This is a genomic window from Bradyrhizobium sp. CCBAU 51753 (assembly GCF_015291565.1).
Taxonomy (GTDB): domain Bacteria; phylum Pseudomonadota; class Alphaproteobacteria; order Rhizobiales; family Xanthobacteraceae; genus Bradyrhizobium; species Bradyrhizobium ivorense.
In genome coordinates this window covers 4,222,925-4,278,296 of sequence record NZ_CP030037.1, presented here as the reverse complement: position 1 = coordinate 4,278,296, position 55,372 = coordinate 4,222,925, and the positions used below count along the sequence as shown (strand labels likewise).

Here is a 55,372-nt window from a genome sequence, read left to right as displayed (position 1 = left end):
CCTCACCCCACTCGCTGCGCGAAATCTCGAACAGAAAGCGCGCCTCGCGCCTGAAGGTTACGACCCAATCGAGATGGGCGCGGATCAGCCGCGCCACGCCCTCGCGCGCGCCGCAGCTCTCGTCGACGGAGGTGATGATCGCGGCGTGGTAGCTCTGCAGGATTTCCAGGAACAGGGTGCCGGCGAGCTCCTTCTTCGAGGCGAAGAAGTGGAAGAAGCTGCCGTTGGAGGCGCGGGCGCGGGAGCGGATCTCGGCCACCGTCGCGCCCTCAAAGCCGTCGCGGTCGAACACCGCGAGCCCCGCTGCCAGCAGATCGTCCCGCGCTGTGGTCACTGGCCTCCTCCTGACTAGACTACTACTCTAGAGCTTTACTCTAGTGACGGTCAAGCGTCGGTGCCGGCTGAGATCGCTGGCCATTAGCGAGTTACCTCGAAGTCGGGGGCTGCGGCGGTCCGACCGGCCCGGTGACCGCCGGGGGCGGCGGAGGGGGCGGCGCGGTGGCAGTGACCGGCGGTGGCGACGAGGCCGCAGCCGGCTCAGGCGCCTGCGCGGCCGAGGGCGCCGGGGTGACCGGGGGAACCGGATCGGAGCGCAGCGGGGCCGGCTCGCCGCCGACGCTCTCCTTGGGCGCATCGACTTTGGCGCTGTCGGACTGGTCGGCGGGCTTCGCCGGCTTCTCGGCCTCGCGCTTGTCCTCGCCCTTGGCGGACGTGTTGGCGGTCTGGCTCTTCGAATCGTCCTTGCTGGATTCGCTCTTATTGGATTCGTTCTTATTGGATTCGTTCTTATTGGAGTCGTTCTTGGGCGCCTCGCTCTTGGCGCCCTCGTTCTTGGCGCCCTCGTCGGCCTTCGGCTCCTCGCTGGGCTTGCCACGACGCCCGAGCTTCTGGCGCGACGGCCTGCCCTCGCCCGCGGCCGGCGTCTCGGGGCTGGCACCCTCAGGGGACGCCTCGGTCGGGCGCGCCATGCGCTTGCCGCGGCGACCGGGATGCTCGCCCTGCTGCGGCGTCAGTCCATCGGCATCGGGTCTTGCAGCTTCTTGCGGCCCAGCGCCCTGATGCTGCCGGCGGCTCGGACGCTCCATCGGCTGCTCCGGCGACTGGTTCGCCTCCTGGCGGCCATCCCGCGCCCCCTTGGCTCCCTTCGGGTGATCCTTAGCCTGGTAGCGCGGGTCATTGGCGCCGTTCGAGATCAGGAAGGACGCCAGCACGCCGGCCATATCGCTCGACGTCGTGTAGTGCTGGCGCAGGAAACTCGGCAGCGAGCCGGCCGGCACCGACTTCAGGAGGCCGCGCGGGCTCTTGTGGCACACCGCGCAGGTGCCGGCGAAGATCTGGGAGGGGCTTTTGCCGGCTTCGAGGTTTTGTGCATGCGCCGATCCGCCCATCAGGCCAATCAGAAGCGTCACCGTCGCCAGACTGAGGGCTCGGCTCAACATTCCCTTACGTCTCCAGATATCGGAAAGGTCGCCGGCAGCGTCCTAGCCCGGCTGCGGCGGTGACCTTTTAGCTGATTGTGGCGCGAATGGAAGCGCGTCCGTGGACGCATGCACTGAATTGTCACATTTCGGAATATCGGCTTTGACCACAGCGCAATGGCGCATTCTAATTCCCTCATTATGTTGCGTTTTGGGGACACATTGAGGCTATCGGCTTCGGTGGCGTCGGTGTGCAGCTTGCCGTTCCGTTGGTGTTTCGATGGACCGATTGTTGCGATACTTCCTTGGGCGCTTCATCCGTCGCGGTTCGATCACGTTCACGACCGCGAGCGGAGCGAAATTCACTTGCGGTGACGGCACCGGCATACCGGTTGCTGCGCGCTTCACGACCAGGGCGGCGGAAGCCCGCATCCTGCTTGATCCTGAGCTCTATCTCGGCGAAGCCTTCATGGACGGAACGTTCGTGGTGGAACAGGGCAGCATCGCCGACGTGCTCGCGGTGCTGATGGGCCAGGGCCCGTTCTTGCCGGACTTCGCCAAATTGCAGGGATGGCTGCGCTTTCTTGGACGCCGCGCCCAGCAACTCAACGTGCGCGGCCGTTCCAGGAGCAACGTCGCCCGCCACTACGATCTCGACGGTCGCCTCTACTCGCTGTTCCTCGACGCCGACAAGCAATACAGCTGCGCCTATTTCGAGACGCCGGATACCAGCCTGGACGATGCCCAGCTCGCCAAGAAGCGCCATCTCGCCGCAAAACTGCTGATCAAGCCCGGCCATCGCGTCCTCGACATCGGTTCCGGCTGGGGCGGACTTGGGCTCTACCTCGCCGAGATGACCGGCGCCGACGTCACCGGTGTGACCCTGTCGACCGAGCAGTTGCAGATTTCCAACGCCCGCGCCGCCGAGCGGAACCTGACGCGGTCGGCGCGCTTCCTGTTGCAGGATTACCGCGACATCCCCGGTCCGTTCGACCGCATCGTCTCGGTCGGGATGTTCGAGCATGTCGGGGTGGCGTTCTACGAGACCTTCTTCAAGCGCTGCGCCGAGTTGCTCAGCGACGATGGCGTCATGATGCTGCATTCGATCGGCCGCTCGACCGGCCCGGACGTCACCAGCCCCTGGATCAGGAAGTACATCTTCCCCGGCGGCTACATCCCGGCGCTGTCCGAGGTCATGCCGGCGATCGAGAAGGCCGGCCTCCTGGTCTGCGACATGGAGATCCTGCGGCTGCACTATGCCGAGACGCTGAAGGCCTGGCGCGACCGCTTCATGGCCCGGCGCGAGGAGGCCGTCCGGCTCTACGACGAGACCTTCGCCCGGATGTGGGAGTTCTATCTGGCAGCGTCGGAGATGTCGTTCCGGATGCAGAACATGATGAACTTCCAGCTGCAGCTCACCAAGCGCCAGGGCATCGTGCCGATCACCCGCGACTATATCGGCGGCGAGGAAGCCCGGTTGCGGCGCAAGGAAGCCAACGCCGCCAAGCCTCGGCTCCAGCTCGCCGGCGAGTAAACCCGATCGATATCTGAACTTGGCTAGTTGCGCAGGCTGTAGGCCGACCCGCAATGGGCGAAGCTGACTGCAGGACGCGCCAGATGGGCCGACGTAGCGGCGACCAGCCAGGGATCGCAGGGAATCTCGCGGACCTCGGGAGAGGCCGCCTGCTCCATGGCATCGATCAGGTCCACGAGCCAGCGCCGGTCGAGGCCACTGGCCCGGCCGAGCTGATATCGCGATGTCTGAAACTCTCCTGCCATCTGCGCCGTATCTTCCCTGAGCGGAGATAACCCGGAAACCATCCGGTCGTTCCCGCGACCATGCCGCAAAGAAAATGCGGCGCGTGTGACCTGCTTCACAGAGCTCCGTTCCAGTCTGTCGTAGTGGTCCGGAATGACCCGAGAAACGCACCCGACGATGTTGGACCCGCAACGCGATATCGCGACCGACTACGCCCTGATCGCAACCGGTGTGGTGGCTGCCCTCATCGCCCTTGCCTTCCTCATTCTGGTCTGAGGAACCAACGCCAACAACCGCCGCACCATTGGATGGGTCCATCGGCCCTGCAAAAGGTTCAGGCTGCGTCGAAGTTTTGCCAACGCCATCGCTGACCGGCCGACACCGCGCCGGATTTCGGACACAACCCGTCAAGCGGAATGCATCCGGCCGTCCCGGATTCACACACCGCGTTGTGTGAATCGTGCATAAGGCAGATCCGTCCTTTCGATTCGTGACGAGCTGGCGCTTGATCGCCGCCCCGCACCCGAAAATCGCAGTAACGACGAAATCAGAAGAATAAGCTCGTCCATGGCCTTGATTGATTCGAACGTCCACAAGCTCGCCCCCGACACCGGAAACCCGGCCTATCGGAGCGCACCGCACAACATCGAAGCGGAGCAGAGCCTCCTGGGCGCGATCCTGGTCAATAATGACGCGTTCTACCGGGTCTCCGACTTCCTCGAGCCAAAGCACTTCTTCGAGACCATCCACCAGACGATTTATGAGACCGCGGCCTCGTTGATCCGGATGGGCAAGGTCGCCACCCCCGTGACATTGAAGACCTTCCTGCCGGCCGATACCGATCTCGGCGGCATGACGGTTGGCCAATACCTCGCGCGGCTCGCCGCCGAAGCGACCACCATCATCAACGCGCAGGATTACGGACGTACCGTCTACGACCTCAGCCTGCGCCGCGACCTGATCCGGATCGGCGAGGACATCGTCAACGTCGCCTTCGACGCGCCGGTGGATTTTGCGCCGCGCGCGCAGATCGAGGACGCCGAGCGGCAACTCTATTCGCTGGCCGAAACCGGCCGCTACGACGGCGGCTTCCAGCGCTTCGCGCAGGCGCTGACCATTGCGGTCGACATGGCCGCGAAGGCGTTCCAGCGCGACGGCAAGCTGTCGGGCATCTCGACCGGCCTGCGCGACCTCGACACCAAGATGGGCGGCCTGCAGCCGTCCGACCTTATCATCCTCGCCGGCCGTCCCGGCATGGGCAAAACCTCGCTCGCCACCAACATCGCCTACAACATCGCCAAGGCCTATGTGCCCGAGGTGCAGGCGGACGGCACCACCAAGGCGGTCAACGGCGGCGCGGTCGGCTTCTTCTCCTGCGAAATGAGCGGCGAACAGCTCGCCACCCGTATTCTCGCCGAACGCACCGGCATCCCCTCGAGCTCGATCCGCCGCGGCGGTATCTCCGAACTGGATTTCGAAAAGATCCGCGACTGCTCGATCGAGCTGCAGTCGCTGCCGTTCTATGTCGACGAAACCGGCGGTCTCTCGATCTCGCAACTCACCGCGCGCGCCCGCCGGCTGAAGCGCCAGAAGGGCCTCGATCTGATCGTGATCGACTACATCCAGCTCTTGCAGGGCTCGGGCAAGCGCGGCACCGACAACCGCGTGCAGGAAATCACCGAGATCACCACCAACTTGAAGGCGCTGGCCAAGGAGCTGAACGTTCCGATCATCGCTTTGTCGCAGCTGTCGCGTCAGGTCGAAAACCGCGACGACAAGCGGCCGCAGCTCTCGGACCTGCGCGAATCCGGTTCGATCGAGCAGGACGCCGACGTCGTGCTGTTCGTGTATCGCGAGGAATACTACCTCCAGAACAAGGAGCCGCGGCCCGGCACCCCCGAGCACGCGACCTGGCAGGCCGAAATGGAGCGGGCGCTCGGCAAGGCCGAAGTCATCATCGGCAAGCAGCGCCACGGCCCGACCGGCACCGTCGACCTGCACTTCGAAGCGAGCGTCACCCGGTTCGGCGATCTCGCGCCCGATGGTCAGGTTCCCGATCGCGGTTACTAATGAGGGGGCACGGTTGAACGGCGCAAGCGCGCCGCGTACAACTGCAGCATGGCTATCAACACCGACGTAAAATCGCAGCTGACGCCCGAGGCCAATCTGCTGGCGGCGTATCCGGGCGCCACCGGCATCTTGACCGTCGACCTCGACGCCATCATCGCCAACTGGCGCAAGCTGGAGAAGACCGCGGTACCGGCCGAATGCGCCGCCGTGGTCAAGGCCAACGCCTATGGCTGCGGCGCCGCCGAGGTTTCGCGGGCGCTCGCCAGGGCCGGCTGCAAGACCTTCTTCGTGGCCACCGTCGAGGAGGCCGCCGTGGTGCGCGCGGCGGTGCCGGAGGCGACGCTCTATTCGCTCGGCGGCTTCTTCCAGCAGACCGGCGAGTCCTACGCCAAGATCGACTGCAAGCCGGTGATCGGCGACCTCAACGAGCTCGCCGAATGGGACGTGTTCTGCCGCCGCTCCGGCTGGTCCGGTGGTGCCGCGATCCACATCGATACCGGCATGAACCGGCTTGGCCTGACCGTCAGCGAGGCGCAGGGCATCATCCCGCGCATCAATGCCGGCGACCACGGCATCACGCTGGTGATGAGCCACCTCGCCTCCGCCGAGCTGCTCAACAATCCCGCCAATGCCAGACAGCTGGCGGCCTTCCGCGAGATCGCGAGCCTGTTCACCGGCGTGCCGGCGTCGCTGGCCAATTCCTCCGGCGTCTTCCTCGGCGCCCAGTTCCAGTTCGAGATCGTGCGGCCGGGCGCTGCGCTCTACGGCGTCAACCCGACGCCGGAGGCCAGCAACCCGATGCAGCAGGTGGTCGACCTCAAGGCGCGCATCGTGCAGATCCGCAACATCGACCGTGGCGAGACGGTCGGCTATGGCGGCACCTGGACCGCGCGGCGGCCGACCCGGCTTGCGATCGTCGCCGCCGGATATGCCGACGGCTATTTCCGCGCCGCCAGCGCCAATGACGGCACCCGCGGCGCCGAGGTCGTGGTCGCCGGCAAGCGCTGCCCGATCGCAGGCCGCATCTCGATGGACCTGACCGCGGTCGACGTCACCGATCTCGACAAGAGCGCGGTGCGGCGCGGCCAGATGGTGACGCTGATCGGCGAAGGCATCACCGTCGACGAGGTGGCGCATCATTTCGGCACCATCGGTTACGAGGTGCTGACCAGCCTCGGCCGCCGCTTCGTGCGGATCTACAAGGGCGGCGAAGCCGCCGCCGCGAAGGACGAGCCGGCGAAGCCCGAGCCGGTCGCGCCTCCGCCGGCGGCAGCCGCCGCGCCTGCGGTCCCTCCAGCCTTGCCTGAAGCACCCGCCATGCCGGCAACACCGGCCGCGCCGCCGCCACTGCCGTCCAGCGCAGCAAGCTGAGCCAATGCACCTTCGCGATCGTGTGTTGGCATGAAGATCGCGACCTTCAACATCAACAACGTCAACCGCCGGCTGCCCAACCTGCTGCGTTGGCTGAAGGCGGCGAAGCCCGACGTCGTCAGCCTGCAGGAATTGAAGGCTTCCGACGCCGAGTTTCCCGCGGCCGCCTTCGAGACAGCCGGCTACGGCGCGGTGTGGCAGGGCCAGAAGACCTGGAACGGGGTCGCTATCCTCGCCCGCAACGCCGAGCCGGTCCTGATCCGCACCGCCCTGCCCGGCGACCGCGACGACCATGAGGCGCGTTACATCGAGGCCGCGGTGCGCGGCATCGTCGTCACCAGCCTCTATTTGCCGAACGGCAATCCACAGCCCGGACCGAAATTCGACTACAAGCTCGCCTGGTTCAAGCGGCTGCGCGCCCATGCCGCGAAACTGTTGAAGCAAGATGTCGCGGTCGTGCTCGCCGGCGACTACAATGTCGCGCCGACGCCGTTCGACATCTACCCGACGCGCTCCTGGGACAAGGACGCGCTGATCCAGCCGAAGAGCCGCGCCGCGTTCAAGGCGCTGGTCGATCAGGGCTGGTGCGATGCGATCCGCGCGCTGCATCCGGACGATCCGATGTTCACCTTCTGGGACTACAAGCGCAACCGCTGGCCACGCGACGCCGGTTTGCGGCTCGATCATCTGCTGCTCAGCCCCGCCGTGGCGGTGCGGCTTGCAAAAGCCGGCGTTGACCGCGCGATGCGCGGCGAAGACGGTGCAAGCGATCACGCGCCGGCCTGGGTGGTGCTGAAGTGATGCTGCACCCGTTGCGCCGGCCTCGAGGGATCGACGGCCCACCAGCTGGGCCGATTCATCCTTCGAGACGCGCGCAAGAGCGCGCTCCTCAGGATGACGGGGTTGGTGTTCGTCTGATTCAACTGTCAAACAGCTAGCTCGGTGTCATCACCCGCGAAAGCGGGTGATCCAGTATTCCAGAGACGCCAGTGCTTGAATCGAGAGGTCCCGGCGTACTGGATCGCCCGGTCGAGGCCGGGCGATGACAGTGTGGGTGGGGATATAGCTTCGCATTCTCGCGACATGGATTGTCCGAGCTTTGCATTTCGTTTCGCCGCTCTGAGAACAGAGGGCGCAGGGAAAGCCGGGTGCCGACTGCACCCATGGGCCCGGTGCAACAAAAAAGCACCGGGGTAGGACCACAGGTGTAACCGGAAACAACCCGGCTTTCCCTGCGCGATGGGTTACGGCTTATACGTGCTCTCCCCGGCGAGACTGGGCTTTTTTGTCACCGCGCTCGACAAGACGCTACGCGCCTTGCGAGGGACACCTGCCACTAGGGCGTCAGGCCTGCACGACTTCACCGTCCGCCTCGCATGCTGTCGTCACTGACATGCGAAACGTCCACCGCATCTCACCACGACGCTATGACGATGCGCAGCGCCCCTCGATCGGGTGAGACGGACGAACCATACATCTGACTTGCCCTTCCGAAAAAGCGAAATATTTTTGCCGTGAGGACTTGACCTACAGGTGGGGGCAAATCAACGCGCAGCGTGGGATGGGTAGCGCCAACGGAGCCGCGCTGCGCGGGACCGATGATAAACTCGGCGAAATCCATCGCCGGATCTGCGGCCCGAAATGATGGGTTTCGCTGCGTTCTGCCCACCCTACAGAGTTGCGGCAGGTTGACGCGTCCGCCACGAGGTCCACACTCCTCCATCCCAAGGAATCAAGCCGGGAGCAGCTCGCGTTGGGCTATGTCTTCGTCCTGATCGTCGGCCTGTTCGCCGGCACCATCGCCGGCGTCGTCGGCACCGGCTCGTCGATCATGCTGATGCCGGTGCTGGTCTATCAGTTCGGACCGAAGCAGGCGGTGCCGATCATGGCGGTCGCCGCGGTGATGGCCAATTTCTCGCGCATCCTCGCCTGGTGGCGCGATGTCGACCGGCGCGCCTGCGCGGCCTACTCGGTCACCGGCATCCCTGCGGCTGCGCTCGGCGCGCGCACGCTGCTTGCCCTGCCCTCCCACGCCGTCGACATCGCGATCGGCGTGTTCCTGATCGCGATGGTGCCGGTGCGGCACTGGCTGGCGCGGCACCAGCTCAAGGCCAATCTGTTGCACATGATGATCGGCGGCGCCGTGATCGGCTATCTCACCGGGATCGTGGCCTCGACCGGTCCGCTCAGCGTACCGCTGTTCCTGTTCTACGGCCTGACCAAGGGCGCCTTCCTCGCCACCGAAGCGGCGAGCTCGCTCGGGCTCTATCTGAGCAAGTCGGTGACCTTCGAGCGTTTCGGCGCGCTGACCGCGGACGTCGCCTTCAAAGGCCTGATCGCCGGCGCCTCGCTGATGGCGGGGGCCTTCATCGCAAAGCGCTTCGTGCTGCATCTGAAGCCCGAAGCATTCCGCCTGATCATGGACGGCATCATGCTGGCGGCGGGCGTGGCGCTATTGTGGTCGGCAATGGCGTCGTAGGCACACAGGCATGTCGTAATTCTACGGGGGTTTTGCGCATCGAATGTTGTGTACCCCGAAAGAGGCGTGCTCAGCACTCATCTCCCGTTGTTCCCCGGATTGCCTGCATCCGGCCGCTGCGCTTATGACAGCTTCATTACATGCACTCGATCGTTTGCGGACAAGAACTTTGCTCTAGCAGGCATCACAGGGTTGATCGACGACCCGGATGCGAATCCCGAGAGAAAGGCGACTCAAGGTGCGCGATCGAGCGCGCATCTCAACGTCTGATGTCGGCCTGCCGGATTCGGGATCGCACGTCGAAGTATTGGGACCAGCGGGTTGTCGGAACCCGCGACAGGCGGGAAAGGCAGGCGCGCGATGCGCAAGATGATGATGACGATTGCGGCGATCGCGACATTCGCTGTTGCTGGTGCGGCCTTCTGGCCGACAGCAAAGCCCGATGTCGCGCAGTTCGGCGACAGCGTCTACGAGACGATCTGGGTCTGGCGCATTCCGGCCTACGCCAACAATCCGTCCTGGCGCGTTCGCTGGAGCTGGACCGATCCGTTGCGCGCGCAGGCAAGATGCTGCCGGGCACTGCCGACGAATTTGGCGCCGCGCGAGGATTCGCCGCTGCTGCTGTCCGTGCGAGACATCCGCGTTTAGACGCTTCGGCCGCGCCGGCAACCAGACAGCATGTCCGACGGCGGCTCGAAAGCGCCGAACGCCCGAACAACGAGTTCCCGCGCACCGAAGCGCATTTGATTCTAATTCGCGCTGTAGTTGAACTTACTTTTTATCCTTAACCAGAAACCCGATCTTTAATTTACATCTGCAAGATGCGGTTTACCTTGTCTCCGCGAACGCAAGCGGATTCAGGGACAACAACAAGATGCGCCAGTTAAGCCTCACGCTGTCATTGGCCTTCTTTCTCACCGCACCAGCCTTGAGCGTCGCCGCAGACGATACGAAACCGGGCCAACCGGGTTCGGCCGTCGCCGCCAATCGCGTTGCGTGTTCCCTGCAACCGAAAGCTGAGGAACCGGCCGATCCATCGTCGACCTCGGCGATCCCGCGCGCTGAAAAGTTCATCGCGCGGGAACATTTCAAGGAAGACATCGCCTCGAGCGCTTCGGTGAAGATCTCCTGGCTGGGTGCGACCTTCGCGCAACGCTTCACAAACAAGGTTGAGGACGATATCGGCGGCGCATCGTTGCAGACCTACGTGCTGAGCACGGCCTCGAGCGACAAGGAGATCCTGGCCAGACTGGGTGCGAGCCACGAGAGCAGATTGGCGGACGTCTGGTGCGCGTTGACGCGGCAGCCCAACGGCAATAGCGGCCCGCTGGAGATCAACGCCAAGCCGAACGTGTTTTACGTCCGCGATCTCGCGGGCGAGCTGGGGGCCGTCGATGTACTCTGGGGCGGCGTCGGATGGGAGATCGGCGCAAGCCCGGTCAGCGACAAGCCGCGATGGCCGGCCGGAACACGGGTGTTCTCCCGCTGATTGCCGTCCTTCGAGGGCTCGAAACATGGAAGCTGCGTCGCCGACGAAGTCATTTGACTTGCGTCTCCGCCGCGATCAATGGCTTGCCGTCCGCGCTCCGGATCGTCAGCTGCACCGGCTCGCCACGGACCGCCGAGGCAAGCGGCGCAATGATGCGGTTTCCGTTGTTCGGGTCCGACATCACGGTCTCATTGAACAACACCGCATCGCCCCGTTTCAGCGTCACCAGAAGCGGCACCTCCGGTACGATGCTGAAGAACTGCAGCCTGACGGCGGACCGATCGGCCGTAAGATTGATCAGGATGTTCTCGTTCGCCTGCGTCACGTCGCTCATGCCGACGGTCGGGCTGTAGGTCTCCGCGACGGAAACCTCGCCCGACGCCGGCAAGCGCGCGGGATGGAAGAACTGGTCGGTGACGCCGGCCCACAACTCGACATAAGGCTGCGCTTCGGTCGGGGCCCTGCGCGGATCGCCTGCGTCGGTGAACGAGGGAAATCCCCATGTCCACATCTTCAAGCCGCGCGTGACCTGATTGTCGGCGATGCGGAAAATCCCTTCCTCGTTGTCGTGGTTGATCACACCCCAGAAATTGCCGCCCTGCATGTCGGGCGCGGCATAGGCGATGCCCATCGACGGCCAGTTCTTGAACCAGCGCAGCCGTTCGAAACGGTAGCCGCCTGCCCCCGCAGGTACATCGCCCGCGGCAATGTTCGCCGACCATGCCGGCGTGACATAGGCCGCAACCGGCGCGATGATCTCGGCGCCGGCCGTGGTCCGCGGATGGTCCGGATCGGACCCCGGCGCCAGCGTAGTGCAGGTCCAGTACTCATATTCGATCGTTCTGGATTGCGTGTTCTGCAGCACCAGGCGCGCATCGAGCGCGGCGCGATCGGCCTTCAGCGTGACATAATACGTCGCCGCGATCCCGCTCTCACCGGTGAATCTTTTCGGAGCCGCGGCATAGGCGAAATCGTCCCGGATCGACATCGCCACCGTCACTTCGGAGGATGTCTGCGTCACGACCCGAAAATCCCACGACTTCAGCCAGGTGCGGCCGTGCTCGGGATCCGGAAAGGTCGGGAAGATGCCGCCATACACCATCAGCCAGTCGTAATAGAAATTTCCGGCCTTCATGCCGTAGGGCACGCCAACCTCGGTGCGATAGAGCTGCTCGTGACCGGTCGGCTTGTAGATGATGGACAGGATGCGTCCGCCGAATTCGGGCACCAGGGTGACCTTCAGATAGCGGTTCTCGAGCACCTGGGCGCGGAACGTGCGGTCGACGATGACGCTCTTGTCGAGCGAGCCGTCGACAAAGCCGTCGTCGGCCGTGGTCGCGTATTTGACCGTGCTCCAGGTGATCGTCGATTCCGTGAGGGAAACGCGCTCGGTCTCAGGCGACGCCGCGTGCACGACGGCGTGAGGTGCGCAGACCGCTGCAATCAGGGCGACCGCGAAACGGACACGCATGTCTGGGCCAGCAGGAATTGCCATTTGACGTCGCCCTTGCACAGAAGAAATCCTAGCCTATCGATGTCACCGCGGACATGCATCCGAGGACGCGCGCCTTGCCGCCGTCATTCCGTGCTATGGAAGAGCCGGATTCGCCGGGATTGCTGAACTCATTCGATGGCCAAATCGACCCTCTCCTTTGTCTGCCAGAATTGCGGCGCGGCGTATAATCGCTGGCAGGGCAAGTGCGAGGCCTGCGGCGAGTGGAACACGCTGGCCGAGGAAGACACCACGGGTTCGGTGCCGGTCTCGATCCGCAGCAAGCGCAAGGGGCGGACGTTCGCGCTGGAGTCGCTGTCCGGCAAGACCCAGGATGCGCCGCGGCTGTCGTCTGGCATGGCCGAGCTCGACCGCGTCACCGGCGGCGGGTTTGTGCGCGGCTCGGTGCTTTTGGTCGGCGGCGATCCCGGCATCGGCAAATCGACGCTGCTGACGCAAGCCACCAGCATGATGGCGCGCGCCAGGCATCGCGCGGTCTACATCTCAGGCGAAGAGGCGGTGGCGCAGGTGCGGCTGCGCGCCGAGCGGCTCGGGCTGGCCGATGCGCCGGTGCAGCTGGCCTCGGAAACCTCGGTCGAGGACATCGTCTCGACGCTGTCGGAAGGCGCGGTGCCCCGCCTGATCGTGATCGATTCGATCCAGACCATGTGGACCGACACCGTGGAATCGGCGCCCGGCACCGTGACCCAGGTCCGCGCCTCAGCACAGGCGCTGATTCGCTTTGCCAAGAAGACCGGGGCCGCGATCATCCTGGTCGGGCATGTGACAAAAGACGGCCAGATCGCCGGGCCCCGCGTGGTCGAGCACATGGTCGACGCGGTGCTGTCGTTCGAAGGCGAAGGCTCGCAGCAGTTCCGCATCCTGCGCTCGGTGAAGAACCGGTTTGGCGCGACCGACGAGATCGGCGTGTTCGAGATGACCGGGCTCGGCCTCCGCGAAGTCACCAACCCGTCCGAGCTGTTCCTGTCGGAGCGCGACCTCGGCAGCCCGGGTACGGCCGTGTTCGCCGGCATCGAGGGCACCCGTCCGGTGCTGGTCGAGCTGCAGGCGCTGGTGGCGCCAACCTCGCTCGGCACGCCGCGCCGCGCCGTGGTCGGCTGGGACCCGAGCCGGCTGTCGATGGTGCTGGCGGTGCTTGAGGCGCATTGCGGCGTCAAATTGTCCGGACATGACGTCTATCTCAACGTCGCCGGCGGCCTGCGCATCCAGGAGCCGGCCGCCGACCTCGCCGCCGCCGCGGCGCTGGTGTCCTCACTGGTGAATGCGCCGCTGCCGACCGATGCGGTCTATTTCGGCGAAATTTCGCTGTCGGGCGCGGTCCGCCCGGTGGCGCAGACCCCGGTGCGGCTGAAGGAGGCCAACAAGCTCGGCTTCGGCCGCGCCATTCTGCCCGAATCGGCCCGCGGCGAGCCGGGCGGCGATGCCGGGCTCGTCCTCAACAGCGTCGGCAATCTGACCACGCTGGTCGCCGAAATTGCGGCGCGCGGTACGCCAAGAGGCGACCGCGGCAACCGGGACTCGTCCCGCGACGCTGATCCGGCTGAGAAAAATGCCACACCGGCCCGATTCCGTCGGGACAATGGCTAAACCGGGCGTGACGCGCCCTCCCCCCACAGCTATACATCCGCCGCGCGGGACAGGTGGCGCTCCGGCCTTGCCGGACGTCCCCGATGCGCCTCAATTTGGACGGCAGCGCCACGCCGATTCGCGAGAGTTCTGAACAGCGTACCGAAACGTACCAGCGGACCTGACCAGCCGATGCCGATAACGATTCTCGATCTCATCCTGCTCGGGGTGATGCTGATCTCGGGCCTGCTCGCGATGGTTCGCGGCTTCATGCGCGAGATCCTGTCGATTGCGGCCTGGGGCGCCGCGGCGCTGGTCACGCTCTATGCGTTCTCGAAACTGCTGCCCACCGCCAAGACCTACTTCAACAACGACACGGTCGCCGCCGTGGTGGTGGTCGCCGGCGTGTTCATCGGCACGCTGATCGTGGTCTCGATCGTGACGGTGCGGATCTCGGACATGATCCTGGATTCGCGGATCGGCGCGCTCGACCGCACCCTCGGCTTCCTGTTCGGCCTCGCCCGCGGCCTGCTGATCGTGGTCGTGGCGTTCATGTTCTTCACCTGGCTGGTTCCGGACAAGCAGCGGCCCGACTGGGTGACCGGGGCCAAGTCCCGGGTGGTATTGCAAGGAACCGGGGATTGGCTGATGTCGCTCTTGCCTGACGACCCCGAGAACACCATCTTAAAGAAGTTCAAGAAGAATAAGCCGGACGACGATTCTGCCGCCGATACCAACGATCAGGCGACACCGGCGTCGGGCGATGGCTATAGCAAACCTGCGCGTGACGGCTTGAAAAAGCTGATCGAGAAACCCGCGGGCCGCTGACTTATTTGGGCCCTTACGAGAGGCGATGAACGAGATGCAAAGCCCTTCCGATCATGCCGACCAGATGGACCTCGACCTCGGCCCGATCGAACTGCAGCACCATCTCCGCGACAACGACCTCAGATACCACCCGGATATCGACGGCGACACGCTGCGCGAGGAATGCGGCGTGTTCGGCGTGTTCGGCCACAACGAGGCCGCCGCGATCACCGCGCTCGGCCTGCACGCCCTGCAGCATCGCGGCCAGGAGGCCGCCGGCATCGTCACCTTCGACGGTAGCCGCTTCCACAGTGAACGCCGCCTCGGCCTGGTCGGCGACGCCTTCTCCCGCCGCGAGGTGATCGACCGCCTGCCCGGCAATGCCGCGGTCGGCCATGTCCGCTACTCCACCACCGGCGGCACCATCCTGCGCAACGTGCAGCCGCTGTTCGCCGAGCTCAGCGCCGGCGGCTTTGCGGTCGGCCACAACGGCAACCTCACCAACGGCCTGACCCTGCGCCGCGAACTGGTCAAGGGCGGCGCGATGATGCAGTCGACCACCGACACCGAGGTGATCCTGCATCTGGTCGCGCAGTCCAAGCGGTCGCGCTTCATCGACCGTTTCATCGAGGCGCTGCGCACCATCGAGGGCGCCTATGCGCTGGTGGCCCTGACCAACAAGAAGCTGGTCGGCGCGCGCGATCCGCTCGGCATCCGCCCCTTGGTGCTCGGCGACCTCGACGGCCGCCCGATCCTGACCTCGGAGACCTGCGCGCTCGACATGATCGGCGCCAAGTACGTCCGCGACATCGAACCCGGCGAAATCATCGTGTTCGACGAGACCGGCGCGCATAGCCACAAGCCGTTCCCGCCGAAGCCGGCGCGGCCCTGCATCTTCGAGTACATCTATTTCGCGCGGCCCGACTCCATCGTCGGCGGCCGCTCGGTCTACGACGTCCGCAAGGCGTTTGGCGCCCAGCTCGCGCGCGAGAGCCATCCCGAGGTCGACGTCGTGGTGCCGGTGCCGGATTCCGGCGTGCCCGCCGCGGTCGGCTACAGCCAGTATTCCGGCGTGCCGTTCGAACTCGGCATTATCCGCAATCACTATGTCGGCCGCACCTTCATCCAGCCGACCCAGAGCGTGCGCGAGCTCGGCGTACGCATGAAGCATTCGGCCAACCGCGCCGCGATCGAGGGCAAGCGCATCATCCTGATCGACGACAGCCTCGTGCGCGGCACCACCTCGAAGAAGATCGTGCGCATGATGCGCGACGCCGGCGCCCGCGAGGTGCACTTCCGCCTCGCCTCGCCGCCGATCCTCTATCCCGACTATTACGGCATCGACCTGCCCGACCGCGGCGGCCTGTTGGCCGCAACCCATTCGGTCGAGGAGATGCGCGACATCATCGGCGCCGACTCGCTCGCCTTCCTGTCGATCGACGGCATGTACCGCGCCATGGGCTATCCCGGCCGCGATCCCGCCAACCCGAAATTCGCCGACCACTGTTTTACCGGCGCCTACCCGACCCACCTCACCGACCAGAGCGACGTCGAGCCCGCCCCGCGCCAGCTCTCGCTGCTGGCGGAGGCGAGCTGACGGAGCGATGTCATGCAGCCAATCTTCGGCATTCTCTGCGGGGTGCTGCTGGTTGGCTTCATCTGGTTCGCCTTCAGACAGGGCATGAAGGTCACCCCCGACGGCTCGGGCAACGGAACCAATAGCGACAACATGAACCCGGGCGGCAGCTGACGCCGCGACGGCAAGGAATTCGTCAAGGCCGGACTTGTCCCGGCCATTTCTGTCTGTAATACCCGCCGCAAACCCGCGGACAGACCGACATGACAAAACCCCTCGCCTCACGTATCGCCCTCGTCACCGGCGCCTCGCGCGGCATCGGCTATGCGACATCAGTGGCGCTGGCAAAGGCCGGCGCGCATGTGGTGGCGGTGGCGCGCACGCAGGGCGGACTGGAGGAGCTCGACGACGAGATCCGCAAGCACGGCGGCAGCGCCACGCTGGTGCCGCTCTCGCTCACCGACTATGAGGGCATCGCGCGGCTCGGCGCTGCGCTGCACGAGCGCCACGGCAAGCTCGATATCCTTATCGGCAATGCCGGGAGCGCCGGCCCCTCCTCGCCGCTCGGTCATATCGAGCTGAAGCCGTGGAACGACGTGATGGCGATCAACGTCACCGCGAACTTCCAGCTGATCCGCTGCATGGACCCACTGCTGCGGCAGTCCGATGCCGGCCGCGCGGTGTTCGTCACCTCGGGCGTGGCGCACAAGGCCAACGCCTATCTCGGCCCCTACGCCGCCTCGAAGGCCGCGCTGGAGGCGCTGGTGCGCTCCTGGGCCAACGAAACCGCCAACACGGCGCTGCGCGTCAATCTGTTCAGCCCCGGCCCGATCCGCACAAGGATGCGCGCGCAGGTGTTTCCCGGCGAAGATCCGATGACGCTGGATACGCCCGACATGGCCGCCGAATTCATCGTGCCGATGTGCGCGCCCGGCTGGACCGAGACCGGCAAGCTCTACGACTACAAGGCCCGCACGCTGCGGAATTTCCAGCCGCCGGTGTGAGGAGCTACGGCTCTTCTCCTTCCCCCTGAAAGGGGGAAGGTCGGGATGGGGGTCAGCCGCGCGCACCGCTGCTTGTGGAGAGAGATGATCCCCACCCGCTTTGCTCTGCCGAGCAAAGCGACCCCCCCTTTTCAAGGCAGGGCTATCGCATATGAGTAAAGAGTTCGAAGAAGAAGTCTTTGCTCCACATGGCGCGGCGCATTTTGCTGCTGATGGATGCTTTGGAGGGATGCATTCGCAAGATGTTCTGAGCAAGGCGGCGGATCACAGCAAGGTTTTCCGGTCCATGATCCTTGCGGGTGCGCGCGGCATCCTCGTCGAATACGACGTCGAGAATCCAATGCAACTGGTTCTCGATGCTCCAATGTGCACGCACGACTTGGGCCAGTGTTTCCGGCGGGAGCTTGCGCGAGAGCGCAATATAGCGCGTGGCGGTTTCGCGCTTGCCGCTGGCCAGCGTGCGTTCCGCTTCGATGCGACCAAACGCCTTGAGGCCAGGCAGCAAGGCGCGGGCTGCGGCCGGAGCTGGCACCACGCTCGCACGGCGCCGCTCGATCCGGCCGTGAGCCTTCTCCTCGGTGGCCAGCGCAGGAACGGCCTCGCCCGCCTTCGCGAAGGCGCGCCCGGCCTCCGCGTAAAGCGGACCGTTGTTGGCCTTGAGACCGAGAGCATAATCGGCCTTGGCGTCCAATACCGCCTGTGCCATCGCCGGGTGGCAATGCAGTGCATCCGCCGTCACGGTGCAGCCCTTGAGGACAAGGCTGCCCAGCAATTGCAGGGTTGCGGCCACCTCGTTTCCGCCGGGCGCACGCGCTTGGGCCATGGCCACTCGTGTCTGGGTGTCCCAGATGCTCACCATCAATGGCGGCAGGTAGGCCCGCCCCTTCTCGTAGCCGCGCCGCAGGCTTTTGCCGTCGATTGCCACAACCCCCGGTGCCGGCCCTAACCCGAGCTCCGCCCGCAGCGCCGTCATAAAGGCCGTAAACGCCTTCGCCAGTTCGTCCGGATCGAGCAGGCGGAGCAGGCGACTGAAAGTATCGTGGCTCGGTGCCCCATGCGGCAGATCGACGATCGCGGAAAGCTCTTCCACACGAGCTTCCACGAAGTCGGCCACTTCGGCGCTGCTCTTGGCTCCGCACAGCGTCGCCGCCAAAGTCAGAAAAAGTATAGTTCCGATCGGGTGACGGGCATTGATGTCGCGAGGATCGCGCACTTCTCGCAATATCGAGATGTAAGACTGCATCGGGCCTTCTCCACAAAGAGAAAGCCACAACAGAATCTCTCAAACGGCGATCCGCAAGCCGCGTTTTACTCATATGCGATTCCCCTGCTTTTCAAGGGGAGGTCAGTACGTGCCCGCGAGAGATTGACTCGCCTCCCGCCCCACGATTGACTGCGCTCCCAAGCGGGACAACCGCCAAGAACAATTTCGGGAGGCAATATGACGCCGACGTTCAATCGCGCGCGCTCCACCCTGTCCGGGTTGATTTTCTCCGCTCTTGCTCTCCTCACCCCGATCACGCCGCATGCCGCCGCGCAGGCCGGTGAGATTCCGGCCTTCAGCGTCGACGCCTCCTGGCCAAAGCCGCTGCCGAACAACTGGATCCTCGGCCAGGTCGGCGGCATCACGGTGGACTGGCAGGGCCATGTCTGGATCATCCATCGGCCGCGCTCGCTGACCGATGACGAGAAAGGCGCCGCGCTCAATCCGCCGCGCTCGAAGTGCTGCATCTCGGCGCCGCCGGTGCTGGAGTTCGACGCCGACGGCAATCTGCTGCGCGCCTGGGGCGGCCCGGGCGAAGGCTATCAATGGGTCGGCCGCGAGCACGGCATCGAGGTCGACGAGCGCGGCTTTGTCTGGATCGGCGGCAATGCCGACAACGACAACGCGATCCTGAAATTCACCCTCGACGGCAAGTTCGTCGCGCAGATCGGCTCGATCGCGCCGAGCAAGGGCTCGAACGACACCACGCAGCTCGGCAAGCCGGCGGAGACCGCGCTCGACAAGGAGGCCAACGAGCTCTACATCGCCGACGGCTACGGCAACCGCCGCGTCATCGTGTTCGACGCCACCACGCTCGCCTACAAGCGACACTGGGGCGCCTATGGCAACAAGCCGAACGATGACGCGCAGCCGCCCTACGATCCGAAGGCACAGGTCTCGCAGCAATTCGCCAATCCCGTGCATTGCGTGAAGATCGCCAATGACGGGCTGGTCTATGTCTGCGACCGCATCAACAACCGCATCCAGGTGTTCAAAAAGGACGGCAGTTTCGTCAAGGAGTTCTTCTTCGAGAGGAACACGCTCGGCAACGGCGCGGTGTGGGACATCGCGCTGTGGCCTGATCCGAAGCAGACCTATTTGCTCAGCGCCGACGGCGAGAACAATGAGATCCGGATCATCAGGCGCGACGACGGCACCGTGGTCGGCAGCTTCGGCCGCAACGGCCGCAACGCCGGGCAATTCCACTGGGTGCACGCGCTCGCGGTCGACGACAAGGGCAACGTGTATACCGCCGAGGTCGACACCGGAAAGCGCATCCAGAAGTTCAAGCTGACCTCGGACGCGCTCAAATAACGGGCACACCGGATGACGCTTCGACGCAGTTTATCCGGCTTTAGGCGGATTGCCGCTGGCCCAAGGAAAGGCTAAGCGGGAACCGAGCGACCGGCAAAAAGGCTCCGCAAGAGGGCTGTCCGGGCTTTTGACAGTGGAGGGAATTTTTCATGACAACGACGTTCGCGCGGCGCTGCGCCGCATTGCTTGCCTGTGCCGCTTTCGGCCTTTCGACGTCCGCCTTCGCGCAGGACAAGACCGTCAAGATCGGCGTGCTCAACGACATGTCGAGCCTCTATGCCGACATCGGCGGCCCGAATTCGGTGGTCGCGATCAAGATGGCGGTCGAGGATTCCGGCCTGCTCAAGAAGGGCTGGAAGATCGACGTGCTGAGCGGCGATCACCAGAACAAGCCCGACGTCGGCGTCAACCTTGCCCGGCAGTGGATCGACAACGAGAAGGTCGACGCGATCGCCGATACGCCGAATTCCGGCGTCGCGCTGGCGGTCAACAATCTCGCCAGGGAGAAGAACATCGTCCTGTTGAATTCGGGTGCCGCCACCGCCGACCTGACCGGCAAGGCCTGCACGCCGAACACGGTGTCCTACACCTACGACACCTACATGCTGGCCAACGGCACCGGCAAGGCGCTGACCAAGGCCGGCGGCGACACCTGGTTCTTCCTCACCGCCGACTATGCCTTCGGTCACGCGCTGGAGCGCGACACCTCCGCAGTCGTTACCGCCAATGGCGGCAAGGTGCTCGGCGGCGTCAAGCATCCGATCAACACCGCCGACTTCTCCTCGTTCCTGCTGCAGGCGCAGTCGTCCAAGGCCAAGGTCGTCGGCCTCGCCAATGCCGGCGGCGACACCACCAATTCGATCAAGCAGGCCGCCGAGTTCGGCATCGTCTCCGGCGGCCAGAAGCTGGCGGCGCTGCTGCTGTTCATCAACGACGTGCACTCGCTCGGGCTGAAGACCGCGCAGGGCCTGACGTTCACGGAATCCTTCTACTGGGACCTCAACGACCAGACCCGCGCCTGGTCGAAGCGCTTCTCGGCGCAGGCCAGCAAGAACCCGATGCCGTCGATGACCCAGGCCGGCGCCTACGCGATGGTGCTGCATTATCTGAAGGCGATGGAAGCGCTCGGCGGCAATCCGCACGACGGCGCCAAGGTCGTCGCCAAGATGAAGGAGCTGCCGACCGACGATCCCCTGTTCGGCAAGGGCCCGCTGCGCGCCGACGGCCGCCGCCTGATCCCGGCCTATCTGTTCGAGGTGAAGAAGCCGGAAGAGTCGAAATATCCGTGGGACTATTACAAGCTGATCGCCACCATCGCACCGGAAGACGCCGCCAAGCCGCTCGAGGCCAGCGACTGTCCGCTGCTGAAGAAATAAGGCGAGCTGCGTAGGGTGTGTTAGCCGAAGGCGTAACCCACCATTGTCTCCGCGGTCACGAAGTCGGTGGGTTACGCTTCGCTAACCCACCCTACAGGCCCTGCGCTTTGCGCGCCCTGCGCCTCAAAAAATTTTCTCCACGTGTCGGATATGCGCCCTGCCCTTCGTCCTCGGGGAGCAGGCCAGCCAGCACGCGGAGCGAAAGCCATGACGCAGCACGAAGCCGAGACGCAAATCAGGGCGCTTATCGATGCCTGGACGGACGCGGTCCGCCGGCACGATTATCCGGGCGTTCTCGCCCATCATGACCCAAGCATCCTGATGTTCGATGTTCCGCCGCCGTTTCAATCGCGCGGGCTGGATGAATATCGGAAAACCTGGGACCTGTTCTTCCGCTATCACAAGCCTTCACACGCGTTCGATATCGAGGAGATCGCGATCACGGCCGGCGATGACGTCGCCTTTGCCGTCGCGGTGATGCGGTGCGGTCCTCCGGACGCTGCGTTTCAGTTCAGGCTGACCACCGGGCTGCGCAGGATCGACGGCGAATGGCGCATCATGCACGAGCACCATTCGGTGCCGGCGGGCGAATAGCTCGCGGGGTGCCGTATCCTACGGTTTATGCGATGTCGCCCTCCAAGCGATTGCGAGCGCCAGCAGCAGCAGCGCGGCGGCCAGATAGAACGGCGCGCCGGGCATTTTCAGCGGCGCGCTGCCGCCGATGAAATACGCAAAGGTCAGCGTGAACAGGAACGGGCCGATCAGCTGCGAGACGCTCTGCACGCTGGTGGTGGCGCCCTGCAGCTGGCCCTGCTGATCGGCCGCGACCAGCCGGGTGGTCAGCGCCTGGGTCGCGGCGCCCGCGACACCCCAAAGCGCCATCACGGGAATGCCGATCCAGAAGGTCGGCCCGGTCGGCGCCGCGCCAAAGATGAAGAAGCCGGCCGCGCCGAAGCCGAGCCCGAGGAACAGCGTGTTGCGCTCGCCGAACCGCGTGACGATCGGGCCGATCGCCGCGCCCTGCACGATCATGGCGCAGACGCCGACCAGCGCCAGCGTCGCGCCGACGGTGCCGGTGTCCCAGCCGTAGCGATAGGTCGCGTAGAGCACGAACACCGAGGGCAGCACGACATGGGCGAGTTGGGCGAAGAAGTTCGCCAGCGACAGTCCGGCGAGCACCCGGTTCGAGCGCAGCAGATGCAGCGCGCCGATCGGATTGGCACTGCGCCAGCGGAACCGCGCCCGGCGCGAAACGGGCAACGATTCCGGCAGGATCAAGAGGCCGTAGAGGCCGTTGGCAAAGCTCAGGCCGGCCGCGACCCAGAACGGCAACCGCGGATCGACCTGGCCGAGCAGGCCGCCCAGCGCCGGCCCGAAGATGAAGCCCGCGCCGAAGGCGACGCCGATCCTGCCGAAGATCGCAGCGCGCTGCTCCGGCGCGGTGACATCGGTGATGTAGGCGAACGCGGTCGAGATGCTGGCCGAAGTGACGCCCGAGATCATCCGGCCGATGAACAGCCAGCTCAGCGTCGGCGCCAGCGCCATCACCACATAGTCGGCGGCAAGCCCGAAGTTCGACAGCAGCACCACCGGCCGGCGGCCGAACCGATCGGACAGCGCGCCCAGCACCGGCGAGAAGATGAACTGCATCAGCGCCCAGATCGTGCCGAACAGCCCGAAGATGCGCGCCGCGCTCGCGGTGTCGTTGTCGACGAACCCCTCGATCAGCTTCGGCAGAATTGGGATCACCACGCCGAGCGCGAGCGTGTCGAGCAGGATGGTGACGAAGATGAAGATCACGGCGGCGCCGCGCGCCGGCGGCGCGTCGGTGATACCGCTCGCCCCGCTCACGACGGCCGCTTGCGCTTGTGGGCGAACGGATTGGCCTTCTCGCGCAGCGTAATGCGCACCGGCGTGCCCGGCAGCTCAAAGGTCTCGCGCAGGCTGTTGGTGAGGTAGCGCAGATAGGATTGTGGGATCGCGTCGGCACGCGAGCAGAACAAGACAAAGCTTGGCGGCCGCGCCTTCACCTGCGTGATGTAGTTCAGCTTCAGCCGGCGGCCCGAGACCGCCGGCGGCGGATTGGCCTGGATCGCCTGCTCGAACCAGCGGTTGAGCGCCGAGGTCGGCAAGCGCCGGTTCCAGATCGCATAGGCCTCCTGGATCGCGGTCATCAAGCGGTCGATACCCTCGCCCATCAGGCCGGAGACGGCGACAACAGGCACGCCCTTGACCTGCGGCAGCCAGTGATCGGCATCGCTGCGCAGCGCCGAAATCTGGTTCGGCTTGCGCTCGACCAGGTCCCATTTGTTGACCGCAAGCACGATGGCGCGGCCCTCGCGCTCGATCAAATCGGCGATGCGCAGGTCCTGCTCCTCGAACTTGTTCTGCGCGTCCATCATCAGCACGACGACTTCGGCGAAGCGCACCGCGCGCAGCGCGTCGGCGACCGAGAGCTTTTCCAGCTTCTCCTCGATCCGCGAGCGGCGGCGCAGCCCTGCGGTGTCGAACACGCGGAAGGCACGGCCCTGCCAAGTGATCTCGACCGCGATGGAATCGCGGGTGGTGCCGGCTTCCGGGCTGGTCAGCAGCCGCTCCTCGCCGAGCAGATGGTTGATCAGCGTCGACTTGCCGGCATTGGGCCGGCCGACGATGGCGACCCGGATCGGGCGCTGCGCGGCCTCCTCCTCCGAAATGTCCGCGTCGTCCTCAACCTCGTCCTCGGCTTCCGGGGTCTCGGGCATCAGCGCGCTCAGCGCCTCGTGGAGGTCGCCCATGCCCTCGCCGTGCTCGGCGGAAATCTGCACGGGATCGCCGAGGCCGAGCGCGTAGGATTCCATCGCGCCGATCTCGCCATGCTTGCCCTCGGCCTTGTTGGCGATCAGCACCACCGGCTTGTTGGCCTTGCGGGCGAAGTCGGCAAAGGCGCGGTCGGTCGGCGTCAGCCCGACGCGGGCGTCGATCACGAACATCAGCGCGTCGGCGAGCGCGATCGCGGTCTCGGTCTGCTCCTGCATCCGCGCCGTCAGCGAGCCCTTGGCGCCCTCGTCGAGGCCCGCGGTGTCGATGATGGTGAAGTCGAGATCGTACAGCCTGGCCTGGCCCTCGCGGCGGTCGCGCGTCACCCCGGGCTCGTCGTCGACCAGCGCCAGTTTCTGGCCGACCAGCCGGTTGAACAGCGTCGACTTCCCGACATTGGGCCGGCCGATAATGGCGATGGTGAAAGACATGAATTATCCAAGGTGCGGTCGGCGACGGGCGGCTCACCGGGCTGCAACAAGACCTACAGCATGAGCAACGGCCGGTCGAAGCAAATGATCGGCCGTCTCTTCCTCTCGCCGCAAGCGGGGCGAGGTGGAATCCAGCTAGCGTGAGAAGCTGCCGCTCGGGAGCGGTGCCGGGAACGACCCGCCCGATTGTTGCGTGGTCTGGGCGGTTGCCGCCGGCTGCTGCGCCGGCGCGCTATCGGGCGGCGGCGCCGTGGTGCGGCGGCGGACGATCTTCTTCGGCTTCGGCTCGGGCGGCAGCGCGGGGGATGCGCCCTCCTCCGCTGCCGCCTCGGGAGCGGCGGCCTGATCCGACGCCGGCTCGGTGCTGGCGGCGGCTGGAGCCGGCTTGGACTTGTGCTTCTTGGCGCCCTTCGGCGGTTCAGCCGGCGTCGCGGGCGCAGCGGCCGTGGCGGTGGCCGGGTCCGGCGGCGGATTGAGCGAGTCCTGCTGGTTGCCCTTGTAGAGATCCTTCGGCACGCCCTGCTCGAGCCCGGGCACGCCTTCGGGGAAGACGGGCTTGCGGTCGCCCTGCAGCTTCTTCTTGGTGTCGAGGAAGTCGAGCAGATCGCTCGGGTCGAAATTGGCCATCCCGCCACCGCCGCAGCCGGCCAGCACGCTGCATAGCGCGGCGACGATTGCGGCTGCGATCAGGCGTTGCGAGCGGCGCATGGTCGATCTCTCAGTCAAATCAGGTTTCGCCGGTCAGCTTTTTGCGACCGGCGGCAGCAACGCCTGCAGCGCCTCGGCGCGCGAGCGCAGGCTCGGCGGCGTGTCGCCGTCATTGGCAATCTGGTCGAGCCACTGCCGCGCGGCGGTGGCATCGTTGGCGCGCCAGGCCGACAGCGCCAGCATCTCGCGCGCGGTGTGGCGGAAGGTCGAGTCCTTCGCGGTCGCCGTCGCCTCCAGCCGCTGCAGCATGTTCGGATAGGTCGCGGTGTCCATCACAAGCTGCGCTGCGCGGATCCGCGCCAGGTCCTGCTCGGGCCCGCCGACGCTGCGGTCTGCCGCGATCTCGTCATATAGTTTTGCGGCCGCCGGCTGGTCGCGGGTCGCGACCTCGGCGGCCATGCGCAGCCGCGCCAGGTTGCGGTAGCCGGTCGGCGCCTTGGCGGCGAGATCGGCGAATGCGGCCTCGGCCTCGGCGTGCTTGTTTTGCTCGGACAGTTCGGCGGCGCGGTCGAACGCCGCACCGGCCTCGGCCGCCTTCTTAGCCTCGAGATACTCATAGCCGCGCCAGCCGCCGACGCCCGCGACGATCAGGATCGCCAGCGCAATGATATGCAGCGAGTACTTGTCCCACAGCTTCTGGAGCCGTTCGCGACGGACTTCCTCGTCTACTTCATCAAATAATTCAGACACTTAAGGCTATCCCATCCCCTCGGGACCGCTGCTATCGGTGGAGCCCAGCCCCTGCCCGATCCCCACATCGCGGCGGCGTTACCCTAATGGTGTGGCGGTGGCAAGGCAAAGCGAGGCGGATCAAAGCGTTAACGGTGGAGGTTTGCCGCCGGCCACACCGAAACGGTGTCGGCTCCCTCTCCCGCTTACCGGGAGCGAGGCGGCGGTTGCGCGATTTCGGAATATTGGAAGGCTACAGGTGAGTTGCCCGACGTGTCAAGTCGCCCGCTACGGACAGTCGCCCGCTACGGACAGTGGCCTAACTCGAACGCCGGCCGCCGCCTACTTTGCATGGGGTTGTTTTTCGGCATTTTGCCAGCGCGCCCCTGCGACGGCCGGCTATCGGCCACATCCCGCCCGTCATGCCGGGGCTTGGCCTGCAGCCAGCGTCTCCCTGAGCTGCCGCTTGACCACCTTGCCGTTGGCGTTGCGCGGCAATGGCGTCGTGGTCAGTGTCATGGTCTCCGGCACCTTGTAGTCCGACAGACGCTCGGCGCACCAAGCGCGCAAGGCGTCCGCATCGACCTCGGTGCGGGTGACGATCACCGCATGCACGCGCTCGCCGAGCACCGGGCATGGTTTTGCGATGATCGCACTCTCGACCACGGCGGGATGGCCGGCGAGCACCGACTCGACTTCGGCGGAATAGATCTTCAGCCCGCCGCGATTGATCATGTCCTTCTGGCGATCGAACACGCGGACGAAATTTTCCGCATCGACCGAGCCGAGATCGCCGGAGTGCCAGAAGCCGTCGGTAAAGCTTTCCGCGGTCGCCTTCGGATTGTTCCAGTAGCCCTTGATGACCGAGGCGCTGCGGATCCAGAGCTCGCCGATCTCGCCGCGCGGCAGCTCGCGGCCGTCAGGCCCCATGACGATGATCTCGGCGCCGGGGCACGGCAGGCCGACGCTGTCGATATGGGCGGCGGTGAGTTCGCCCGGCATCAACGTCGAGGGCGACGTGGTCTCGGTCGCGCCGTAGCAGTTGGCGAGCTTGAGGCCGGGAATCTTGGCGTCGAGCCGTTCGATGGTCGCGACCGGCATCGGCGCGCCGCCGAAACCGCCGATGCGCCAGCTCGACAGATCGTAGCTGTCGAAATCCGGCTGCAGCAGGCAGAGATTGTACATCGCCGGCACCATCACGGTGTAGCTGACGCGCTCGCGTGCGGCGACCTTGAGATACTCCGCCGCCTTGAACTCGGGCATGATGATCAGCGTGCCGGCACAGCGCACCATGGTGGTGATGTTGGCGACAGCGCCGGTGACATGCGCCAGCGGCACCGCGGCGATCGAGCGATCGGCTTGCGTCAGCCTCAGCGTCGAGGCGAACACCATCGAGGAGTGGATGATGTTGCAATGGGCGAGCATCGCGCCCTTCGGCCGCCCCGTGGTGCCCGAGGTGTAGAGGATCATCGCGGTATCCTCTTCGCTCACCGCGGCGGGCGCAGGCGCCGGCGGATGGTCGAGCAACACCGCGAATTGCGAGGCGGCGTCGTCGCTCACAGCGATGCGATGCGCGAGGCCGGGGATATCGGCCGCATCGGGGACGCGCTCGGCCAGCGTCGCCTCGTGGACCAGCGCCCTGGCGCCGCAGTCGTTCAGCACATAGGCGATCTCGGGCTTCTGCTGGCGCGTCGATAGCAGTACCGTGACCAGCCCGGCATGGGCGGCCGCAAACATCGTCAGCACGAACTCGATGCGGTTGCCGAGCAGGATCGCGATGCGGTCGCCGGGCTTGAGGCCAAGCTTGGCAAAGCCCGCCGCGACCTTGGCCGCGCGCCGCGCGACCTCGTGCCAGCTGATCCTGATGTCGCCGCACACCAACGCCTCGCCGCCGCCGTTCTGTGCCACCGCGTCTGCGATCATCGCCCACAGGCTGGCGGGCCGATCCACGAAGGCCGGCACGACACGGTCACCGAAGCGCGGCTCGAGCCGCATGGGCGGAATGGCGTGCTGCGACCAGTCCATGCTCAGCCCTTCTTCATGCCGTAGACATGCTCCGGCCCGGGAAAGGCGCGGCTCTTGACGTCGCGCGCATAGCCGGCGATCGCCTCCTCGATCATCGGCCCGAGATTGCCATAGCGCCGTACGAATTTTGGCGCACGCGGCGACAGGCCGAGCATGTCCTCCAGCACCAGCACCTGGCCGTCGCAGGCCGCGCTCGCGCCGATGCCGATGGTCGGCACCGCGATCGACTGCGTGATCTTGCGCGCCAGCGGCTCGGCGACGGCCTCGACCACGATCGAGAACGCACCGGCCTCGGCGATCGCCTTGGCATCAGCCTCGATCGGCGCCCAGTTCGCCTCGTCGCGGCCCTGGGCGCGGAACGAGCCCAGCGTGTTGATCGATTGCGGGGTCAGCCCGATATGGCCCATCACGGGAATGCCGCGCTCGGACAGGAACGCCACCGTCTCCGCCATCCGCACGCCGCCCTCGAGCTTGACCGCGCCGCACAGCGTTTCCTTCATGATGCGCACCGCGGAGGCGAACGCCTGCTCCTTCGAGCCCTCGTAGGAGCCGAACGGCATATCGACCACGACCAGCGCCGCCTGCGAGCCGCGCATCACCGCGCGGCCCTGCAGGATCATCATGTCGAGCGTCACCGGCACCGTGGTCTCGAAGCCGTGCATGACGTTGCCGAGGGAGTCGCCGACCAGAATGGCGTCGCAATGCTTGTCGACCAGCGCCGCGGTGTGGGCGTGGTACGAGGTCAGCATCACGATCGGCTCGCCGTTCTTGCGGGCGCGCAGATCGGGCGCGGTCTTGCGCCGGATGTTGGATTGAACGGACATCGTCAGGCTCCCATCACAGGCACGCCGATCACGACCGGATGGAACGCAAACGCCAGCGCCAGATACGCGATGACACCGACCGCGATCGCGATCAGGTCGTTGGTCGGCCCGCCCACCGGGATCGGCGGCGCACCGGCATCCGCGCGGCGCTTCAGCGAGATGCGGTCATAGACCGCCCAGGCGAGGAACGAGCCGAACAGGATGATCGAGCCGAGGTCGCCGTTGGCGAGCAGATGCGCCGCCGCCCACAGTTTGACGCCGGCCAGCATCGGATGCTTCAGCGTGGTGTAGATGCGGCCGCGGATGTAGGAGGCGACGACCAGGATCACGGCCGGCAGCATCAGCGCCACCGTGATGTGCTTGAGCGCTGTCGGCGGCGTCCAGACGTCGATCCAGCCGGTCGAGCGGTAGTGCCCATAGCCCCAGATGATCAGGACGAACCCAGCGATGGCGACCAGCGAATAGACGATCTTGTAGCCGCCCTCGCCCATCGCCTTGACCAGGCCAGCGCGCAGGTCGCGCAGCGAGGTCAGCACATGGACGCCGAGGAACAGCACGAGACCCAGGATCATGACGAGCAGTCCCACCAAGTTCCTCCCCTGAATTATTGCTGCCCTCGCGTATCACCTTCACCGGGCCGTGCGCAATGTATCACGGCTTGCCGGCCGGCCTGTCCGCCGTCTTGGCCAGCTCGCGGTTGTCGACATAGCGGATCATGATCGGGCGGCCGGCCAGCGCGCCGCCGAGCCCGCTGGAGAATTTCAGCGGCAGGCATTCCTTGAGCGAGGCGTTGATGGCGTTGAGATAGGTGGTGCGGGTGTCGGCCGGCACGCCCTTGGTGGAAAAGGTCAGCCGCGGCGCGCCGATCATCTCGCCGGAGCGCTTGAAGCTGAATCGCACCGACATCTGCATGCCCTCGCGCGCGTTGTCGGCCGGCGGCGGCGACCAGCAACTGCGCAGCGCGGCGAACAGGTCGCCGATGGTATTGAGATCATGGTCCGGCTTGCGGTACTTCTCGGCCTGGTCTTGCGGCGGCACGGTCAAAATCGTGAGCTGCAGATTTTCGCCATACGGATAATCCATCTCCGGCAGGCACGGCCCGTGGTTGAACACGCTGCAAGTGGACGGCGTGCAGGGTTCGTTGTCGAGCACGCTGCACGGCGTGTGCGCAAACGGCACCGGATTAACGCCCTGCTGGGCGTTCGCTGCCCTCGCGACGCAGAGGGCCAGCACGGCTAGGGTGAGGCAGATGGCAATGCGTCGGAGCATACGAGCGATCCTGAGTGCGCTCCGCAGAAAATGCTACCGCCGCCAAGGCACATCAAGCGGGGCGGCGTTCACGTCCTCGCGTGTGCCGCGGTGCAGCCCCTAACTCCGCTGTCATCGCCCGGTTAAACCGGGCGATCCAGTATTCCAGGGACGGCAGTGGTCGATCGAAAGGCCGCGGCGTACTGGGTCCCCCGGTCAAGCCGGGGGACGACAGTGAGTATGCGGCGCCAAGTATGCGGCGCTACGCCCGCATCTACGGCGCTTACGCCTTCTTCTTCACGTCCTTGACGTTGGAGAAGGTGATGCCCTCGGCGCGCTCGCGGGTGTAGCCGAGATAGAACTCGTTCTTGGCCATGAACACCGGATCGCCGTCGACGTCGTCGGCGATGCCGGAATTATTGGCGGCGATGAAGGCGTCGAGTTTCTTGCGGTCGTCGGAGGAGATCCAGCGCGCCAGCGAGAACTCGGAAATCTCGAACTCGACCGGCAGCGAATATTCCGCGTCGAGCCGCGCCTTCAGCACGTCGAGCTGCAGCGGGCCGACCACGCCGACCAGCGCCGGCGCGCCGTCGCGCGGGCGGAACACCTGCACGACGCCCTCCTCCGACATCTGCTGCAGCGCTTCCTTCAGCTTCTTGGCCTTCATCGCGTCGGTAAGGCGGACGCGACGGACGATTTCCGGCGCGAAGCTCGGCACGCCGACGAAGGTCAGATCCTCGCCCTCGGTCAGGGTGTCGCCGATCCGCAAAGTGCCGTGGTTGGGAATGCCGACGACGTCGCCGGCAAACGCCTCGTCGGCCACCGAGCGGTCCTGGGCGAAGAAGAATTGCGGGCTCGACAGGCTCATGTTCTTGCCGGTGCGCACCAGCTTGGCCTTCATGCCGCGGCTGAGTTTTCCGGAGCACAGCCGCGCGAAGGCGATGCGGTCGCGGTGGTTCGGATCCATGTTGGCCTGGATCTTGAACACGAACGCGCTCATGCGCGGTTCCGCCGCCTCGACCTTGCGCAGGTCGGAGTCCTGAGCGCGCGGCGCCGGCGCGAACTTGCCGAGGCCTTCGAGCAAATCGCCGACGCCGAAATTGCGCAGCGCGCTGCCGAAATAGACCGGCGTCAGATGGCCCTCGCGGAACGCGGCGAGCTCGAACGGCTTGCAGGCCTCGGAGGCCAGCTCGAGCTCGTCCTTGACGGTGGCGACGTCGAGATTGGGATTGCGCGCGCCGAGCTCGGCGATGTCGATCTGCTCGGTCGCGCCGGTCTTGGCGCCGCCCCCCTCGAGCAGCCGCACGCCGCCATTGACGACGTCATAGGTGCCGAGGAAGTCGCGGCCGCGGCCGACCGGCCAGGTCATCGGCGTGGTATCGAGCGCCAGCGTCTTCTCGATCTCGTCGAGGAGCTCGAAGGTGTCGCGGCTCTCGCGGTCCATCTTGTTGATGAAGGTGATGATCGGGATATCGCGCAGGCGGCACACCTCGAACAGCTTGCGGGTACGCGCCTCGATGCCTTTGGCGGCGTCGATCACCATCACGGCGGAATCGACCGCGGTCAGGGTGCGGTAGGTGTCTTCGGAAAAGTCCTCGTGGCCCGGCGTGTCCAAAAGGTTGAACACCAGATCGTTGAACTCGAAGGTCATCACCGAGGTGACGACCGAGATGCCGCGCTCGCGCTCGATCTTCATCCAGTCCGAGCGGGTGTTGCGCCGCTCGCCCTTGGCCTTGACCTGGCCGGCCAGGTTGATGGCGCCGCCGAACAGCAGCAGCTTTTCGGTCAGCGTGGTCTTGCCGGCGTCCGGGTGCGAGATGATCGCAAAGGTGCGGCGCCGCGCCACTTCCTCGGAAAGCGGCGTGCGGGTCGGCGATTCGGTTGTGACAGCGGTATCGGACATGGCGGGGCAGCGTTTGGCAGGGAAAACGGGCGCAATCAAGGGCGTTTTGTCGCAATGCGGAACGGCCGCACCATCCCCATATGGGGGGCGGAAGGACGACCTTCTCCTCATCGCACCATCAGCGGGGACGACCCTGCCTTATCTGGAGGGTTCGTGATGGCTTGGGCCATTCTGTTTACCGCTGGCCTGCTCGAAATCGGCTGGGCGATCGGCCTGAAATACACCGAAGGGTTTTCGCGGCTGGTGCCGTCGGCGCTGACGCTGGCCGCCATGGCCGGCAGCGTCATCCTGCTCGGCGTCGCGCTCAAGACGCTGCCGATCGGAACCGCCTATGCGGTCTGGACCGGGATCGGCGCGGTCGGTACCGCGGCACTCGGCATCTTCCTGCTGGGCGAACCAGCGACCGCGCTGCGCCTTGCCAGCATCGGGCTGATCGTCGCCGGCATCGTCGGCCTGAAACTCGTCGGGTAGTTATTTCAAGATCTGCACGACCCAGTACGTCAGCCCCGCAACCGCCGCCGACGCAGGGATCGTAATCACCCAGGCATAGACGATCGAACTCGCCACATTCCAGCGCACGGCGGAGAGCCGCCGTGCGGCGCCGACGCCGACGATCGCGCCGGTGATGGTGTGGGTCGTGGACACGGGAACCCCGAGATAGGTCGCCATGAACAGCGTCACGGCGCCGCCGGTCTCGGCGCAAAAGCCCTGCATTGGCGTCAGCTTGGTGATGCGCAGGCCCATGGTGCGCACGATCCGCCAGCCCCCCATCAGCGTGCCCAGCGCCATGGCGCTCTGGCAGGCCAGCACCACCCAGAACGGGATCTCGAAAGTCTCGCCGAGATGGCCCTGCGAGTAGAGCAGCACGGCGATGATGCCCATGGTCTTCTGCGCGTCGTTGCCACCATGGCCGAGCGAATACAGCGAGGCCGAGGCGAATTGCAGGATGCGGAAGGCGCGATCGACCGCGAACGGCGTCGAGCGCACCGACAGCCAGGACACGATCCCGACCAGCAGCAGCGCCAGCAGGAAGCCGACGAGCGGCGACAGCACGATCGCGAGCAGCGTCTTCGAAAGCCCGCTCCACACCGCCGCCGAAATCCCCGCCTTCGCCATCCCCGCGCCGACCAGGCCGCCGATCAGCGCATGTGAGCTCGATGACGGGATACCGAGCCCCCAGGTGATCAGGTTCCAGACGATCGCGCCGATCAGCGCCGCAAAGATCACCGTGGTGTCGACCACCGACGGCTCGATGATCCCGGTGCCGATCGTGTTGGCGACGTGCAGCCCGAATACCAGGAAGGCGATGAAATTGAAGAAGGCGGCCCAGAACACCGCATATTGCGGCCGCAGCACGCGGGTCGAGACGATGGTCGCGATTGAGTTCGCCGCGTCGTGCAGGCCGTTCAGGAAGTCGAACAGCAGCGCAACCGCGATCAGGATGACCAGGACAGGAAGGCCCAGCGTAGCGTCCACCTGACCCGCCCTATACCTGTTCGATCACGATCGAATTGATCTCGTTCGCGACGTCGTCAAAGCGGTCGGCCACCTTCTCGAGATGATCGTAGATCTCCGCGCCGACGATGAAATCCATCGTGTTGGCGTCGCGGTGCTTCAGGAACAATTCCTTCAGCCCGATGTCGTGGAGGTCGTCGACCCGGCCCTCGAGCTTGGTCAGTTCCTCGGTGATCTGGGTCAGCATCGCAACGTTCGGACCGATCGACTGCAGCAGCGGCAGCGCGCGGACGACCAGATTGGCGCATTCGGTGATCAGGCTGCCGATCTCGCGCATCGGCGGCTCGAACGCGCGCACCTCGAACAGCACGACGGCCTTGGCGGTCTGCTGCATCTGGTCGACCGCGTCGTCCATCGAGGTGATCAGACTCTTGATGTCGCCGCGGTCGAACGGCGTGATGAAGGTACGGCGGACGGCGGTGAGCACCTCGCGGGTGACGTTGTCCGCGTCGTTCTCGAATTGATTGACGCGCTGACAGAAGACCAGGGTCTCCTCGCCGCCCTTCAGCATGTCCTGCAGGGCCAGCGCGCACTGCACAGAGGTCTGGGCGTGCCGGGCGAACAGGTCGAAAAATCGCTCTTCCTTGGGCAGAAAGGCGCGAAACCAGCGCAACATGGGTCTATTCCATCGCTCCGGGACAGCCGGCAGCGACTGTCACAAAACTGTCATAGAACACATTGCGCAGAAAAAGCCACTGCTGACGGCCCCCCGAATGGGGTGCCGTCCACTGTTAAGTCAGCGAAAAATCCGGCTCCCTGCCCTACAGCGAACGCCGCAGCAGATGGGCGAGCTCGCCGACCAAGCCGCGGCGGAACAGCAGCACGCAGGAAACGAAGATCACACCCTGGATCACCGTCACCCACTGGCCGAAGCCGGCGAGATATTGCTGCATGGCGATGATCACGAAGGCGCCGACCACCGGTCCGAAGATGGTGCCGAGGCCGCCGACCAGCGTCATCAGCACAATTTCGCCGGACATCGACCAGTGTACGTCGGTGAGCGAGGCGTTTTGGGCCACGAACACCTTCAGCGAGCCGGCGAAGCCCGCCAGCGTGCCCGACAGGATGTAGGCGAGCAGCTTGTACTGGTCGGTCTTGTAACCGAGCGAGATCGCACGCGGCTCGTTCTCGCGGATCGACTTCAGCACCTCGCCGAACGGCGAGTTGATGGTGCGGTAGATCAAGAGGAAGCCGGCGAGGAATCCGGCCAGCACGACGTAATAGAGCACGGTCGGCTTGGACAGATCGAGGATGCCGAGCAGATGCCCCTGCGGAATGCCCTGAATGCCGTCCTCGCCATGGGTGAACGGCGCCTGCAGATAGATGAAATACAGCAGCTGCGACAGCGCCAGCGTGATCATCGAGAAGTAGATGCCCTGCCGCTTGATCGAGACGTAGCCGGTGGCGAGGCCAAGCAGGGCCGCGGCCGCGGTGCCGATCAGGATGCCGAGCTCGGGCGGCAGCGCCCACACCTTCAACGCATGCGCGGTCACGTAGCCGGCGGTGCCGAGGAACATGGCGTGGCCGAACGACAGCAGGCCGCCATAGCCGATCAACAGGTTGAAGGCGCAGGCGAGCAGCGCGAAGCACAGCGCCTGCATGACGAAGAACGGATAGATCCCCGTAAACGGCACGATCGCCAGCAGCACCGCCAAGATGGCGAACACGATCATCTCGTCGCGCATCGCGCGCGGCGTCATCGGAAGTGTATCGTCGGTCAATGCTGACATATCAGGCCGCCCGTCCCGTCAATCCCGTCGGCTTCACCAGCAGCACCAGCACCATCAGGACAAACACCACGGTGTTGGAGGCCTCGGGATAATAATACTTGGTAAATCCTTCGATCACGCCGAGCGCGAAGCCGGTGATGATCGATCCCATGATCGAACCCATGCCGCCGATCACCACCACCGCGAACACCACGATGATGAGATCGGCGCCCATCAGCGGCCGGACCTGGTTGATCGGCGCCGACAGCACGCCGGCGAGCGCGGCGAGGCCGACGCCGAGCCCGTAGGTCAGCGTGATCATGCGCGGCACGTTGATGCCGAAGGCCCGCACCAGCGTCGGGTTTTCGGTGGCAGCGCGCAGGTAGGCGCCGAGCTGCGTCTTCTCGATCAGGAACCAGGTGGCGAGACACACCACCAGCGAGAAGATCACGACCCAGCCGCGATAGATCGGCAGGAACATGAAGCCGAGATTGACGCCGCCCTTGAGCTGATCGGGAATAGCGTAAGGCAGACCTGAGGAGCCGAAATAGTTCTGGAACACGCCCTGCACGATCAGCGCGATGCCGAAGGTCAAAAGCAGCCCGTAGAGATGATCGAGCCCGGTCAGCCATTGCAGCATGGTGCGCTCGAGAATCATGCCGAAGATGCCGACCAGGATCGGCGCGATCAGCAGCGCCCACCAGTAGCTGATGCCGCCCAGATTGAGCAGGAAGTACGCCACGAAGGCGCCCATCATGTAGAGCGCGCCATGCGCGAAATTGATGATGTTGAGCATGCCGAAGATCACGGCGAGCCCCAGACTGAGCAGCGCGTAGAACGAGCCGTTGATCAGTCCCACCAGAAGCTGTGCGTAGAGAGCCTGCATCGATCGAGCTTTCGCTTAACTGGATGACGCCCGCCGGTCACGCCTGCGCGCCGGCGGGCACGATCGTCACTTCTTCAACAGCGCGCAGCTGCTCTTGTCGAGCGGCGTGAAGGCCTGATCGCCCGGCACCGTGCCGACCAGCTTGTAGAGGTCCCACGGGCCCTTCGACTCCGACGGCTTCTTCACCTCGAACAGATAGGCGTTGTGGATGACGCGGCCGTTGGCCTGGACCTCGCCCTTGCCGAACAGCGGATCGTCGGCCGGGATCTCCTTCATCTTGGCGACGATCTTGGCGCCGTCATGCGGATTGCCGCCGAGCGCATCCAGCGCCTTGAAGTAATGCATCAGGCCCGCATAGACGCCGGCCTGCACCATGGTCGGCGGCGCGCTGTTCTTCATCCGCTCCGAGAACCGCTTGGAAAACGCCCGGGTCTGGTCGTTCAGATCCCAGTAGAACGTCTCGGTGAAGTTGAGGCCCTGCGCCGTCTCGAGGCCGATCGCCTTGACGTCGGTGAGGAACAGCAGAAGCCCCGCGAGCTTCTGGCCGCCCTTGCCGATGCCGAACTCGGCTGCCTGCTTGATCGAGTTGGTGGTATCGCCGCCGGCATTGGCAAGGCCGATGATCTTGGCCTTGGAGGCCTGCGCCTGCAGCAGGAACGAGGAGAAGTCCGCGGTGTTGAGCGGATGCTTGACGCCGCCGACCACCTTGCCGCCATTGGCGGTGACGACGGCGGTGGTGTCGCGCTCCAGCGCCGCACCGAAGGCGTAGTCCGCGGTGAGGAAGAACCAGGTGTCGCCACCCGCCTTGACCAGCGCCTGTCCGGTGGCGTGGGCCAGCATGTAGGTGTCATAGGTCCAGTGCACCGTGTTCGGCGAGCACTGCGCATTGCTCAGGTCCGAGGTCGCGGCGCCCGAGTTGATGTAGACGCCGTTCTTTTCCTTCACGACATTGTTGACCGCGAGCGCGACGCCGGAGTTCGGCACGTCGACGATCACGTCAACCTTGTCGACATCGAACCACTGCCGGGCGATGGTGGTGCCGATGTCGGGCTTGTTCTGGTGATCGCCGGAGATGATGTCGATCTTCCAGCCCTTGTCCTTCAGCTTGGAGTCCTCGACCGCCATCTGCGCCGCCAGCGTCGAGCCGGGACCGGCGAGGTCGGCGTAGAGGCCGGACTGATCCGACAGCGCACCAATCTTGACCGTCTTGTCCTGCGCCGACGCAAGGCCCGCGGAAGCGAGCGTCAATGCGGTGCCGAGCAGCAGCGCCGAAATCATGTTCTTCATGTCGTATTCCCTCAGTCCTGAAATTTTCTGGTTCTGGCGGTCTTCAAACGCCAAGGTAGGTGTGGAGCTTGTCCATGTTGGCCGACAGCTCCGAATTGGCGAAACCGTCGATCACCTTGCCGTGCTCGACGATGTAGTAGCGGTCGGCGACGGTCGAGGCGAAGCGGAAATTCTGCTCGACGAGGAGGATGGTGAATCCCTCCGACTTCAGCCGCGCAATGGTGTGGCCGATCTGCTGGATGATGACCGGCGCGAGCCCCTCGGTCGGCTCGTCCAGCATCAGGAAGCGCGCGCCGGTGCGCAGGATGCGCGCGATCGCCAGCATCTGCTGCTCGCCGCCGGAGAGCTTGGTGCCCTGGCTGGTGAGACGCTCCTTCAGATTCGGAAACAGCGTGAAGATCTGCTCGAGCGACAGGCCGCCCGGGCGCACCGTCGGCGGCAGCATCAGATTCTCGCGCACGTCGAGGCTCGAGAAGATGCCGCGCTCCTCGGGACAGAACGCGATGCCCTTCCGCGCGATGCGGTCAGAGGACGCGCGGATGATTTCTTCGTTGTTGAAGCGGATCGAGCCCGAGCGCTTGCCGATGATTCCCATCACCGACTTCAGCGTGGTGGTCTTGCCGGCGCCGTTGCGGCCGAGCAGCGTCACCACCTCGCCGGCCTTCACGCCGAAATTGATGCCGTGCAGGATGTGGGATTCGCCGTACCAGGCCTGCAGGTCCTTGACCGTCAGCACCTCGGCGCCGGTGGCCGCCGCGGGCCTTTCCGCCAGTTTCGCCTCAGCCATGACCCGCTCCCAGATAGGCTTCCTTCACGCGCTCGTCCTTGGAGAGGTCGGCGTAGTGGCCCTCCGCCAGCACCTGGCCGCGCGTCAGCACGGTGATGATGTCGGAGAGGTTGGCAACCACCGAGAGGTTATGTTCGACCATCAGGATGGTGTATTTGGCGGAGATCCGCTTGATCAGCGCCGCGATCTTGTCGATGTCCTCGTGGCCCATGCCGGCCATCGGTTCGTCGAGCAGCATCATCTCGGGGTCGAGCGCCAGCGTCGTCGCAATCTCAAGTGCGCGCTTGCGGCCATACGGCATCTCGACCGCCGGGGTATTGGCGAATTCGCTCAAGCCGACGTCGTTCAGAAGCTCATGGGCGCGCGGATTGAAGCGGTCGAGCACGCTCTTGGAGCGCCAGAAATCGAACGACGATCCGTGCTGGCGCTGCAGCGCCACGCGGACGTTTTCCAGCGCGGTCAGATGCGGAAACACCGCCGAGATCTGGAACGAGCGGACCAGCCCAAGCCGCGCCACGTCGGCCGGCGCCATCGCGGTGATGTCCTTGCCCTTGTAGCGGATCTGGCCGCCCGTCGGCTTCAGGAACTTGGTCAGCAGGTTGAAGCAGGTCGTCTTGCCGGCGCCGTTGGGGCCGATCAACGCATGAATACTGCCGCGACGCACCTTCAGCGCGACGTCGCGAACGGCGAAGAAACCCGCGAATTCCTTGGTCAATCCGCTGGTTTCGAGAATGAACTCATCGGCCAAATAGAATCCCCCGTGCGCCATCGCTGCGAGGCCTCTCGCCCGCGTGGCCTGTTTTTCATGTTCGACGGAATGTCCGTTACGTCTTGGAAACCGTCCCGGAGCCCGCCGCCTCCGGGCCGGAATATGCCGTCATCCGCGGCGGTTACGCAAGGCTGAAAGCGCTGCACCGCGGTATCAGCCCTACCCTGTTCCGGTTGATCCTTAGTCGAATAGCCTCAGGCGGCCCTTTGCGCCTTGGAAAGCGGCCATTAACGGTGATTTGCTGCGCGCGCGGACTTTCACAGAATATTTCCGCCCTGTGGCCGAAGCTTGGAGCAATTTTCATGACGAGCGGCCATGGCCTTGCAATTCGAGAGCGCCAATCCTTCGGTGATCAAGTCGATCAGGCAGCGTGATTTCCTCAACACGTGGCTGCGGCTTTACGCCCGCGGCCAGACGATTCCGGGAATTGCGGAATTTGCCCCCGGGAGGATCGAGGAGGATCTGCCGGATCTCGTGTACTTCACCGTCGACACGACAGCGCGGGTGCCGCAGCTGACGATCCAGAGCGACGGCACGCGGATGGCGACCGCTTTCGGCAACACCGGCAAGGGCCGGCTGCTCGACGACTATTTTGGACCGCGGCTCGCGCCGCTCGTGATGCCGGTCTACTACGAATGCATCGCGCGCCGGCTGCCTGTCTACACCATCGCCCACATCGACGACATCTATGGTCGCGTGGTTGCCTATGAACGGCTGCTGCTGCCGTTCTCGGACGGCGGCCCGGTCAATCATCTGATCGCCTCGCTGAAGACGATCAGCGTGGATGGCAGCTTCGAAATCCGCAATCTGATGCGCGGCAACGACAAGCTGCCGGAATTCAAGCTCTGCGCCATCATCGATCGCGACCTGTTCCATCGCGCCCCTGGCCGCATCCCGCGCGGGGATGTGCTCGAGTTCGGCTAGCCGATCATGTTCCAGAGTGCCGATCCATCGGTAGTCAAATCGATCACGCAGCGGGTGCTGCTGAACGCCTGGCTGCGCGCGCTGCGCCAGCCGAATGCCCTGCCCTTGCCGCGCGATTTCCGCACCGACGGCTCCGCCGACGAGCGCGCCGACATGATGGAATTCGACGTGATCGGCAGCGGGGACGCCGCGCGCTTCCTGATCACGCAGGAAGGGACCAGGCTGGCGACGGCTTACGGCACCGAGCACATTGAGCCGGCGCAACGGGCCAACCGCTATCTGGATGATGCGATCGGCCCCGAGCGTTACGCGGGCGTGATCCTGTCCTATCGCGCCTGCCTGGCGCGCCAGCGCCCGACCTATACGGTCGCGACGGTGCAGGACGCCGACGGCAAGGACGTCTCGTATGAACGGCTGCTGCTGCCGTTCGGCCGCGGCGACAGCGTCGAGCACATCATCGGCTCCTACAAGGCGATCAGCATCGAGGGCGGGTTTCGGCTGCGCAATCTGATGGGCGTGACGGCGAAGACCGTGCCCGTCGTCACGGTGCGCGCGGTGATCGACCGCGCCTTCGTCCCGGCGGCGCGGCCGGCCGCGCGCGATTCCATCGAGTTGATTTAAGACGCCGAACCGCTGCGCGCTCAACGTTTCGGGTCGCGCCCGCGGATGCGGTCAAAGCTTTGCTTGATCGCGGCGAAGCGCGCTTCGATGATCGGCTCAAACTCGAGATCGGTGAAGATATATGGCCAGTCGTTTTCGACGCCTTCGCGGACGAGTTCGCCGACATAGACGGGATCGATACCCTGAGAGACGCGTTCCCGGATCAGATTGATCCGCTCGGCAAGTGGGCCCGAAGTCGGCATGGCCCGGACCGCTCCCTCGAAGCGCTTGGGGAGATTTCGCCCTGAGTCCGTGATTTGGGTGCGGATGAAGCCGGGACACAGCACCGATACGCCAATCCCGCGGGGAGCGAGTTCTTGCCGGAGTCCTTCGGACAGCGCGACAACGCCATACTTTGAGACGTTGTATGCCGTGCTTCCCCCTGAAATCAGGCCAGCGATCGAGGCTGTGGATACAATGTGTCCACCCTCGCCATGCTGCTCGATCAACGGCCCGAAAATCTCGATCCCCCAAATGGTCGCCATCAGGTTGACGCCCAAGGTCCAATTCCACGCCCCCTCGGTCCAGGTGCCGTAGGGCCCACCGCCACCGACACCCGCGTTGTTGACGAGGATATGCACCTTGCCATAACGGGCAGTCGTGGCTTCGGCGGCCGCCACCAGTTCGGCTTTGAGTGAGACGTCCGCTTTCACGCCGTCGACATCGACGTTGGTGCGCCTCAGTTGTTCGAGCGCTGCGGACAGAGCCGCTTCCTCAATGTCGCAAAGCATGACCTTCGCCCCCGCCTGGGCGAAGGCGGTAGCGATCCCGAGTCCAATGCCTGACGCTGCACCGGTCACGAACGCGGTCTTTCCAGCGAGTTCTTTCACGCGCATTCTCCCATGTGCAAGCGGACACTCTCACGCCAAAACGCCGGATGTCACCGGACGCCATATCAGCGCACTTTCAGGCGATTGGGAAGCGTGCGGGATATCCGCGTCTGGCCGTGCCGGAATTTATAAGTGCGCGCGGGCTCTTCGACTTAATTCTTCTTGCGCGCCTTCGCCGGCACTTCCTTGGCATAGAGGTCCGGCTTGAAGCCGACCACGCGCTTCGGTCCGAGGTCGAGCACCGGGCGCTTGATCATCGAGGGCTGCTCGGCCATCAGCGCCAGCGCCTTGCGCTCGTTGAGGCCTTCCTTGTCGGCGTCGGGCAGCTTCTTGAAGGTGGTGCCGGCGCGGTTGAGCAGCGTTTCCCAGCCGACCTCGTCGCTCCATTGCTTCAGCTTGTCCTTGCCGATGCCGGCAGCCTTGTAGTCGTGAAAATCGTAGGCGACGCCATGATCGTCGAGCCAGGCCCGCGCCTTCTTCATGGTGTCGCAGTTCTTGATGCCGTAGATCGTGATGCTCACTGCCATTCCCCGCACGTTGCGAGCCGTGGAAGCTAGCCCCACGGCAGGCGCCGCGCCAGACCGGATGCAGCCGCTCTCCACACCGATCTTGGCGTTGCCTCAATGCGCATAGTGCGTGAACACGAAGTCGAAGTCCTTGGCGTGCGCTTCGTGACAGGCAAAGCAGGTCTCGTGCTGGGCGGCATCGACCGGCTTGCCGTCGATGAAGCGGCCAAAACCCCAGCCGCCGGTTGCGGCATATTTCACGGAGTCCTTGACCATGACCTGGACGGTGGTCGCCGGTCCCGTGACGAAGGCGCCGTTGAGGCCGGCGACCGGCTTGCGCTTCCAGGCCAGCTTGACCAGCGTGGTGCCATCGGGGAACGGCGTCTTGTTCTCCTGATAGGCCTTCACGGCGGTGGCATTGCCGACGACGCCGCGCAACTCGTCGAGCCCGGTCTCCTCGCCGACCGCAATCAGCTTCCAGTCGCGATAGCCGGCGGGAATTTTCACCCCGAAGATCGGTGCTGCCAACGCCGCATCGTCGGCATGTCCGACAGCGAACGGCAATGACGCGGTGATGCAGGCTGCCGCGATCGCGGCAGCTGCCCATTTCAAACTCAGTGTCATGGTTTCGTTGCCTGCGCCTGCTCAGAGCTTGCTGACGTCGATGATCGCCTGGGTGAATTCCTGCGGCGCTTCCTGCGGCAGGTTGTGGCCGATGCCGCCGGGCAGCTGGCGATGCTGATAATGTCCGGAGAATTTCTTGGCATAGGCGGCGGGCTCCGGATGCGGCGCGCCGTTGGCATCACCCTCCATCGTGATGGTCGGGATCGCGATGACGGGCGCCTGCGCCAGCGTCTTCTCAAATGCGTCGTACTTCGCCTCACCCTCGGCGAGGCCCAGCCGCCAGCGGTAATTGTGGATCACGATGTCGACATGATCGGGATTGTCGAAGGCCACCGCGCTGCGGTCGTAGGTGGCGTCGTCGAACTTCCACTGCGGCGAGGCCAGCTGCCAGATCAGCTTGGCGAAATCATGCCGGTTCTTGGCATAGCCTTCGCGGCCGCGCTCGGTCGCGAAATAGAACTGGTACCACCATTGCAGCTCGGCCTTCGGCGGCAGCGGCATCTTGCCGGCAGCCTGGCTGCCGATCAGGTAGCCGCTCACCGACACCATGGCCTTGCAGCGCTCGGGCCACAGCACGGTCATGATGTTGGCGGTGCGCGCGCCCCAATCATAGCCGCCGAGCACGGCCTTCTCGATCTTCAAGGCATCCATCAGCGCGATGATGTCGGCGGAAACCGCGACCGGCTGGCCGCTGCGCATCGTGTCGCTGGAGAGGAAGCGCGTCGAGCCATAGCCGCGCAGATGCGGCACGATCACCCGATAGCCGGCCTCGGCCAGCGCCGGCGCGACGTCGGCGTAGCTGTGGATATCATAGGGCCAGCCGTGCAGCAGGATGACGGCGGGACCGGTCGCCGGGCCCATCTCGACATAGCCGACGTCGAGCACGCCGGCGTTGATCTGCTTGACCGGACCGATCGAGGTGTGGGCGCCGGCCTTGATCGCAGGAAGCGCCGCCTTGGTTTGGGCGCCCGCCGATCCGAACAGGCCGAATTTGGCCGCGACGACGGTCCCCGCGGCGATGCCGAGGAAGTGACGGCGCTGTTGATTGATGGATGGCGACATGGCGATCTCCTTAAGTCTGGTGTCGCGGCAAGTTATGCCAGAGCCGGGACGGCTGCGCTTTGAGACGACGTGGACTTGGCCTTCAGGGCGTCGTGATTTTTGCTTGTCCGCGGCTGTGCTAGGTTCCGCCACCTGCCAAGCGACCGGCCGCCGGATCTTCTGATTTGCCCTATCGTTTCAACGACTTCACCCTTGATCCCGAGCGCCGGGAGCTGCGCCGCGGCGGCGCGCTGGTGGCGGTCGAGCCGCAGGTGTTCGATCTGCTCGAGTTCCTGATTGGCGCCCGCGCCCGGGTGGTCAGCCGCGACGAGGTGCTGGCTGCCGTCTGGCAGGGCCGGATCGTCTCGGAAGCGACGCTGAGCAGCCGGGTCAATGCCGCGCGGACCGCGATCGGCGACAATGGCGAGGAGCAGCGGCTGATCCGCACCCTGCCGCGCAAGGGCCTCCGTTTTGTCGGCGAGGTCAGGGAGGACACAGCGCCCGACCGTCCGATCGCGGAAAGCCCGCGGCCGAGCGAGGGGCCCTCGATCGCGGTGCTGCCCTTCACCAATATGAGCGGCGACCCCGAGCAGGACTATTTCGCCGACGGGATCGCCGAGGACATCACCACCGCGCTGGCCCGCTGCAGCCGGCTGACGGTGATCGCGCGCAACTCCGCCTTCACCTACAAGGGCAAGGCGGTCGATATCCGCCAGGTCGGCCGCGAGCTCGGCGTGTTCTATGTGCTGGAGGGCAGCGTCCGCCGCGGCGGCAATCGCTTGCGGATCACCGGACAGCTGATCGACGCCGTCTCCGGCGCGCATCTGTGGGCCGACCGCTTCGACGGCGCGGCGGATGATGTGTTCGAGCTGCAGGACCGCATCACCGAAAGCGTGGTCGGCGCGATCGAGCCGACGCTGCATGTGGCGGAGGCCGAGCGGCGCCGTAGCGCGCCGCCCGAGACGCTCGATGCCTACGACCTGCTGCTGCGCGCCTACAGCCTGCGCTACGAATTCACGCCCGAGAGCATGGCGGCCGCAATCGACTGCCTCGACCAGGCCCTCGCGCTCGATGGCGCCTACGCACCCGCACTGGCGGCCTCGGCCTATTGCTATGCGATGCGCCACGTCCAGGGCTGGCTGGTGCCCGATGACGCCTATCGCGAGCGCGCGGTGGCGCAGGCCTGGCGCGCGGTCGAGCTTGCGCCAAGCGATGCGCAGGTGCTGTGGATGGCGGCGTTCGCGATCTGGAACATGGCCGACGAGATCGAGCCGGCGCGCGAATTGTTCGAGCGCTCGCTTGCGATCAACCCGAACTCGGCGATGGCGCTGACGCTTGGCGGCTGGATCGAGGCAATGCGCGGCAACCAGGCCACCGGCCGCGCCATGATCGAGCGCGCGCAGCGGCTGAACCCGCGCGACCCGCGCGGCTGGTTCGCCGCCGCGGCGCTGGCGATCTGCGCGGTGCTCGACGGCAACTTTGCCGACGCGGTCGTCTGGGCCGACAAGGCGCTGGCGCAGAACCGCCGCTTCGCAGTGGCGCTGCGCGTCCTGATCGTGGCGCTGGTCAAGACCGGCGACACCGAGCGCGCGACCCAGACCGCGCGCGAGCTGCTCAAGGTCGATCCGGAGTTTTCGATTGCCACGTTCCTGTCGCGGATTCCGTTCCCGGTCGAGGCGATGTCCAGGACCTATGTCGAGACGCTGAAGGCGGCCGGCGTGCCGGACTGATGCTGCTCAGCCGCCCCCGCCCGGCTCCAGCGCCTCGCCGAGTTCGATCGGATGCGCCATGGTCTCGTGCAGCGCGTCCTTGTCGAGCTCGCCCTCGGACAGGCTGATCACGACGCAGGCAACGCCGTTGCCGATCAGATTGGTCAGCGCGCGGCACTCGCTCATGAACTTGTCGATGCCGACCAGGATCGCGATCGACTGGATCGGGATATCAGGCACGATCGACAGCGTCGCCGCCAGCGTGATGAAGCCCGCGCCGGTGACGCCGGAGGCGCCCTTCGAGGTGATCATGGCGATGCCGAGAATGCCGAGCTCCTGCCAGATCGTCAGATGCGTGTTGGTGGCCTGCGCCAGGAACAGCGTCGCCAGCGTCATGTAGATGTTGGTGCCGTCGAGGTTGAAGCTGTAGCCGGTCGGGATGACGAGGCCGACCACCGAGCGCGAGGCGCCGAGATGCTCCATCTTCTGGATCATCTGCGGCAGCACCGTCTCCGATGATGAGGTGCCGAGCACGATCAAGAGCTCGTCCTTGATATAGGCGATGAAGCGGATGATCGAGAAGCCCGACAGCCGCGCGATCGCGCCGAGCACGATCAGCACGAACAGCACGCTGGTGAGATAGAAGGTGCCGATCAGCGCCGCCAGATTCACCAGCGAGCCGAGGCCGTAGGCGCCAACGGTGAAGGCCATGGCGCCGAATGCGCCGAGCGGCGCGAGGCGGACGATCATGCGGATGATGCCGAAGAACATCTTTGCGGCGGTGTCGACCGCCGCCGCGATCGGCTCGCCGACCTTGCCCATGAATACGATGGCAAAGCCCGACAGGATCGAGATCAGCAGCACTTGCAGCAGGTCGCCGCGCGCCACCGCGCCGAAATAGCTGTCCGGAATGATCGCCAGCAGATGGTGGACGATGCCCTGCTCCTTGGCCTGCGTCACGTAGGTGGAAACCGACTTCGGATCGATCGTGGCCGGATCGATGTTGAAGCCGTGACCGGGCTGCAGCAATTCGCCGACCAGGAGGCCGATCGCCAACGCCACCGTCGAGACCGTCTCGAAATAGATCAGCGCCTTCAATCCGACGCGGCCGACGCGCTTGAGGTCGCCCATCGAGGAGATGCCGTGCACCACGGTGCAGAAGATCACCGGCGCGATCATCATCTTGATCAGCGCGATGAAGCCGTCGCCGAGCGGCTTCAGCTCCTTGCCGAGGTCGGGGTAGAAGTAGCCGACCAGCACGCCCGCGAAGATCGCGATCAGCACCTGAATGTAGAGGATCTTGTACCAGGGCTGGTGATGGTGATGGGCAACGGGCTTGATTGCGGCTGTGGTCATGAGGTGCCCCGGGCTGGATCTAACTCGACTGGTGGTGTCATCTTGGCGGAGCGGCGCATAGGCGACAATGCCCATTCTTGCTCACTGCATGCCATTCTTGCTCACTGTCGCGCAAGGACGACAAGGCGCTGGGTTCGCACCAGTGCGAGCACGAATCTGGCATATAGTGCGGGCAAGCTGGCATCGGAGGGCAATGGATGGAATTCACGATACTGTTTCTTGCCATTACGACCGTCATGCTGGTTGCGTGGCGAGGTCCGCGTCCGCTCGCAGTCGGCCTGTTCGCAGTGGTGCTGATCGGCTGTGTCGCGACCTTCCTGCACCACGCCACCGACCGGCTCAACCTGTCGTTCTAGGGGCCGGCCATGACCGACACGCAGGCCACGACGTTGAATGCGCTCGCGCTGTACGGCGTTGCGCTGGTGCTGGCTGCGGCCTTCGCCGCCCAGTTCCTGCTGCACGAGCTGCCCTGCCCGCTGTGTCTCTTGCAGCGCATCCTGTTCGCGATGCTGGCGGTCGGTCCGATCCTCAATGTCCGCTTCGGGCCGCGACCGAGCCACTATGCACTGTCGCTGCTGACGGCGGTTGCGGGCGCCGTGGTCTCGACACGGCAGGTGCTGCTACACATCCTCCCTGGAGATGCCGGTTACGGTTCGGCGCTGCTTGGCTACCACTACTATAGCTGGGCGCTGATCGGCTTCGTCGCGGCCATCGTCCTGCTCGCGATCATGCTGCTGTTCGACCGCCAGTTCGATCACCGCGCGACGCAGCCGCAGCCGGCCGGCCGCTTCGCGCAGGGCGCGGTGTGGCTGGTAACCGGACTGACGGCGCTGAACGTGATCTCCACTTTGCTCGAATGCGGCTTTGGCGCCTGCGCCGACAATCCCGTTGTCTATGAGCTGCTCAGGTCGGGCGCTTAGGAATATTCAGGCCGCGCTCCACGGCCGGCCGCTTGAGGGCGCGCTCGAGCCAGCCGGCGACATGCTTGAACTGATCGAACTCGACCAGCTCGCGTGCACCGTAGAAGCCGATCAGATTGCGCACCCAACCGATCATCGAGACGTCGGCGATCGAGTATTCGTCGTCCATGAACCACTGCCGCCCGGCGAGGCGCGTTTCCATCACGCCGAGCAGGCGTTTTGACTCGGCGACGTAACGCTGCAGTGGCCGCTTGTCCTCAAAATCCTTGCCGGCGAATTTGTGGAAGAAGCCGACCTGGCCGAACATCGGGCCGATGCCGCCCATCTGAAAATGCACCCATTGGATGGCCTGATAGCGGCGCGTGGCATCTGAAGGCAGCAGCCTGCCGGTCTTCTCGGCGAGATACTGCAGGATGGCGCCGGACTCGAACAGCGGCAACGGCTGGCCGCCGGGACCATTGGGATCGATGATCGCCGGGATCCTGCCGTTCGGATTCAGCGACAGGAATTCCGGCGTCTTCTGGTCGTCCTTGCCGAAGTCGACCAGATGCACCTCGTAGGGCAGCCCGATCTCCTCGAGCATGATCGAGACCTTCACCCCGTTCGGCGTCGGCAGCGAATAGAGCTGCAGACGATCCGGATGCTGGGCGGGCCAACGTTTGGTGATTGGAAAAGCCGAGAGGTCGGTCATGTCGATGTCTTTGCCTGATTGCGCTTGGGTGATTAGTGTAGGGGCCTCGATGCCAGCCGCAAGGGCCGCACATGAGCGATCAGCCGAAGCCGGAACGGCTTGGTCTTTCCGACGACGAACTGGCCACGCATCCGACCGTGTTCGCGGCGGATGCACTGGCCGGTCAGGTGGCGGTGGTCTCCGGCGGCGCCGGCGGCATCGGGCGGGCCATCGCCTGGCTGCTGGCGCGGCTCGGCGCCCATGTCGTGGTGACCGGCCGCAACGGTGACAAGCTCGCCGCACTCGCCGATCACCTCATGCGGCGCGGCTTGAAGGCCTCCGCGCACGTGGTCGACATCAAGGATGCGGATGCGGTCAACGCCATGTTCGATGCGCTGTGGGCGCAACACGGCCGCATCGATCATCTCGTCAACAGCGCCGGCGGCCAGTTTCCGCAGGCCGCGATCGACTTTTCGATCAAGGGCTGGAACGCGGTCATCAACACCAACCTCAGCGGCACCTGGTACATGATGCAGGCCGCCGCGCAGCGCTGGCGCTACCACCAGCACGCCGGCAGCATCGTCAACATCGTGGTGGTGACGAGCCACGGCCTCTACGGCATCGCGCACACCATCGCGGCGCGGTCCGGCGTGATCGGCCTGTCGCGCGCGCTCGCCGTCGAGTGGGCGCCGCTGAACATCCGCGTCAATTGCATCGCGCCCGGCGCGATCGAGACCGAAGGCTGGAACGTCTACAGCGAAGCGGCGCGCGCCGCCTACCCGCGCTCGAACCCGATGATGCGCCCCGGCTCTCCCTGGGACATCGCCGAAGCCGCCGTCTATCTCACCGGCCCCTCCGGCAATTTCATCACCGGCGAGACGCTGACCGTCGACGGCGGCAGCCAGCATTGGGGCGAGACCTGGACCACCGGCAAGCCGGATTATTTTCGCGAGTGACGCCCGTCGTCCTGGCGAACTCTGTCGTCCTGGCGCAAGCCCATAGGCGCTAAAATAGGATTTGCACGTTAGATTCGTGTGTGATTCCAAGGAGAGATGGGACACGAATCGCTTTTGAACGAAGACTGGGCGCATGTTGTGACTCGGCTTGGTGGTGCCGAGGCGTTGGAGGTTGGCGCGCGCGAGACGAAGGCGTTTGTGCGTCCGCGCGAGATCAGCAATGCGGTCGATTTGCTGCGGCTGATCCTTGCGTATTGTCTGGGCACGAGAGGCCTGCGGTTGACGGCGGCATGGGCAACCTCGGTGGGCCTTGTCGATATTTCCAATGTGGCTCTGTTGTATCGCTTGCGTCAGAGTGGGGATTGGCTGGCGCAGCTGATAGGCCGGGCACTTGCGAGCGCTGCGCCGAAGGCAAGCCGCGGTCGACTGATCCGCATCGTTGACGCCACGACGGTGCCCAAGGCTGGAACCGGCGGCAGGCAGAAGAACGCGGTGTGGCGCATCCACAGTGCGTTCGATCTTCCGCGAGAGCGTTTTGGCCACTTCGAGCTGACTGATCAGCGCGACGGCGAGACACTGGACCGGATTCCGGTGGTTGCCGGCGAGATCCGTCTTGCCGACCGCGCCTATCTGCAACCGGAGCGCATGGCGCATCTGGTCGAGGCCGGTGCGGACTTCGTGATCCGCTCGGGCTGGAAGAGCGCCCGCTGGCTGGATCGCAAAGGCAATCTGATCGATCTCGTCGTCGAACTGCGCAAGGCCTCGGCACGCGGCATGATCGACCGGGCGATCTGGATAAAACGCAAGTCTGGTGGCTCGCCGCTCGCTGTCCGTTTAGTTGCCGTCAAGAAGCCGGCCCAAGCGGCCGCAACTGCACGGCGCAAGGCACGCAGGACGGCCCAGAAGGGAGGCCATCAACTCTCCAGGCAAACGCTTGAAGCCGCAGATTGGGTGATCCTGGTGACCTCGCTCAAGCCCGAGGACTTCTCAACGGCTGACGTGCTTGCCCTTTACCGGCTGCGATGGCGGATTGAACTCGGCTTCAAGCGACTGAAGAGTCTGATCGGCTTGAAGGGACCTCCAGGAACCGACGAGCGGTCAGCCAGACCCCATATCCTCGCTCATCTACTGATCATTCTTCTGCTCGAGCCGCTTGTCGACGAACTCGAGGACTCTCCCCGCTTGGCCGAAGCCGCCTGACCGGACCTGCAGCATGGCGCCTGCTCCGTCAGCTCACCGCCTCACTGCTCCAAGCCATCATTCCCCAGCCAACGATCGCACGTCTGCGCAGAGCCAGCGTCGCTCTCCAACGACATCTGCGCGAGTCTCCGAGACGCAAGCGCCGCTATCAGGCCATGATCGAACTATCTTAGCGCCTATGGGCGCAAGCCAGGACCCATTACCCCGAATGCTAGTTGCGGGGCGATGACTAGGCCCGTTCCTCTTCAACGACCCGATCCTGTGGTTATGAGTCCTGGCTATCGCCAGGACGACGCTGGTGGTGGCATCACTTCCCATCATCAAAACTGACGATGACCGCGGCGTTCGCGATCAGGATCGGGTCGTTGCCCTGATCGGACGGGATCTCGAGTCCGCCGGCGATCGCCTTCACCGTCTTGGTGCCGTAGGGCAATTCCTTGGCCACCGCCGCGGTATCGACCTCCTCCGGATTCGGCACCGCGATGGTGACGTCGACGAACATGTCGTTGGCGGTCTTGCCGAGCATGCGGAAGAAGCCGAGGCTGGAGTGGCGGATCGCGTCGGAGACCGCGCGCTTGGCGGCCTTGGTGGCGTCGCGGCCGTGAACGTCGACGCCCATGCCCATTTCGGTGATACAGCGCACGCGTGTCATGCAAATGTCCTGTGGTCGTTGGCGGGAGAGAGCTTCCCTCCTTCGGCTGCCGCGCCCGCGCCGTCAAGCCGGGTCCCTCGCCTCGCCCACGCCATTGTGATCACGACCTGCGAGCATCCACACCGCGACGCCGGCGAGGATCGCCGCCGCCACCACCAAAACGCCGGCGGCGCTCCAGCCCCACGCCGAGACCACGGCGCCAACCGCGATCGGTCCGGTGACCTGGCCGAAATTGCTGCCGGTCATCAGCAGTCCCATCATGACCGGAACCATCGATGCGGATCGCGCCGCCATCGGTGCGGTCGCGAGCAGGGTCGCGGGAATCGCGCCGCCGACCGCGGAGAACAGCAGGCACAGCAGGAACGCGCCCGTCCCGCCGAGCACCGGCAGGAAGATTCCGAGCGCGGAAGCGCCCATCACGAACACGGCGAGCGCGATCAGTGCGGCGCGATGGATGCCGCGGGCGAGCAACTGACCGGCAGCGAGGTTGCCGGTGACGTTGGCGGCGGCCGCGAGCGCGCTGAGCGCGCCGGCGCTCTGGCCGGATACGCCGAGGCGCTGCGTCAGCAGGATCGGCAGGAAGCTGAACAAGGCGAAGAACATCAGGCTGTAGAGCGCAAACAGCGCGGTCAGCAGCGCCGGACTGCGCCGGCGCGCCAGCGCCGCCGCTTCGCGCAGCAGGCCACCTCGCGCCGGTCCGCTCCGCGCTGCGGTGCCCGGCACGATCACGACCGCGAGCACGAACAACACCGCGACCATCAGCGCACTGGCCGACCAGATCGCGCGCCAGCTTTCGAATAGCGGGCCGGCCAGCAGCGCCAGCGCGATGCCGAACGGCATCACGCAGCTCCACACCGCCATGGTGACGTCGCGGGCGCCGACCGCGACGACACGGTCGAGCAGTGCCGGCGCGGCGACCATCGTCAGCAGGAAGCCGAGCCCTTCCAGCAGGCGCGAGGCCAGCAGCACCGCCAGCGACGGCGCGAGCGCGCCGATGCCGGCGCCGAGCGCGATGGCGGCGAGCCCGCACAGCAGCACCCTGCGGGCGCCGATCGCGGCGACGACGACGCCGGCCGGGATGCTGCCGAGCATCCCCAGCAGCGCGAAAATACCGGCGATGGTTCCGATCGCGGCGAGGTCGATGCCGAAACTGGCCTGCAGCATCGCCGCGGCAATCGGCACCTTGCCGACCTGCACGGCGGCGGCGATGCCGCAGCCGACGACCACCGCGACCGTCGCCCAGCGCTTCGCCTCGCCTTGTGGCCGCACCGCCGTCTCGATCGTCATGCGTTCACCCTGCCCTTGCCGTGCCCTTGCGCGGCACCGGTCGGATCGTGAGGAGATAGCGTTTCCCGGCCATCGACAGCAGTGATATGTTTTGCATCCAACTGATCGATTTCATAGATCATGCTCGACAACCTCACGCTCGACCAGATCCGCATCTTCGTCGCCATCGCCGAGAGCGGCAGCTTTCGCGCCGCCGCCGGCCGGCTGGCACGGGTGCAGTCCGCGGTCAGTCATGCCGTTGCCAATCTCGAGGCCGAGCTCGGCCTCACGCTGTTCGATCGCTCCAGCCACCGCCCCGCCCTGACCGCCGAAGGCAAGGCGCTGCTCAGCAATGCGCGCGACCTCTTGCTGCGCGTCGATGCGATGCGGGCGCGGGCGCGCGGGCTTGGTGACGGGGTGGAATCCGAGCTCTCTGTGATCGTCGACACGCTGTTTCCGCTCGCCGCCGTCGGCGCCGCGCTCACCGAGATGCGCGCCGCCTATCCGTCGGTCGGCGTGCGGCTCGCGGTCGAGCCGATGGGCGGACCGATTGAAGCCTTGACCGAACGGCGCAGCGCGCTCGCGGTCACGGTCGGCGAGGATTTTCGCGACCCGCGCCTTGCGCTCGATGCGATCTGCGCGGTGCAGATCGTGGCGGTCGCCGCCGCCAGTCATCCGCTGGCACGCCGCGGCCGCAAGACCGTCGCCGACCTCGCCGATCACCTGCAGATCGTGCTGTCCGACCCGACTTCGCTGTCGGAGGGCCGCAACTTCGGTGTGCTGTCGCCGCAGACCTGCCGGGTCAGCAATCAGGATACCAAGCACGCGATGATCCTCGCCGGCCTCGGCTGGGGCCGCCTGCCGCTCTGGCAAGTGGCGCGCGACCTGCGCGAGCGCCGCCTGGTGCGGGTCGAAACCCGCGCGCTCGGCCGCAACGCCGCACTGACGATGGAAGCGTATCTGGCGCATCGGCTCGACGAGCCGCTCGGCCCCGCAGCGCGCGCGTTTGCGGATGCGCTGACGCGGATCGCCGCGGGCGGAGGCAAGCGGAAGGCGAAAGCGAAAGCGAGGAGTTGAGCTAAGGGAAGCCGCCTCCACAAACACGATGTCGTCCCGGCCTTCGCCGGGACGACGCTGAGTTTGTCTTGCTACCCCTGCTTCTGCAGCACCGTAATATGCATGCGGCGGCGGATCGCCATGCCCTGGCGCCGGTACAGCGCGATCGCCGATGTATTGTTGGTGAAGACGTGAAGGAAGGGGATTTCGCCGCGCGCCACGATCTGGCGGCCGACGGCCGCCAGCAGCGCCTGGGCGTAGCCGCGGCCGCGGTGATCCGGATGCACGCAGACCGCGGTCATCTCGGTGTAGTTGCCCGGCTTCATCCGCTCGCCGGTCATCGCGACCAGCTCGCCATCGACGCGGATGCCGAGAAAGCTGCCGAGCTCGTGGGTCCGCGTGCCGAACGGCCCAGGTTTTGTCAGCTCCACCAACGCCGTCATCGCCGGGACGTCGGCCGCGCCGAGCGTGACGATGTCGACGCCGGACAGCGAGCACTCCGCCGGCGTGCCGATCATCTGCTCGCCGGTGTCGGCCAGCAGCAGCTTGAAATCCGGCGGCACGTTGACGGCGTCCGGCGTAAACAGCACCGCCATCTCGCGCCCCGACAGCAGGCCACCGAGCGCCGCAAAGCTGTCCGCCGACAAATCGACCATGTCGGCGAACGGCGCGATGGCGACCGGATAGCGCAGCGCAACGCCACCGCCCTCGGCGAGGCCCCGCTGCCGCGAGGTCAGCGCGCTCCAGATCGGACGATCGAGTGGATGGGATGGCGGGACGGCGGACATCTGGCGCTTTACTCCTTGTTGTTTTCAGGAGCAGAGCAGCAAGAGCCGGCAAAATCCAGCATGGCTTGCGCCGTTTTGGCACCCGATCACGCCAGCCGTGCGTCAGGTTTCGCGATCGGGCTTGCCGGCCTTCGTGCAGTTGGCCTATGGCTTGGAAGTCTCCATGTTTCCTGCGACGCATGCGCCTCAAAACCTTCGAAGCCCATTGTCTGCGCCTCCCCGCAGCCACCAAGGTGGTGCAATGGGAGGGCACGTCGGTGTTCAAGGTCGGCGGCAAGATGTTCGCGCTCGGCGGCGGGTTCTGCGAACAGTCCGGCGGCGGCTACATGTTCAAGACCTCGGCCATGGCCTACCAGATGCTGATCGAGCAGGGCCTGGCGCGACCGGCGCCCTATCTGGCGCGCGCGATGTGGGTGCAGCTGGTCCGCAACAATTCGCTGCGCGATGCCGAGCTCAAGGCCTATCTCGGCGAGGCGCACGCGCTGATCGTCGCCAAGCTGACGCGGAAGTCGCGCGAGGCACTCGGGCTTGCATGACCGGCGCGGCGGCTATCCGCCTCAGCCATCCAGCGGCTTGTCGGAATCGCCCGACAGCAATTTCGGAAACAGCTCCTTGAAGGCGAACTTGTCGTCGCCCTTGGCGCGGTCGAAGCGCAGCACGACGTCAAAGCGGCTGCCGTCCCATTTGGTCGGCGGCGTGCCCTTGCTGACCGGAATTCGCGGAAGGATGTCGGAGATGATCGCTTTGTGCTCCCAGCACAGCAGCGCGGTGCCCTTCGATGCCAGCACGGCATCCATCAGATGCTTCTCGTCACCTTTGCCAAAACCTTCGTTCGGCGTCAGCTTGAGCCGCGCCGCCAGCGCCGAGATCGTCTCGGCGGGCCGGCTGCTCGGCGGCTGGTTGGTTTGCGTGCCGGGCGTCGCGGCATAGATCGTATCAGGCTTGGCGTAGTCGCCACTGGTGAGATCGGTGCCGAACAGCGCCGTCCAGGCGCCGGCGCGCTGCCAGCCGCGCAACACCAGCGACTCGGTATCGGAGAGGCCCTGCGCAGTGAAACCCGGCCCGGGCCAGGACTCACCGGGCTTTTCGGCATGACGGATGATGAAGAGGGTGAGCGCGTCCATGGCGAACCTCGCGGCAGAAGATCTGTTGCTGGAAACGGCGGCGGCGATGCTGACGCTACCACAGATTGCGGGCGCGCTTCATGAACCGCATCACAAAGTCCGGAAACTCGCGCGGTACTGCGCCGGCGACACGCCGAGCCGCTCGGTGAACACGATACGCATGCGGTCGGCCGAGCCGAAGCCGCAGTCGAACGCCACCGCCTTGAGCGGCCGGTCGCTGCCCTCGAGCAGCCGGCGCGCGGCATCGATCCGCGCGCGCTCGACGAATTCATGCGGGGTGATGCCGGCCTCCTGCGCGAAGGCGCGGCCGAAATTGCGCACGCTCATGCCGACGGCCTCGGCCAGCGACTGCAGCGTGTGGCGGTCGCCGACATGCTGCATGACATGGGCCTGCGCCCGCGCGATCGGCGAGCCCTCGTCGACCGGCGCGGTGAGATAGGGACTGAACTGCGACTGGCCGCCCTGGCGCTGCGCCACCACGACCAGCCGTTTTGCCACCGCCACCGCGACCTGCGGCCCGTGGC

General features: G+C 65.4%; 59 protein-coding genes (2 of these 59 cut by a window edge). 26 read left to right on the top strand and 33 right to left on the bottom strand.

Annotated elements, in window-relative coordinates; translation table 11 throughout:
• Positions 1–334, bottom strand: the 5' portion of a protein-coding gene (locus XH93_RS19220) for a TetR/AcrR family transcriptional regulator (protein ID WP_194474759.1). 266 nt of this gene lie to the left of the window's left edge; the window shows 334 of its 600 coding nt (coding positions 1–334); its start codon is at positions 332–334; the stop codon falls past the left edge of the window.
• Positions 335–425: 91 nt separating this feature from the next.
• Positions 426–1,439, bottom strand: a complete 1,014-nt coding sequence (locus XH93_RS19215; RefSeq protein WP_194474758.1) for a hypothetical protein — start codon at positions 1,437–1,439, stop codon at positions 426–428.
• A gap of 259 nt (positions 1,440–1,698) precedes the next feature.
• On the opposite strand from XH93_RS19215, the gene XH93_RS19210 reads away from it, so the two are divergent.
• The gene (locus XH93_RS19210) at positions 1,699–2,952 is read left to right on the top strand and encodes a cyclopropane-fatty-acyl-phospholipid synthase family protein (protein ID WP_194474757.1); all 1,254 of its coding nucleotides are present in this window, start codon (positions 1,699–1,701) and stop codon (positions 2,950–2,952) included.
• Positions 2,953–2,975: 23 nt separating this feature from the next.
• On the opposite strand, the gene XH93_RS19205 is transcribed toward XH93_RS19210, so the two are convergent.
• The gene (locus XH93_RS19205; RefSeq protein WP_194474756.1) at positions 2,976–3,197 is read right to left on the bottom strand and encodes a hypothetical protein; all 222 of its coding nucleotides are present in this window, start codon (positions 3,195–3,197) and stop codon (positions 2,976–2,978) included.
• A gap of 133 nt (positions 3,198–3,330) precedes the next feature.
• On the opposite strand from XH93_RS19205, the gene XH93_RS42760 reads away from it, so the two are divergent.
• The 7 genes from XH93_RS42760 to XH93_RS19175 all read left to right on the top strand — a co-directional run bounded on the left by XH93_RS42760 (position 3,331) and on the right by XH93_RS19175 (position 10,586).
• A complete protein-coding gene (locus XH93_RS42760; protein ID WP_256436635.1) occupies positions 3,331–3,453 on the top strand; it encodes a hypothetical protein in 123 nt (40 codons plus the stop codon).
• Between the two features lie 291 nt (positions 3,454–3,744).
• Positions 3,745–5,247 (top strand): replicative DNA helicase, encoded by a 1,503-nt coding sequence (locus tag XH93_RS19200; RefSeq protein ID WP_194474755.1) that lies wholly within the window; start codon positions 3,745–3,747, stop codon positions 5,245–5,247.
• 48 nt (positions 5,248–5,295) lie between these two features.
• The gene (alr, locus tag XH93_RS19195) at positions 5,296–6,618 is read left to right on the top strand and encodes an alanine racemase (protein ID WP_194474754.1); all 1,323 of its coding nucleotides are present in this window, start codon (positions 5,296–5,298) and stop codon (positions 6,616–6,618) included.
• A gap of 30 nt (positions 6,619–6,648) precedes the next feature.
• Positions 6,649–7,419 carry an exodeoxyribonuclease III gene (locus tag XH93_RS19190; protein ID WP_194474753.1) on the top strand — a complete coding sequence of 257 codons (771 nt, stop codon included), beginning with the start codon at positions 6,649–6,651 and terminating at the stop codon, positions 7,417–7,419.
• A gap of 952 nt (positions 7,420–8,371) precedes the next feature.
• Complete coding sequence (locus XH93_RS19185; protein ID WP_194474752.1) at positions 8,372–9,097, top strand: sulfite exporter TauE/SafE family protein; 726 nt, start codon at positions 8,372–8,374, stop codon at positions 9,095–9,097.
• Between the two features lie 360 nt (positions 9,098–9,457).
• Entirely contained in the window at positions 9,458–9,745 is a 288-nt protein-coding gene (locus XH93_RS19180; protein ID WP_194474751.1) for a hypothetical protein, read from the top strand.
• Positions 9,746–9,971: 226 nt separating this feature from the next.
• Positions 9,972–10,586, top strand: a complete 615-nt coding sequence (locus XH93_RS19175) for a hypothetical protein (RefSeq protein WP_194474750.1) — start codon at positions 9,972–9,974, stop codon at positions 10,584–10,586.
• 49 nt (positions 10,587–10,635) lie between these two features.
• On the opposite strand, the gene XH93_RS19170 is transcribed toward XH93_RS19175, so the two are convergent.
• The gene (locus XH93_RS19170; RefSeq protein WP_194474749.1) at positions 10,636–12,057 is read right to left on the bottom strand and encodes a DUF5107 domain-containing protein; all 1,422 of its coding nucleotides are present in this window, start codon (positions 12,055–12,057) and stop codon (positions 10,636–10,638) included.
• A 159-nt stretch (positions 12,058–12,216) separates the two neighbouring features.
• Between XH93_RS19170 and radA the strand changes: the two genes are divergently transcribed.
• The 5 genes from radA to XH93_RS19145 all read left to right on the top strand — a co-directional run bounded on the left by radA (position 12,217) and on the right by XH93_RS19145 (position 17,052).
• On the top strand, positions 12,217–13,686 hold the full coding sequence (gene radA / locus XH93_RS19165) for a DNA repair protein RadA (RefSeq protein WP_194474748.1): 1,470 nt from the start codon (positions 12,217–12,219) through the stop codon (positions 13,684–13,686).
• A 171-nt stretch (positions 13,687–13,857) separates the two neighbouring features.
• Positions 13,858–14,493, top strand: a complete 636-nt coding sequence (locus tag XH93_RS19160) for a CvpA family protein (protein ID WP_139482999.1) — start codon at positions 13,858–13,860, stop codon at positions 14,491–14,493.
• 25 nt (positions 14,494–14,518) lie between these two features.
• The gene (gene purF, locus XH93_RS19155; RefSeq protein WP_371815087.1) at positions 14,519–16,069 is read left to right on the top strand and encodes an amidophosphoribosyltransferase; all 1,551 of its coding nucleotides are present in this window, start codon (positions 14,519–14,521) and stop codon (positions 16,067–16,069) included.
• Positions 16,070–16,081: 12 nt separating this feature from the next.
• On the top strand, positions 16,082–16,222 hold the full coding sequence (locus tag XH93_RS19150) for a hypothetical protein (protein ID WP_194474747.1): 141 nt from the start codon (positions 16,082–16,084) through the stop codon (positions 16,220–16,222).
• A gap of 89 nt (positions 16,223–16,311) precedes the next feature.
• Positions 16,312–17,052, top strand: a complete 741-nt coding sequence (locus XH93_RS19145) for an SDR family NAD(P)-dependent oxidoreductase (protein ID WP_194474746.1) — start codon at positions 16,312–16,314, stop codon at positions 17,050–17,052.
• Between the two features lie 142 nt (positions 17,053–17,194).
• On the opposite strand, the gene XH93_RS19140 is transcribed toward XH93_RS19145, so the two are convergent.
• Positions 17,195–18,295 (bottom strand): ISAs1 family transposase, encoded by a 1,101-nt coding sequence (locus XH93_RS19140; RefSeq protein ID WP_194474745.1) that lies wholly within the window; start codon positions 18,293–18,295, stop codon positions 17,195–17,197.
• Between the two features lie 198 nt (positions 18,296–18,493).
• On the opposite strand from XH93_RS19140, the gene XH93_RS19135 reads away from it, so the two are divergent.
• From XH93_RS19135 to XH93_RS19125, 3 genes are all read left to right on the top strand, one after another.
• Positions 18,494–19,630: a hypothetical protein gene (locus XH93_RS19135; protein WP_194474744.1), complete on the top strand. Its 1,137-nt coding sequence runs from the start codon at positions 18,494–18,496 to the stop codon at positions 19,628–19,630.
• 149 nt (positions 19,631–19,779) lie between these two features.
• A complete protein-coding gene (locus XH93_RS19130; RefSeq protein ID WP_194474743.1) occupies positions 19,780–21,006 on the top strand; it encodes an ABC transporter substrate-binding protein in 1,227 nt (408 codons plus the stop codon).
• Positions 21,007–21,213: 207 nt separating this feature from the next.
• A complete protein-coding gene (locus XH93_RS19125; RefSeq protein ID WP_194474742.1) occupies positions 21,214–21,600 on the top strand; it encodes a nuclear transport factor 2 family protein in 387 nt (128 codons plus the stop codon).
• Positions 21,601–21,618: 18 nt separating this feature from the next.
• Here XH93_RS19125 and XH93_RS19120 read toward each other — a convergent pair whose 3' ends face one another.
• From XH93_RS19120 to XH93_RS19080, 9 genes are all read right to left on the bottom strand, one after another.
• Positions 21,619–22,857: a TCR/Tet family MFS transporter gene (locus tag XH93_RS19120; protein ID WP_194474741.1), complete on the bottom strand. Its 1,239-nt coding sequence runs from the start codon at positions 22,855–22,857 to the stop codon at positions 21,619–21,621.
• Positions 22,854–24,236: a ribosome biogenesis GTPase Der gene (gene der / locus XH93_RS19115; RefSeq protein ID WP_194474740.1), complete on the bottom strand. Its 1,383-nt coding sequence runs from the start codon at positions 24,234–24,236 to the stop codon at positions 22,854–22,856. The genes XH93_RS19120 and der overlap by 4 nt, the downstream gene beginning before the upstream one ends.
• A gap of 135 nt (positions 24,237–24,371) precedes the next feature.
• Positions 24,372–24,944, bottom strand: coding sequence for a hypothetical protein (locus XH93_RS19110; protein WP_194474739.1), 573 nt, complete (start codon positions 24,942–24,944; stop codon positions 24,372–24,374).
• A gap of 33 nt (positions 24,945–24,977) precedes the next feature.
• Positions 24,978–25,634 carry a tetratricopeptide repeat protein gene (locus XH93_RS19105; protein WP_194474738.1) on the bottom strand — a complete coding sequence of 219 codons (657 nt, stop codon included), beginning with the start codon at positions 25,632–25,634 and terminating at the stop codon, positions 24,978–24,980.
• A gap of 399 nt (positions 25,635–26,033) precedes the next feature.
• Positions 26,034–27,638 (bottom strand): class I adenylate-forming enzyme family protein, encoded by a 1,605-nt coding sequence (locus XH93_RS19100; protein WP_194474737.1) that lies wholly within the window; start codon positions 27,636–27,638, stop codon positions 26,034–26,036.
• Positions 27,639–27,640: 2 nt separating this feature from the next.
• Positions 27,641–28,462 (bottom strand): 3-methyl-2-oxobutanoate hydroxymethyltransferase, encoded by an 822-nt coding sequence (gene panB / locus XH93_RS19095; protein ID WP_194474736.1) that lies wholly within the window; start codon positions 28,460–28,462, stop codon positions 27,641–27,643.
• 2 nt (positions 28,463–28,464) lie between these two features.
• The gene (locus tag XH93_RS19090; protein WP_194474735.1) at positions 28,465–29,049 is read right to left on the bottom strand and encodes an NnrU family protein; all 585 of its coding nucleotides are present in this window, start codon (positions 29,047–29,049) and stop codon (positions 28,465–28,467) included.
• A 64-nt stretch (positions 29,050–29,113) separates the two neighbouring features.
• Positions 29,114–29,731 carry a hypothetical protein gene (locus XH93_RS19085; protein ID WP_194474734.1) on the bottom strand — a complete coding sequence of 206 codons (618 nt, stop codon included), beginning with the start codon at positions 29,729–29,731 and terminating at the stop codon, positions 29,114–29,116.
• Between the two features lie 262 nt (positions 29,732–29,993).
• The gene (locus XH93_RS19080; protein ID WP_194474733.1) at positions 29,994–31,613 is read right to left on the bottom strand and encodes a peptide chain release factor 3; all 1,620 of its coding nucleotides are present in this window, start codon (positions 31,611–31,613) and stop codon (positions 29,994–29,996) included.
• Positions 31,614–31,769: 156 nt separating this feature from the next.
• Between XH93_RS19080 and sugE the strand changes: the two genes are divergently transcribed.
• A complete protein-coding gene (gene sugE, locus XH93_RS19075; protein ID WP_139861248.1) occupies positions 31,770–32,084 on the top strand; it encodes a quaternary ammonium compound efflux SMR transporter SugE in 315 nt (104 codons plus the stop codon).
• Here sugE and XH93_RS19070 read toward each other — a convergent pair whose 3' ends face one another.
• From XH93_RS19070 to XH93_RS19040, 7 genes are all read right to left on the bottom strand, one after another.
• Entirely contained in the window at positions 32,085–33,089 is a 1,005-nt protein-coding gene (locus XH93_RS19070) for an inorganic phosphate transporter (RefSeq protein WP_194474732.1), read from the bottom strand.
• 10 nt (positions 33,090–33,099) lie between these two features.
• The gene (locus XH93_RS19065) at positions 33,100–33,744 is read right to left on the bottom strand and encodes a DUF47 domain-containing protein (protein ID WP_139483014.1); all 645 of its coding nucleotides are present in this window, start codon (positions 33,742–33,744) and stop codon (positions 33,100–33,102) included.
• Between the two features lie 145 nt (positions 33,745–33,889).
• Positions 33,890–34,858 (bottom strand): branched-chain amino acid ABC transporter permease, encoded by a 969-nt coding sequence (locus XH93_RS19060; RefSeq protein ID WP_139483015.1) that lies wholly within the window; start codon positions 34,856–34,858, stop codon positions 33,890–33,892.
• A gap of 1 nt (position 34,859) precedes the next feature.
• Complete coding sequence (locus XH93_RS19055; protein ID WP_139483016.1) at positions 34,860–35,723, bottom strand: branched-chain amino acid ABC transporter permease; 864 nt, start codon at positions 35,721–35,723, stop codon at positions 34,860–34,862.
• 66 nt (positions 35,724–35,789) lie between these two features.
• Positions 35,790–37,010: an ABC transporter substrate-binding protein gene (locus XH93_RS19050; protein ID WP_139483017.1), complete on the bottom strand. Its 1,221-nt coding sequence runs from the start codon at positions 37,008–37,010 to the stop codon at positions 35,790–35,792.
• 43 nt (positions 37,011–37,053) lie between these two features.
• A complete protein-coding gene (locus tag XH93_RS19045; protein ID WP_139483018.1) occupies positions 37,054–37,797 on the bottom strand; it encodes an ABC transporter ATP-binding protein in 744 nt (247 codons plus the stop codon).
• Positions 37,790–38,545, bottom strand: a complete 756-nt coding sequence (locus XH93_RS19040; protein WP_139861252.1) for an ABC transporter ATP-binding protein — start codon at positions 38,543–38,545, stop codon at positions 37,790–37,792. The genes XH93_RS19045 and XH93_RS19040 overlap by 8 nt, the downstream gene beginning before the upstream one ends.
• A gap of 336 nt (positions 38,546–38,881) precedes the next feature.
• On the opposite strand from XH93_RS19040, the gene XH93_RS19035 reads away from it, so the two are divergent.
• Positions 38,882–39,490, top strand: coding sequence for a PAS domain-containing protein (locus tag XH93_RS19035; RefSeq protein ID WP_194474731.1), 609 nt, complete (start codon positions 38,882–38,884; stop codon positions 39,488–39,490).
• Positions 39,491–39,496: 6 nt separating this feature from the next.
• Positions 39,497–40,111, top strand: coding sequence for a hypothetical protein (locus XH93_RS19030; RefSeq protein WP_246799666.1), 615 nt, complete (start codon positions 39,497–39,499; stop codon positions 40,109–40,111).
• A gap of 20 nt (positions 40,112–40,131) precedes the next feature.
• Here the strand turns inward: XH93_RS19030 and XH93_RS19025 are convergent, their stop codons facing one another.
• The 4 genes from XH93_RS19025 to XH93_RS19010 form a co-directional block, all read right to left on the bottom strand.
• A complete protein-coding gene (locus tag XH93_RS19025) occupies positions 40,132–40,986 on the bottom strand; it encodes an SDR family NAD(P)-dependent oxidoreductase (RefSeq protein WP_246799665.1) in 855 nt (284 codons plus the stop codon).
• Positions 40,987–41,132: 146 nt separating this feature from the next.
• A complete protein-coding gene (locus tag XH93_RS19020; RefSeq protein WP_194475230.1) occupies positions 41,133–41,501 on the bottom strand; it encodes an ArsC family reductase in 369 nt (122 codons plus the stop codon).
• Positions 41,502–41,600: 99 nt separating this feature from the next.
• Positions 41,601–42,110, bottom strand: a complete 510-nt coding sequence (locus XH93_RS19015) for a cytochrome P460 family protein (protein WP_139483023.1) — start codon at positions 42,108–42,110, stop codon at positions 41,601–41,603.
• 21 nt (positions 42,111–42,131) lie between these two features.
• Entirely contained in the window at positions 42,132–43,172 is a 1,041-nt protein-coding gene (locus tag XH93_RS19010; RefSeq protein WP_194474729.1) for an alpha/beta fold hydrolase, read from the bottom strand.
• Between the two features lie 164 nt (positions 43,173–43,336).
• Between XH93_RS19010 and XH93_RS19005 the strand changes: the two genes are divergently transcribed.
• Positions 43,337–44,881 (top strand): winged helix-turn-helix domain-containing tetratricopeptide repeat protein, encoded by a 1,545-nt coding sequence (locus XH93_RS19005; RefSeq protein WP_194474728.1) that lies wholly within the window; start codon positions 43,337–43,339, stop codon positions 44,879–44,881.
• A 6-nt stretch (positions 44,882–44,887) separates the two neighbouring features.
• On the opposite strand, the gene XH93_RS19000 is transcribed toward XH93_RS19005, so the two are convergent.
• Entirely contained in the window at positions 44,888–46,216 is a 1,329-nt protein-coding gene (locus tag XH93_RS19000) for a dicarboxylate/amino acid:cation symporter (RefSeq protein ID WP_194474727.1), read from the bottom strand.
• 197 nt (positions 46,217–46,413) lie between these two features.
• Here XH93_RS19000 and XH93_RS18995 point away from each other — a divergent pair, with 197 nt between their 5' ends.
• Positions 46,414–46,572 carry a DUF5993 family protein gene (locus XH93_RS18995; protein ID WP_194474726.1) on the top strand — a complete coding sequence of 53 codons (159 nt, stop codon included), beginning with the start codon at positions 46,414–46,416 and terminating at the stop codon, positions 46,570–46,572.
• Positions 46,573–46,581: 9 nt separating this feature from the next.
• Entirely contained in the window at positions 46,582–47,136 is a 555-nt protein-coding gene (locus XH93_RS18990; RefSeq protein WP_194474725.1) for a disulfide bond formation protein B, read from the top strand.
• On the opposite strand, the gene XH93_RS18985 is transcribed toward XH93_RS18990, so the two are convergent.
• A complete protein-coding gene (locus tag XH93_RS18985) occupies positions 47,120–47,827 on the bottom strand; it encodes a glutathione S-transferase family protein (protein ID WP_194474724.1) in 708 nt (235 codons plus the stop codon). The two genes, XH93_RS18990 and XH93_RS18985, sit on opposite strands and share 17 nt — an antisense overlap.
• 71 nt (positions 47,828–47,898) lie before the next feature.
• On the opposite strand from XH93_RS18985, the gene XH93_RS18980 reads away from it, so the two are divergent.
• Positions 47,899–48,762: an SDR family oxidoreductase gene (locus XH93_RS18980; protein ID WP_194474723.1), complete on the top strand. Its 864-nt coding sequence runs from the start codon at positions 47,899–47,901 to the stop codon at positions 48,760–48,762.
• Positions 48,763–48,858: 96 nt separating this feature from the next.
• The gene (locus XH93_RS18975; protein ID WP_194472081.1) at positions 48,859–49,962 is read left to right on the top strand and encodes an IS4 family transposase; all 1,104 of its coding nucleotides are present in this window, start codon (positions 48,859–48,861) and stop codon (positions 49,960–49,962) included.
• A gap of 307 nt (positions 49,963–50,269) precedes the next feature.
• Here XH93_RS18975 and XH93_RS18970 read toward each other — a convergent pair whose 3' ends face one another.
• The 3 genes from XH93_RS18970 to XH93_RS42755 form a co-directional block, all read right to left on the bottom strand.
• Entirely contained in the window at positions 50,270–50,614 is a 345-nt protein-coding gene (locus XH93_RS18970; RefSeq protein WP_139483030.1) for a Lin0512 family protein, read from the bottom strand.
• Positions 50,615–50,677: 63 nt separating this feature from the next.
• On the bottom strand, positions 50,678–51,901 hold the full coding sequence (locus XH93_RS18965; RefSeq protein WP_194474722.1) for an MFS transporter: 1,224 nt from the start codon (positions 51,899–51,901) through the stop codon (positions 50,678–50,680).
• A complete protein-coding gene (locus XH93_RS42755) occupies positions 51,898–52,023 on the bottom strand; it encodes a hypothetical protein (protein ID WP_256436633.1) in 126 nt (41 codons plus the stop codon). Before XH93_RS42755 ends, XH93_RS18965 begins: the two co-directional genes overlap by 4 nt.
• Between XH93_RS42755 and XH93_RS18960 the strand changes: the two genes are divergently transcribed.
• Positions 52,022–52,957 carry a LysR family transcriptional regulator gene (locus XH93_RS18960; protein WP_194474721.1) on the top strand — a complete coding sequence of 312 codons (936 nt, stop codon included), beginning with the start codon at positions 52,022–52,024 and terminating at the stop codon, positions 52,955–52,957. The two genes, XH93_RS42755 and XH93_RS18960, sit on opposite strands and share 2 nt — an antisense overlap.
• Before the next feature lie 71 nt (positions 52,958–53,028).
• Here XH93_RS18960 and XH93_RS18955 read toward each other — a convergent pair whose 3' ends face one another.
• Positions 53,029–53,724: a GNAT family N-acetyltransferase gene (locus tag XH93_RS18955; protein WP_194474720.1), complete on the bottom strand. Its 696-nt coding sequence runs from the start codon at positions 53,722–53,724 to the stop codon at positions 53,029–53,031.
• A 179-nt stretch (positions 53,725–53,903) separates the two neighbouring features.
• Here XH93_RS18955 and XH93_RS18950 point away from each other — a divergent pair, with 179 nt between their 5' ends.
• Positions 53,904–54,260, top strand: a complete 357-nt coding sequence (locus XH93_RS18950) for an MmcQ/YjbR family DNA-binding protein (RefSeq protein WP_194474719.1) — start codon at positions 53,904–53,906, stop codon at positions 54,258–54,260.
• A 21-nt stretch (positions 54,261–54,281) separates the two neighbouring features.
• Here XH93_RS18950 and XH93_RS18945 read toward each other — a convergent pair whose 3' ends face one another.
• Together XH93_RS18945 and XH93_RS18940 are read right to left on the bottom strand one after the other, a co-directional pair.
• On the bottom strand, positions 54,282–54,848 hold the full coding sequence (locus XH93_RS18945) for a histidine phosphatase family protein (protein ID WP_194474718.1): 567 nt from the start codon (positions 54,846–54,848) through the stop codon (positions 54,282–54,284).
• Positions 54,849–54,938: 90 nt separating this feature from the next.
• A protein-coding gene (locus tag XH93_RS18940) for a GlxA family transcriptional regulator (RefSeq protein WP_194474717.1) crosses the window boundary here: on the bottom strand, positions 54,939–55,372 show its end. The gene runs 532 nt beyond the window's last position; the window shows 434 of its 966 coding nt (coding positions 533–966); the start codon falls outside the window, past its right edge; its stop codon occupies positions 54,939–54,941.

Coding starts and splice junctions, on each gene's coding strand:
- XH93_RS19215 (WP_194474758.1), bottom strand. CDS start 1,439: ATGTTGAGCCGAGCCCTCAGTCTGGCGACGGTGACGCTTCTGATTGGC.
- XH93_RS19210 (WP_194474757.1), top strand. CDS start 1,699: ATGGACCGATTGTTGCGATACTTCCTTGGGCGCTTCATCCGTCGCGGT.
- XH93_RS19205 (WP_194474756.1), bottom strand. CDS start 3,197: ATGGCAGGAGAGTTTCAGACATCGCGATATCAGCTCGGCCGGGCCAGT.
- XH93_RS42760 (WP_256436635.1), top strand. CDS start 3,331: ATGACCCGAGAAACGCACCCGACGATGTTGGACCCGCAACGCGATATC.
- XH93_RS19200 (WP_194474755.1), top strand. CDS start 3,745: ATGGCCTTGATTGATTCGAACGTCCACAAGCTCGCCCCCGACACCGGA.
- alr (WP_194474754.1), top strand. CDS start 5,296: ATGGCTATCAACACCGACGTAAAATCGCAGCTGACGCCCGAGGCCAAT.
- XH93_RS19190 (WP_194474753.1), top strand. CDS start 6,649: ATGAAGATCGCGACCTTCAACATCAACAACGTCAACCGCCGGCTGCCC.
- XH93_RS19180 (WP_194474751.1), top strand. CDS start 9,458: ATGCGCAAGATGATGATGACGATTGCGGCGATCGCGACATTCGCTGTT.
- XH93_RS19175 (WP_194474750.1), top strand. CDS start 9,972: ATGCGCCAGTTAAGCCTCACGCTGTCATTGGCCTTCTTTCTCACCGCA.
- XH93_RS19170 (WP_194474749.1), bottom strand. CDS start 12,057: ATGCGTGTCCGTTTCGCGGTCGCCCTGATTGCAGCGGTCTGCGCACCT.
- radA (WP_194474748.1), top strand. CDS start 12,217: ATGGCCAAATCGACCCTCTCCTTTGTCTGCCAGAATTGCGGCGCGGCG.
- XH93_RS19160 (WP_139482999.1), top strand. CDS start 13,858: ATGCCGATAACGATTCTCGATCTCATCCTGCTCGGGGTGATGCTGATC.
- purF (WP_371815087.1), top strand. CDS start 14,519: ATGAACGAGATGCAAAGCCCTTCCGATCATGCCGACCAGATGGACCTC.
- XH93_RS19150 (WP_194474747.1), top strand. CDS start 16,082: ATGCAGCCAATCTTCGGCATTCTCTGCGGGGTGCTGCTGGTTGGCTTC.
- XH93_RS19145 (WP_194474746.1), top strand. CDS start 16,312: ATGACAAAACCCCTCGCCTCACGTATCGCCCTCGTCACCGGCGCCTCG.
- XH93_RS19140 (WP_194474745.1), bottom strand. CDS start 18,295: ATGCAGTCTTACATCTCGATATTGCGAGAAGTGCGCGATCCTCGCGAC.
- XH93_RS19135 (WP_194474744.1), top strand. CDS start 18,494: ATGACGCCGACGTTCAATCGCGCGCGCTCCACCCTGTCCGGGTTGATT.
- XH93_RS19130 (WP_194474743.1), top strand. CDS start 19,780: ATGACAACGACGTTCGCGCGGCGCTGCGCCGCATTGCTTGCCTGTGCC.
- XH93_RS19125 (WP_194474742.1), top strand. CDS start 21,214: ATGACGCAGCACGAAGCCGAGACGCAAATCAGGGCGCTTATCGATGCC.
- der (WP_194474740.1), bottom strand. CDS start 24,236: ATGTCTTTCACCATCGCCATTATCGGCCGGCCCAATGTCGGGAAGTCG.
- XH93_RS19110 (WP_194474739.1), bottom strand. CDS start 24,944: ATGCGCCGCTCGCAACGCCTGATCGCAGCCGCAATCGTCGCCGCGCTA.
- XH93_RS19100 (WP_194474737.1), bottom strand. CDS start 27,638: ATGGACTGGTCGCAGCACGCCATTCCGCCCATGCGGCTCGAGCCGCGC.
- panB (WP_194474736.1), bottom strand. CDS start 28,462: ATGTCCGTTCAATCCAACATCCGGCGCAAGACCGCGCCCGATCTGCGC.
- XH93_RS19085 (WP_194474734.1), bottom strand. CDS start 29,731: ATGCTCCGACGCATTGCCATCTGCCTCACCCTAGCCGTGCTGGCCCTC.
- XH93_RS19080 (WP_194474733.1), bottom strand. CDS start 31,613: ATGTCCGATACCGCTGTCACAACCGAATCGCCGACCCGCACGCCGCTT.
- sugE (WP_139861248.1), top strand. CDS start 31,770: ATGGCTTGGGCCATTCTGTTTACCGCTGGCCTGCTCGAAATCGGCTGG.
- XH93_RS19065 (WP_139483014.1), bottom strand. CDS start 33,744: ATGTTGCGCTGGTTTCGCGCCTTTCTGCCCAAGGAAGAGCGATTTTTC.
- XH93_RS19060 (WP_139483015.1), bottom strand. CDS start 34,858: ATGTCAGCATTGACCGACGATACACTTCCGATGACGCCGCGCGCGATG.
- XH93_RS19055 (WP_139483016.1), bottom strand. CDS start 35,723: ATGCAGGCTCTCTACGCACAGCTTCTGGTGGGACTGATCAACGGCTCG.
- XH93_RS19050 (WP_139483017.1), bottom strand. CDS start 37,010: ATGAAGAACATGATTTCGGCGCTGCTGCTCGGCACCGCATTGACGCTC.
- XH93_RS19045 (WP_139483018.1), bottom strand. CDS start 37,797: ATGGCTGAGGCGAAACTGGCGGAAAGGCCCGCGGCGGCCACCGGCGCC.
- XH93_RS19035 (WP_194474731.1), top strand. CDS start 38,882: ATGGCCTTGCAATTCGAGAGCGCCAATCCTTCGGTGATCAAGTCGATC.
- XH93_RS19030 (WP_246799666.1), top strand. CDS start 39,497: ATGTTCCAGAGTGCCGATCCATCGGTAGTCAAATCGATCACGCAGCGG.
- XH93_RS19025 (WP_246799665.1), bottom strand. CDS start 40,986: ATGCGCGTGAAAGAACTCGCTGGAAAGACCGCGTTCGTGACCGGTGCA.
- XH93_RS19015 (WP_139483023.1), bottom strand. CDS start 42,110: ATGACACTGAGTTTGAAATGGGCAGCTGCCGCGATCGCGGCAGCCTGC.
- XH93_RS19010 (WP_194474729.1), bottom strand. CDS start 43,172: ATGTCGCCATCCATCAATCAACAGCGCCGTCACTTCCTCGGCATCGCC.
- XH93_RS19000 (WP_194474727.1), bottom strand. CDS start 46,216: ATGACCACAGCCGCAATCAAGCCCGTTGCCCATCACCATCACCAGCCC.
- XH93_RS18995 (WP_194474726.1), top strand. CDS start 46,414: ATGGAATTCACGATACTGTTTCTTGCCATTACGACCGTCATGCTGGTT.
- XH93_RS18990 (WP_194474725.1), top strand. CDS start 46,582: ATGACCGACACGCAGGCCACGACGTTGAATGCGCTCGCGCTGTACGGC.
- XH93_RS18985 (WP_194474724.1), bottom strand. CDS start 47,827: ATGACCGACCTCTCGGCTTTTCCAATCACCAAACGTTGGCCCGCCCAG.
- XH93_RS18980 (WP_194474723.1), top strand. CDS start 47,899: ATGAGCGATCAGCCGAAGCCGGAACGGCTTGGTCTTTCCGACGACGAA.
- XH93_RS18975 (WP_194472081.1), top strand. CDS start 48,859: ATGGGACACGAATCGCTTTTGAACGAAGACTGGGCGCATGTTGTGACT.
- XH93_RS18970 (WP_139483030.1), bottom strand. CDS start 50,614: ATGACACGCGTGCGCTGTATCACCGAAATGGGCATGGGCGTCGACGTT.
- XH93_RS18965 (WP_194474722.1), bottom strand. CDS start 51,901: ATGACGATCGAGACGGCGGTGCGGCCACAAGGCGAGGCGAAGCGCTGG.
- XH93_RS18960 (WP_194474721.1), top strand. CDS start 52,022: ATGCTCGACAACCTCACGCTCGACCAGATCCGCATCTTCGTCGCCATC.
- XH93_RS42755 (WP_256436633.1), bottom strand. CDS start 52,023: ATGATCTATGAAATCGATCAGTTGGATGCAAAACATATCACTGCTGTC.
- XH93_RS18955 (WP_194474720.1), bottom strand. CDS start 53,724: ATGTCCGCCGTCCCGCCATCCCATCCACTCGATCGTCCGATCTGGAGC.
- XH93_RS18950 (WP_194474719.1), top strand. CDS start 53,904: ATGCGCCTCAAAACCTTCGAAGCCCATTGTCTGCGCCTCCCCGCAGCC.
- XH93_RS18945 (WP_194474718.1), bottom strand. CDS start 54,848: ATGGACGCGCTCACCCTCTTCATCATCCGTCATGCCGAAAAGCCCGGT.